The sequence below is a fragment of the Providencia sp. PROV267 genome, assembly GCF_028477825.1.
In the GTDB taxonomy this organism is placed as follows: Bacteria; Pseudomonadota; Gammaproteobacteria; order Enterobacterales; family Enterobacteriaceae; genus Providencia; species Providencia stuartii.
Genome location: NZ_JAMPLX010000007.1, coordinates 230,686 through 288,356 on the forward strand (window position 1 = coordinate 230,686; position 57,671 = coordinate 288,356).

Below are 57,671 nucleotides of genomic sequence, written 5' to 3' on the forward strand. Positions count from 1 at the left end.
TTCGTTTGAAAAAAACTGTGCGGCCGTATAAACAGTGGCACTTGATTTAGCTGTTCCCGTAAAACCTGCTGCTCAGTGAGATAAATTTCTTGTTCGCCTTCTAATATCGCCATATGGACAGGCTGCAAATTAACCGTGATCACCGCCAATTGGGGTAATTGCTGCTGCAACCACGGTAACGCATTTTTTAGCTGCTCAACTTTTTTTTCTGAACGCAAGACAAATCGCAACAGAAACTCACCCGTATGCTGGCTTTGCGTTAATAATAAGTATTTTAATTCGCCACGTTTACGTTCAATGTTATAAGGCGTTAAACCTGCTCGCGCAATAAAAGGTTTAATGACATCAAAAACGGCTGAAAATGGCTCAGGATAAAGCGGACAATCCGTTAAACTAATTGCCTGCCCTTGTGAATTCACAATGCCCAATATTGGTTTTTCGACACTTCCACTCACCACCATTTTGGCTTTATTACGAAACCCTGATAAAGGGCTGGCAACTGGCGATTGAAATACGTCGGCAGCCACCATTGGTAATAAAGAAACTAGGTTTTCCTGTTTTAGTTTGAGTTGTTGATCAGCTGGTAGTTCAAGCCATTGACAGGAACGACATTCGCCTGCCTCATATTTCTCACAATGCATAATATAAAAATTTAATGGAGCGTTACGGAAGGGTTATCATCAATATCAAGGTCAACAGTTTCTTCATCAAACTCATCTTGGTTCGAATACAACAAATTATTGCTATAAATTTCAAAAATGATCGATGATATTTGATCTTCTGCTTGCTGTAAGAAATGGCAAAATTGGCGATAAGTCATCCCAGCTTCAAGCGAGAAGGATTGGCTGACGATTAACTTAGGTAAGTTTTCATTATTAATTTCAAGAAAGACTTTGGCTGTCAGTGAGCTAGCGTTGATTTGGCTGATATTGGCCACTAAAGTCACGATCGCCGTTGGCTTAAGCTCCGCCAGAGCGGAAAGGACAAGAACATTATTAATAATGTCGAGTTTGGCATCAAAAATGCCCTCTATATTTTGCATATGCGGCAAATGTAGAGCAGCACAAGAATCACACTCGAAATAAGAGGTTTTGAGTTGATCAAGCCATTCACGAAGCTGTGATATGTCAGGGTAACAAATAGAATCCATGGGTAATAACCTTCTTCAACTCAAATAAAAACTAATAGAATAACACTTACCTAACCAAACCGAATTTTTTTGGCTAGAAAAGCGGATAATTTTCACACATTGGTGGTGAAAACACCAGTAAAACCATGCTCACTCCCCCTTTTTCTCCTCTTTATCATCATCGTCATCTTGCTTTTTCTTTCTTCCCGGCCTTGATGAGTTTTGATTATCAATACCAAGAAAGCTTAATCCATGTATCGCTCGCCAAACAATATTGATAGTGGCTGGTATCAAGCAACCAATCCCAACCATAACAATCGCGACTAAAACATTTTTCTGCATCAATGGCTCAGGTAAGGTCAGATAGCCATTCATCGCAAGTAAGACAACAATAAGCAGTAAAATCCCTACTGCTTCTAAGATGAGAATCGGCTTAGGAAGATCGGATAGCGAACGCATTTCTCGCTGTGGTTTCTTATTCATCAAGTCCCCTTCTAGAACAATAACTATATACCCCCTACCGAATAAACAGCACTACAACGGGGTATTGTTTAGCGATGCAGTATACCCCATATACTAGCGGATTCTGCATCAGAGCTATACTAGCAAAAGGTAAAATCACCATTTATTTCTAGCTTATTGTCTGGCAAATCATTCACCTTATTATTCCCCTCAATAAGTGCACGGTGACAAAGACAAATCAACAAAGCTGCATCTTGAAGTATGACGAGTATGGAGGCATAGTATTGGGCATTGTGGATAAAAAAACTGTGTTAGTCTTATAGGAGATACTATGTACACTGTGATTTTTGGTCGCCCTGGCTGCCCATACTGTGTTCGTGCTAAAGAGTTAGCTGAAAAACTGAAAAATGACCGCGATGACTTTGACTACCGCTACGTCGATATTCAAGCAGAAGGCCTCACCAAAGAAGATCTATCTAAAACAGTCGGTAAAGAAGTGCTGACTGTGCCACAAATTTTTATCGATGAGAAACACATCGGCGGCTGCACTGATTTCGAAGCTTACGCAAAAGAGCACCTCGATCTCTATAAATAAGCAACAATCTCCATGGGCGGCTCAGTCTCTAATCCGAGTCGCTTCCTTTCTCAATTTGTGCTATTTCCTTCCTATTGCTAAAAAATAAAGCAAATTTTTTTTCTCTATGCGAACTTTCTTATTTAGGGGGGGTCTTAATTTATGCCACTGCTTTTCTTTGATGTCCCCATATTGAGGAGCCCGATAGCCAACTTACGTTTTATCGCTATCGGGTTTTTTATTGCTTAACCGTTCTATTCCCCTTGCAATGTCAGAACTATTTTGCGTTCCCCACCATAATTTCGATGTTCACATAGGTAAATTCCTTGCCATGTCCCCATGTTCAGACGTCCTCGACTCACAGGAATAACCAAACTCGCGCCTAAAATACTCGCTTTAAGATGGGCAGGCATATCATCACTTCCTTCATAGTTATGCTGATAATAAGGCTCATCTTCAGGAACAGCATGGTTAAAGAAGCTTTCAAAATCCTGTCTTACCGTATAGTCTGCATTTTCATTGATTGTCAGTGAAGCCGATGTATGTTGAATAAAGATATTCAGCAGCCCAACTTGGATCTGTTTCAACTCAGGAAGCTGTTGTAACAACTCATCGGTCACTAGATGAAACCCTCTGCTTTTTGCTGTTAATCTTATCTCTTTTTGAAACCACATAAGCTATTCCTTTATCGCACCTTAAATTTGTCTTATCGCTATTGAGTAAATCATCAACAAAACGTCAACTTATCGCTCTATTTAAGTAATATTAAGATAAAGGCACTTTACCTGCCATGTAAGAGACTTTACTCTCTCGCTTTATCGTCTTATTTATCACCCATTTTCTGAGGTATACACCCGTGCTGGAACAACTTAATCAAGATCTCTTTAATCTCATTAATGCGGCCCCAGCGTCTGCAAGTGGTACTATCGCACTTGCAACCGTTATCGCTAAACGCTTAATTCTCCTTTTCCCTCTGTTTACTGCGGCATGCTGGTTATGGGGTGCCAAACAGGATATGACCCGCCAAAGAGCATTCGTCTGCAAAACAGCATACGCCTTAGTGATCGGTCTGTTTATTTCATGGTTGATTGGCTTAGTTGCACCTCATGAACGCCCTTTTGTTATGGGAATAGGCACCAATTTCCTTGAGCACGAGCCAACCGCTTCTTTCCCTAGCAATCACGGTACTATCGTCTTTACCTTTGTTTTCGCATTTTTGTTCTGGCTAAGAACATGGGTTGGTTTATTGATGCTCGTTCCCGCTATTGCAATTGCATGGTCACGTATCTATTTAGGCGTCCACTGGCCTTTAGATATGATAGGGGCATTTATCTTGGGTCTTATCGCGTGTGGTTTAGCCCAAATTCTTTGGGGACTTATCGGCCATAAAATCCAAGCCCCGCTCACACATCTTTACCAAATCATATTTTCAGTTCTTATTCGCAAAGGCTGGGTACAACCCTAATTTTTTCATTAATCAGTACTGGCGTTATTTACGCCAGTACTTAAACAATTTAAATTTTGCGTTGAATCAATATTTAGTTTTATTTTTCCATTCTAAAAATGAATAAAAAAGCCTTTTCACCATCAGAATAAACAACATTTAATTAACAAATATTTTGTTACGCTTTTTAATTATTTTTTCCTTCGAAAAATAAGTATTCAACTGCTCTTTAAACCATCTTATTATTCATTAATGTCTTTAGAATAAAAAAACTAAAAAAATAATAATTAATCACTAAGTAAACAACTATAACAAAACAAAATAAACACATTGAAAACAACAAGTTAAATAACTCAAAACCAGTGTATAATTGGTTTTGATTCAATATTAATTTCTGGATTTAATTCATTTTCCTACTACTTCAATAAATCCATTCTATTCATTAATATAATAATATTCCTCCACACAAATATAAATTGACACATAACTACTCCCCATTGGTTATTCTCCGATATTAAAAGCCTCCCTCCCCTTATTAATCTTAAGGTAAATTTCTTAACAATTTTATAAAAATCGAAAAATAATCACGTTAAAGACATTTTTCTCTTTTGAGAGTATGATCACGGTGATTTATACTAAAAATAGGTACATTTGCACCATCAAAAGTGGTTTATCAAATCTACCCACAAAACTAACAAAACTGATTGAAAATAAATTTACTATCAGTTTTATATTTATTTCCAATCAGATTGTTAGGTAGAAACAAAACTGCACATTATATTTGGCGATAATTTGTTCGTACCAAAAGATTAAAACATCAGTGATGGCTTATGCCTTCACCGAGATGCCTATTTTTTGACTTTTATTTCGGAGACTATTATGGATACAACTCGAGTTGGTTCCATCGATAAAACAGCCTCGCAAATTGGAAATGCCCTTGCTTGGCGTAAAACAGATACTGTATGGATGCTTGGTTTATATGGTACAGCTATCGGTGCTGGAGTCTTGTTCCTACCTATTAATGCAGGAATGAGCGGCCTACTTCCCGTCCTGTTGATGTTAGTACTCGCTTTTCCAATGACCTTCTTCGCTCACCGTGGTTTAACACGCTTTGTTCTTTCAGGTTCAAAGCCTGAAGGTGATATCACTGAAGTGGTTGAAGAACATTTTGGACGTACTGCGGGTAACTGGATCACCCTGCTCTATTTCTTTGCAATTTATCCAATCCTCTTGGTATATGGTGTTTCTATCACCAATAATGTGCACAAATTTCTGACAGAACTCATGGGCTTTACCGCACCACCACGTTGGTTGCTAGCGTTGGTTTTGGTGGGTGGCATCATGGCCATTGTAGCATTCGGTGAAAAATATATTGTTAAAGTGATGAGTATGCTGGTGTTCCCATTTATCGCCGTGCTACTCGCTTTCTCTTTATATATGATCCCCCATTGGAATGGTGCGGTACTTGATACCTTAACCATAGAGGGCATCACAGAAGCGGCAAAACACAGTGGTGGTCAGAGTATCTGGGTAACTATCTGGTTAACCATTCCTGTTATGGTGTTCGCATTCAACCATTCACCTATCATTTCAGCGTTCTCTGTAGCGAAGCGTGAAGAATATGGTGCACAGGCTGAACAAAAATGCTCACGTATCCTCGCATCTGCACACATCTTAATGGTATTCACTGTTATGTTCTTTGTGTTTAGCTGCGTGTTCACCCTGTCTTCGGCAGATTTGGCTCAAGCAAAAAAACTGAACATTAGTATCCTTGACTACTTATCTGGTTACTTTGATCAACCTTTCATCAAATTTGCTGCCGCAATTATCGCTTTCGTTGCTATAATTAAATCATTCCTCGGACACTATTTAGGTGCACGAGAAGGCTTTAATGGCCTCGTTGAGCGCGCTTATCGTGCGAAAGGCAAAACAATTGACGTTCGTAAATTGAATCGTGGTACAGCTATCTTCATGTTAGTCACCACTTGGTTAGTGGCAACATTAAACCCTGGCGTACTGGATATCATCGAAAGTCTAGGTGGCCCAATCATTGCTATCTTACTGTTCTTAATGCCTATGTATGCTATCAGTAAAGTTCCAGCAATGCGTAAGTACTCAGGTAAGTTAAGCAATGCATTTATCGTTATCATGGGTTTGATTGCTATCTCAGCCGCAACTTATAAGTTGTTCTTCTAAGTCAGCCTTTATCGGGAGGCGGGATCCACTCCGGCGGATATGCCTCCCCTTCTCAAATAAGATGCCGGAAGATACGGCATCACATGCCTAAGAAATTAAGACTTTATATAGGAAGCGCTGAATATGATTAGCGTATTTGATATCTTCAAGATTGGTATTGGTCCATCTAGCTCCCACACCGTCGGCCCGATGAAAGCGGGTAAACAATTTGTTGAGGATTTAATCCAACAAAACCTTCTGACAGCCACCTCACGAATTGCGGTTGATGTCTATGGTTCTTTATCATTGACAGGGAAAGGACACGCAACTGATATCGCGATTATTATGGGTCTCGCTGGTAACTTACCTGATACTGTTGATATTGATGCCATACCTAACTTTATCCGTCACGTTGAGCAAAGTGGTAAATTGCTGTTGGCTCAAGGGCAGCATGAGGTTGACTTCCCCATTGAAGGCGGGATGAATTTCCATTCAACCAATTTACCTTTACATGAAAATGGCATGACCATTAGTGCATTTAATGCCGATAATAACGTGATCTACAAAAAGACCTACTACTCTATCGGTGGGGGTTTTATTGTCGATGAGGAGCATTTTGGTCAATCGACTGAACAATCAGTACAAGTTCCCTATCCCTATAAATATGCAGCAGATTTACAAAAGCATTGTAAAGAGACAGGCCTATCCCTTTCTGCACTCGTGATGCAAAATGAGTTAGCCATACACAGTAAAGAAGAAATCCATCAATATTTAGCGGCTGTCTGGGATGTCATGAAGGCGGGTATTGAGCGTGGCGTCACCACCGAAGGGTTATTACCGGGGCCACTACGAGTACCTCGTCGTGCCGCAGCATTACGCCGTCAACTTGTGACTAGCGATAATACCAATATTGACCCAATGGCAGTAATTGACTGGATCAATATGTTCGCCTTAGCCGTCAACGAAGAGAATGCTGCGGGAGGCCGTGTTGTCACCGCGCCAACTAATGGCGCATGTGGCATTATCCCTGCCGTTTTAGCTTACTATGACAAATTTATTCGTCCTGTAAATGAGAACTCCTATACTCGCTATTTCTTAGTATCAGGTGTTATCGGCTCATTATACAAAATGAATGCCTCTATCTCTGGTGCAGAAGTTGGTTGCCAAGGTGAGGTCGGTGTCGCTTGTTCAATGGCAGCAGCAGGCCTTGCCGAGTTGATGGGAGGAAGTCCAGAACAAGTTTGTGTAGCAGCAGAAATCGCGATGGAGCATAACCTTGGCTTGACTTGTGACCCTGTTGGCGGGCAAGTTCAAGTGCCTTGTATCGAACGTAATGCAATAGCCGCAGTAAAAGCGGTCAACGCGGCGCGCATGGCATTACGCCGTGTGAGTGACCCGCGAGTTTGCTTAGATAAGGTTATCGAAACCATGTATGAAACGGGTAAAGATATTAATGCCAAATATCGTGAAACGTCACAAGGTGGTCTAGCAATTAAATTGGCGCATTGTGAATAATTACCCTGTTTTTAATCGACAGTAATGTCACTTTATATGCCTGCTTTTAATATGAGAAATCTTATCATAAAGCAGGCATAGTATGGATGAACAAAAACGTAACTATTTCCCCTTTAAATCCCCAATCGTTTTGACTGAACATACCCGTTCAACTTTGTCGTGTTGTGAGAGAAAAAAGTATAATTGTATCCTCATTACAATATTGAGGATATTCTTTAAAAAAAGAATAAAAATGCATAGTTCTAGGTATCATACATTATTTTCCCTTTTCACAAGAATTTCACCATATTCTTCCGCTTTTATCAAACAGCTAATACATATTTTCTCAGGAATAAAAGGAATATCAGGTAATGAACTTTGTGGGATTGAAGTCCCTAATATTTTCACAACATCAGGTAATTGTCCTTCCCCCCCACCACTTGAAGGTGCCCCAGTACCAAAATTAATCATTTTACTAGATGTAATTCCGCCAGCATCAATCTTAACAAAGTTCCCTGCTGCCTGTAAGGTTAATTCGCCCCCTGCATCAATAACCACTTTTACTCCCGCTTTTAGTTCCTTTCTTTTTTGTTTTTCTTATCCCGAGTTCAGGTTATTTACTTTTACATCCTGTTAGAACTTGACCGCTTCCGTCAGGAAGTCTGAATGAAAGTATCCCTAACCTTTTCATATAACCAATATGAACATCATCTTTATCATAGAACAGTTCATCGCCCTCTTTCCCTTTTTTCTCTTCAAGCCTTGGAGTTACATAATCTCCAAGATTCATTCCCTTTACTGTAACTACTCTATTGTCAATCACAATGACGGCTTCTGACAAATTACTAGGGAATTCATATTCATTACCCGTTAGATCCGCAGCACGGTTTATATCCTGATCTATAATACAGACGTATTCTCCATCATACGTTACATCTTTCTCTCCGCAACCAGCCAATGAGACAGCAAAAATTCCTAACACCAACCCCTTTTTCATACATCACCATATTTTAGTTAAGTATGTAAATACTAGGATAGATGCAGGTTTCAGGCAATCATAACCACCCGCATAGCGGGTGGTTTTATGTTTAAGATGCTAACGCGACTTAAACTGGCTAAAGTCATAAAAAAACAGGAGTCAGCTATATACTGACTCCTGTGTTTCGTTAATTTTATTATGATTACGCGATATCTGGGTTAACCAGCGTCAATACCGATTGTGCTCTTTGCTTCACCTCATTTACAATGCCGTTTGCAGCACCTTCGATTCTACTCCCCATTGAACTGATTGACTCTCTCAATGTACTTACAACCGTGTCCGCCTTACCATCTACATTGATATTTATCTCATTCTTCATCACCATAGATTGGCTATTGCTGTCGCCTGCTTTAATAGTACCTGAGTTTATACCTAGGTTTTCAGCATTACCGCCCGTCACAGCAGGAGCCATTTGCTCTTTGATATCCCCCAATGGATCGGCAGTATTTGAAATTGTCACTGTGGTAGTTTTGCTGCTCGTCGTCACTATAGAATCCGATAACTCTTCTTTACCTTCATTAGCCAGTGAAGCAATTTGCTCTAAAAGAACTTCCAGTTTTTTACCAAACTCCTGCTGTTTTTGGCTGTATTCTGTTTCCATTTTGGTGATTTTAATATTCAAACGAGAAATGGTTTCTTCTCTTTTTGAAATTAAGGATTGGTTATTTTCTAATTTGTCTTGTGTATCATTAAGTTCTTTTTTCAATGATGCAATCGCTTTATTGAGCTCTTCTTTATTAGCACAATCGTCATTTAATTGCTGCTCTAACTCAGCAATTTTAGATTCCTTATTATGGATATCCGACTGTAATGCTTCAATACGGTCATTTGCTTTAATTATTTTTTTATTGATATCAACAAGTCTCTCTTCAAGTTTATTTTTATCTTCGATAGCTTGTTTTATTTTTATTGCCATCGATTTTATCTCTTGATCTTTATCAGACAATTGAGATACCAAATTATCAATTTTCTCAAGGTCACTACTTATAACTTCATTTAATTTTTTAATTTCCTCATTTTTTTCTTTTAGTAATGTCTCATATCTATCTTTTTCCGATTGAGATAGCGCGCTACTATCAGCTTGCATATCACTGAAACTTTCTTTTATTTTGGCAAAATCGTCTTTCATCGCTTTAAGCTGCTTTTGATTTCCATCATAAGTTTCTACACAGCGCTGTAGTTCCCTGACGGCATCCCCCCCTTTTAAATAAGAGTATTTTGTATTAACCGAACCAAATTCGTTATTCGCTAAACCGCCTTTTAACGTATTTTTGTTTATACCATAATTACTGCTATGACCCCCACCGATATCACCATTGTTTTTACCATGATTAATGGCGGCTCCAGCTTCAATAATATCTTCATTATGGTTATTATTAATTGAGCTACCACCTTTAATTCTACCATTACCTAACCCACCATCGTGAGCTAAGCCACCTTCAATAATGCCTTTATTACGGCCATGATTAGTAGCATCTCCGCCTATTGTCGTGTTCTCACCCAATCCTTGTGTTGTTTGTTTTCTTTCTAGCTGTGCTTTTCTTTCTTCAATTGTCATAGCCATAAATATCATTCTCCGTATTAAATACACTAATTAAATCCATTTATAAATAAAATACTTCATATCGGTTTGGCAATTCCATTGAATAAATTACATTCATAAAAATAATTAAACACCAAACGATTAATATAATTATTGAATTAAAAATAAAATATTGCAATTGAAGTTTATCTGTAAAAAATAATTAGAAATTAAGACTAACTCTATTTAAATATTCAAAATTACGATAAGTTAATAATCTTTCATTTGTAAAATAGCGTTTTTCAATCCAAGATTATACCTAAGTGCCTTAAGGCCCTCACATCCTCGTATTATATCGTTCACCCGCCATGCAATTCAGAAGCGCAACCCCTTCCTGAACGATGATTCTGTACGTAGAATGATTTATTTAGTGATTGAGTCGGCCTCTAAAAAATGGAACATGCTGATCCAATACGGGAAACAAGCATTTAGTCATTTTATTATTGCGTTCGGTAACGGTCCAAACGGCCACATTTAATGAAAGGCGAATACATAGAATGAGTTACAGGGGAGTTGCTGGTGCTGTACTTACAACACCAGCACACCATTCAAAAATAATATGGTGACCGTTGCACACATCTAACAAAAAAGCCTCAGCAATCCAATCGTTAATTGTTCACCATCGGCTAATTGAGCTTTGCAACAGCGCTACCTCAAGCGTGCTTTTAATCAGAATTTAACCAAAAATAGCATTCCACCAGCCACTGACCGTTTTTACGATATAGTCCCAAATACGCCCAAAGAAGCCCGCTTCTTCAACTGATTCTTTGACCACGAGTGGACGCTGCTCAACAATTTGATCGTTTAAGATAAAATTGACTGTTCCAACCGCTTGATTTTTAGCCAGTGGTGCTTCAATTGATGGATTCGTCAGCGTATAACTCACTTTCAAATTCTGTAACTGGCCTTTTGGTATCGTGATAGCAGTGTCTTTTTCAACGCCAAGTGCTACCTCTGATTTATCACCAAACCAAACGCGCTGTGTTTGCAATGTTTGATCGGCTTTGATTGGAGTCACCGTTTCAAAGAAACGGAACCCCCATGTCAGTAATTTTTCACTTTCCGAAAAACGTACTCGGTCACTCGGAGCACCAAGCACCACAGAAATCAGACGCATTGGGCCATCCGTCGCGGAAGCAACTAAATTATGCCCTGCGCCACTGGTGTGACCCGTTTTCACACCATCAACATTGAGATTTTGGCTCCATAACAGACGGTTACGGTTAGGTTGACGGATTTTGTTAAAAGTAAACTCTTTTTCTTTATGTAAAGCGTACTCATCAGGCACATCACGGATCATCGCTTGGGCTAAAATTGCCATATCACGAGCAGTGCTGTATTGCCCTTCAGAATCTAGGCCATGCACTGTTTTAAAATGGGTATTTTTTAACCCTAACTGCTTCACATATTCATTCATCAAGCTGACGAACGAGTCTTGGCTACCAGCGACATAATCCGCGAGCGCGATACTGGCATCATTCCCTGACTGAATAACGACCCCTTTATTTAGATCCAATACCGAGACACGATCTTTAGGCTTTAAAAACATCAGTGATGAGCCTTTTAGGACGGGATTGCCCGTTGCCCACGCATCTACACCTACCGTGACCATATCCTGTGGCGTGATTTTACCCGCTTTAATTGCTTGACCGACCACATAGCTGGTCATCATTTTCGTCAAGCTAGCAGGATCTAAACGCTCATCTGGATTACCTGACGCCAAAATTTTACCGCTGTCGTAGTCCATCAATACAAAAGCTTTTGCATCAACCTGTGGAGCAACCGGTGTTCCTGCCGCGTAAGCAAAATGACTTACCGCAACTAAAAGGCCTAATCCAGTTCCTAGGTATCGCGCCTTTAAGGTGAAAAATTTTTTGTTCATCGGTTACTCCTTTACAAATACTAAAACGGTTAATTCATTATTAATGTAGGGCTTTTTACACAATTAAGCTACACACAACAAATAAAGATTGTTCCCATAATACGATTTCATCTATCTTAATTAGGGTAAACAACGAAACATCAAATCATGGGGAAAACTATGTTAACTGTATGGGGTCGTAAAAACTCATCAAACGTCAAAAAAGTACTTTGGTGCCTTGAAGAATTGAACGTTGCTTATCATCAAAAAGATGTTGGCGGCCCTTTTGGGGGGCTTGATACACCTGAATATAAAAAAATGAATCCAAACAGCACCATTCCAACTTTACAGGATGATGACTTTACCCTGTGGGAATCAAATACCATTTTACGATACCTTACGGAAAAGTTTGATCATTCTCACTTATTGGTCCCACAAAACCTTCAAGAAAAGGCTGCTGCCGACAAATGGTTAGATTGGGGATGTGGAAGTTTGTTCGATAATATCAAACAGATGATGAATAAAATTGTCCGCGTTTCCCCTGACGAACGAGATCCAGAAACAGTACGTACCATTTATCACAATATTGAAAAGTTGCTCAAAATTGCCGATGAAGCCCTAGCGACTCAGCCCTATTTTAGCGGTCAACAATTTGGGATCGCTGATATCGCTATTGCTCCACTGTTTTACCCATGGCACGAAATCGTCACAGAACGCCCTGAATTCCCTCACTTAGAACGTTGGTACTCTCAGTTAACAACCCGTCCTGCTTTCCAAAAAATTGTGATGATCCCGCTTAAATAGTCATCGGCATCTGCATTGGGTTTGGGTATTGATACTCAAACCCAAGTTCTTGACAGATACGCTCACCTTTAACGATTTTCCCTGCATTTACTGCCGGTTCAGTGCAAAATTCAGGAGCCTCCAAATTTAATGATTGAGACGCTTGGCGGTAGAAATCCGCGCGTTGAGGATGTTGAGGAGCGCATAAATTATAGATATGTCCTCCTTTGGGCTGCCTGAGTAATAATAGGATGGCAGCAATCACATCATCCTGATGAACAAGATTAACAGGCTGTGTTGCTCCTTTTAGGGATTTTTTGCCCGCAAGGAAACGCCCTGCGTGACGATTTTCTCCTACCAACCCCGCTAGCCGTAAAATATCCACTGAAATGTTCGGCAGTGCATGAAGCCAGTTTTCAACCTCAATCAAGGCTTGCCCTGACGCGGTTTCTGCATGTCGCTGGCTATTTTCATCAATTTCACCAATCGCATTACCGTAAACAGAAGTCGATGAGGTAAAAATCACACGAGGAATTTGAAAGGTTATTGCCGTATCAACAAGCTGTTCGATGGCGTTGACATAAGCTGGTACATTCACTTTTGAAGGCGGTAGTAAAATAATTAACGCCTGAGCCTCTTCCATTAATTGCTGTAAGTCATCACCATCACACACTAATTCGGGAGTGAGCTGCAAATGATAACAATCAATTCCTACAGCACGAGCGGCAGCGATACCATCCGTGGTCGTTTTTGTGCCAGAGACTTCAATCCCCTCAGCCAACAACGCTCTCGCAAGGGGTAACCCTAACCACCCTAATCCAACAATTGCGACCTTTTTCATCATTCCCCCCTACATACCGACAATAACTTAATTCTGCTTAGCTTATCGAAAAACCTTTTAACTTCCGAATATATTATTCAGGCGATTATTCACTATAAAACGGCACTATCCAATTATTATCGATTATTTTTAAAAAAAGAGTTGCATTCTAGTGATGAAATCGGATAGGTTGATGAGTAGTGAATGTTTAAGCAACTAACAATATTATTATCGGAAGCTATTATGACTCGTATTTCTCGCAACCATCATCATCACCATCATCCTGATTAGTCTTTCGGGCGATGTGTGCTGGAAGACGTTCAATAACTCTTCCGGTGGCTGAAATGCGAAATAGAGAAAACCCTCGGAAGAATATCTTCCGAGGGTTTTTTTATTATTAATCAAAAATATATTACAGAATAAGCAGGGTAAAATTATGTTGGATAAATCACGGTTAAGAATTGCTATTCAAAAATCAGGTCGTTTAAGTGAAGACTCACGAGAACTGCTTGCCCGCTGCGGAATTAAAATCAATTTACAACAACAGCGATTGATTGCTTATGCAGAAAATATGCCTATTGATTTACTTCGTGTACGCGATGACGATATCCCAGGGCTAGTTATGGATGGTGTCGTTGACCTTGGTATCATTGGTGAAAACGTCCTTGAAGAGGAGCTATTAAGCCGCCGTGCTCAAGGCGATAATCCCGCTTATAAGACACTGCGTCGCCTTGATTTTGGTGCTTGTCGCTTATCATTAGCCGCGCCTCTTGACTTTAACTACACAGGTGCAGAGTGCTTAAATGGCTCTCGTATTGCCACCTCTTACCCGAACTTATTAAAACGTTACTTCGATGAAAAAGGCATTCAATTTAAATCTTGTTTATTAAACGGCTCTGTCGAAGTCGCCCCTCGGGCAGGTCTTGCCGATGCTATCTGTGACCTTGTTTCAACAGGGGCAACATTAGAGGCCAACGGCCTAAAAGAAGTCGAAGTGATTTATCGTTCTAAAGCTTGTTTGATCCAACGAGACGGGGAAATTTCAGCAGACAAGCAACAACTGATTGATCGCATGATGACACGCATTCAAGGTGTTATCCAAGCCCGCGAATCCAAATACATTATGCTACACGCTCCAAGTGAGCGCTTAGAAGAGATTATCGCATTACTGCCGGGTGCAGAGCGCCCTACTTTGTTGCCTTTAGCTGGAGATAAAAACCGTGTTGCAATGCACATGGTCAGCAGTGAAACCCTGTTCTGGGAAACCATGGAAAAACTCAAGGCATTAGGCGCAAGCTCCATTTTGGTTCTACCTATTGAAAAAATGATGGAGTAATACCGATGGAAATGGGATTTAATCAACCGATTCGCTGGTCATCATGTCATGCTAATGAACAAAAAGCGCTACTGACACGCCCTGCCATCGCTGCGTCTACAAACATTAGCGCTGCTGTCACCCAGATCATTGAACAGGTCAAAGCCCGCGGTGATAGTGCATTAATCGAATTTAGCCAACGTTTTGATAAAACAGCTATTTCAACTATTCGTGTTTCACAAGATGCTGTTGAACAAGCCGCAACACGCCTTGATGACAACATCAAAATTGCGATGCAAACGGCCATCGGCAATATCCGTCGTTTTCATGAGGCTCAGAAACCGGCGGCTATTCAAGTTGAAACTCAACCTGGGGTTGTGTGCCAACAAATTACACGCCCGATCGATTCCGTGGGTCTCTATATTCCTGGAGGCTCGGCCCCTCTTCTTTCAACGGTAATGATGTTAGGCACACCCGCAAATATTGCAGGCTGCCGGCAAGTGATCCTTTGCTCACCGCCACCTATTGCAGATGAAATACTCTATGCCGCTAAATTGTGTGGTATTACCGATATCTTCCAAGTTGGGGGAGCGCAAGCAATTGCCGCTATGGCATTTGGAACCGAAAGTATTCCCGCCGTTGATAAAATTTTTGGCCCGGGCAATGCCTACGTGACAGAGGCCAAACGCCAAGTCAGCCAAGATCACGAAGGGGCCGCAATTGATATGCCAGCGGGGCCATCAGAAGTGTTAGTCATTGCTGACAGCCAAGCCAACCCTGCTTTTACAGCGGCGGATCTATTATCGCAAGCAGAGCATGGCCCTGATTCACAAGTCATATTGTTAACCGACAGCCAAACATTTGCTCAACGTGTTATTGATGAAACGGAAAAACAGCTTGCAGAGCTATCGCGTGCTGATATTGCAAGAGCAGCATTGAGTGCCAGTCGTGTCATTATTGCTGACTCCATTGCACAGTGCGTTGAAATAAGTAACCGCTACGGTCCAGAACATTTAATTCTACAAACACGCAATGCCGACGAATTAGTCGAAAACATCACCAGTGCGGGATCGATTTTTGTTGGTGACTGGTCACCTGAATCCGCGGGAGATTATGCATCTGGAACTAACCACGTGTTGCCGACTTACGGTTATACATCAACCTATTCAAGTCTTGGCCTTGCTGATTTTATGAAACGTATGACAGTGCAAAAACTCTCGCCTCAAGGGCTTCTAGGGTTAGCGACTACCATTGAAACGTTAGCGCAAGCAGAAAGCCTAACGGCTCACAAAAATGCCGTGACCTTACGTGTCACTGAACTGAACAAACAAAAATAGGAGTGAGTGATGAGCGAAACCTTTAAAGCCGCTAGCCTTGCACGTAACAATGTCAAAGAGATGACACCCTATATGTCTGCTCGCCGTTTAGGCGGTCGTGGTGATGTTTGGTTAAATGCGAATGAATACCCAATTGCGCCAGAGTTTCAGTTTAATGAACGTAATTTAAACCGCTATCCTGAATGCCAGCCTACCGATGTGATCCTCAATTACGCGGCGTATGCAGGGGTTTCTCCTGAGCAAGTGTTAGTTTGCCGCGGCGCTGACGAGTCAATCGAGCTGCTGATCCGGGCCTTCTGTGAACCCGGTAAAGATGCGGTGATGTTTTGTCCACCTACCTATGGCATGTACAGTGTCAGCGCTGAAACTTTTGGTATCGAACAGAAGAAGATCCCTGCTCTGCCAGACTGGTCACTCAATGTTGATGCTATTCGTGAAAACTTGAGCAACACTAAGCTGATCTATATTTGCAGCCCTAATAATCCAACCGGCAATATTATTGATAACAAGGCACTGGTTGAAGTCCTTGAAATGGCGGCAGGTCGAGCGTTAGTGGTTGTTGATGAAGCTTATATTGAATTTTGCCCTCAATATAGCGTAGCCAGTTGGCTCAACAACTACCCTAACCTAGTCGTATTGAGAACTTTATCAAAAGCATTTGCACTAGCAGGCCTGCGTTGTGGCTTCACATTAGCCGCCCCCGATGTTATTGAAGTTTTGCTAAAAGTGATCGCTCCTTATCCGCTTTCTACCCCTGTGGCGATGATAGCGGCTCAAGCGCTGAATATGGAGGGGATAGCGACCATGAAACACCGTGTTACGACAATCACCAATAACCGCATTGCGCTTTCAGAAGCTTTACAGGCATTGCCTATCGTAGAAAAGGTTTACCCAAGCGAAACTAACTATATTTTAGTGCGCTTTACTGACGGCAATAAGGTGTTTAAAGCCCTGTGGGATCAAGGCATTATTTTACGTGATCAAAGTAAACAGCCAGGACTTGCCAACTGTTTACGTATCACTATCGGCACAGAAACCGAAAATGTACGTGTTATTGACGCTATTGAAGCCCTTTGCAAAACCTGAAAATAGGAAACATTCATGAGCCAAAAAATACTTTTTATTGACCGTGACGGAACATTAATCACTGAGCCACCTACTGATTTTCAGGTCGATAGCCTAAGCAAATTAGCATTTGAAAAAGCGGTGATCCCGAGCTTACTCGCGCTCCAAAAAGCCAACTACCGTTTAGTCATGGTCACTAACCAAGATGGCTTGGGAACGGATAGCTTTCCAACGGCTGACTTTGAGCCACCTCATAATTTAATGATGCAGGTTTTTGAATCTCAGGGTATCCAATTTGATGAAGTGCTGATCTGCCCTCACAAACCTGCGGATAACTGCAACTGCCGCAAGCCAAAGTTAGGCTTAGTCGAAAATTATCTTGTTGAAGGTAAATTAGACAAAGCAAACAGCTATGTGATTGGCGACCGTGAAACCGACATCCAATTAGCTGAAAATATGGGTATTCAAGGCCTACGTTATAGCCCTGAATCACTCGATTGGGTCGCTATCACTGATAAGTTAACCAAACGCGATCGTCATGCCTTGGTCGAACGAGTCACAAAAGAGACCCATATTCGCGTCGAAGTCTGGCTTGATCGCGAAGGCGGTAGCCAAATCAACACCGGCGTTGGCTTCTTTGATCACATGCTTGACCAAATCGCGACTCACGGTGGTTTCCGTTTAAATATCGACGTTAAAGGTGACCTATTTATAGACGACCATCACACCGTTGAGGATACAGGTTTAGCCCTTGGTGAGGCACTGCGTGTTGCGCTAGGTGACAAACGTGGTATTGCGCGTTTTGGCTTTGTGCTACCGATGGATGAATGCCAAGCACGCTGTGCATTAGATATCTCAGGCCGCCCACACCTTGAATACAAAGCAGAATTTAAATACCAACGCGTTGGTGATTTGAGCACTGAAATGATCGAACACTTTTTCAGTTCACTCTCTTATGCGATGGGTTGTACGTTACACCTGAAAACTAAAGGGAAAAACGATCACCATAAAGCAGAGAGCCTATTTAAAGTGTTTGGTCGCACCTTACGCCAAGCAATCCGTGTTGAAGGGGATACTTTGCCTAGCTCGAAAGGGGTTCTCTAATGAATGTTGTGATCCTTGATACGGGGTGCGCTAATTTGTCATCGGTCGCTTACGCCGTTAAGCGTTTGGGTTACACCCCAAAAATTAGCCGTGATACTAAGACGATTTTACAGGCTGATAAAGTGTTTCTACCGGGGGTCGGCACAGCAAGTGCCGCCATGGAACAACTGAATGAGCGTGAACTCATTCCGTTAATTAAAACGCTGACTCAACCTGTTTTAGGCATCTGCTTAGGCATGCAATTAATGGGCAGTGTGAGTGAAGAAGGTAAAGAATTGATCCCATTACTGGGCCTCATTGATAGCCCGGTCCAAAAAATGGATGCTAACGGTTTGCCTGTTCCGCACAGTGGCTGGAACCAAGTTAAAGCATTAGCAGGCCACCCTTTATTCAAAGGGATCCGTGAGGATGCCTACTTCTATTTTGTGCATAGCTATTCGATGCCAATTTCAGGTAATACCCTAGCTCAAACCTTATATGGGAACCCATTTAGTAGTGCTGTCAATCAGGATAACTTTTACGGGGTTCAATTCCACCCTGAACGTTCGGGTGCCGCAGGCTCCCGTCTGATCCAAAACTTTTTGGAGATGTAATTGAGATGATCATTCCTGCTTTAGATTTAATTGATGGTAATGTTGTTCGCCTACACCAAGGAGACTATGCCAAGCAAACGGCATACGGTAATGATCCTCTCCCTCGCCTGCAACAATATGAGCAAGAAGGGGCGAAATTACTGCATTTAGTCGATTTAACGGGAGCCAAAGACCCACAAAAACGCCAAATTTCCCTACTCAAAAAATTATTAGCTGGCGTTTGTGTTCCTGTACAAGTTGGCGGTGGTATCCGCACTGAAGAAGACGTAAAAGCGCTGTTAGACGCGGGAGCGACGCGAGTGGTTATTGGCTCAACCGCGGTCAAGCAACCCGAATTAGTGAAAACTTGGTTTGAACGTTACGGCGGTGAAGCTATCGTGCTTGCTCTGGATGTTCGTATCAATCAACAAGGCGTTAAAGAAATTGCCATCAGTGGCTGGCAAGAGAATTCAAACCTTTCTCTAGAACAGGCCATTGAGATGTATCAGCCATACGGGCTAAAACACGTTTTATGTACCGATATTTCGAAAGATGGCACTTTGGCGGGTTCCAATGTCAACTTATATCGTGAAATCAGTCAAAAATACCCTGATATTGCTTTTCAAGCTTCAGGGGGTATTGGCTCTTTAGCTGATATCGCCGCTATTCCATCATCAGGAGCGGCAGGCGTGATTGTTGGTCGCGCCCTACTTGAAGGTAAATTCACTGTCGCGGAGGCAATCGCATGTTGGCAAAACGCATAATTCCTTGTCTGGATGTTCGTGATGGGCAAGTGGTTAAAGGTGTTCAATTCCGTAATCATGAAATTATTGGTGATATCGTGCCGCTCGCCCAGCGTTATGCCCAAGAAGGGGCAGATGAATTAGTTTTTTATGATATTACTGCATCATCTGACGGCCGTGTGGTCGATAAGAGTTGGGTTTCCAAAGTCGCCGAAGTCATTGATATCCCGTTTTGCGTGGCTGGTGGTATTAAAAGTGTCGAAGATGCAGCACAAATCCTGTCATTTGGCGCAGATAAAATTTCCATTAACTCACCTGCATTGTCTGATCCAACCTTAATTAGCCGTCTCGCTGAGCGCTTTGGTGTTCAATGTATTGTGGTTGGTATCGACACTTGGTTTGACCATGACAGCGGAGATTATCTGGTTTATCAATTTACTGGGGATGAAAAGCGCACCACACAAACCCGCTGGAAAACCTTAGATTGGGTTAAAGAGGTTCAACAACGCGGTGCTGGCGAAATCGTTCTAAACATGATGAACCAAGACGGTGTACGCCAAGGCTATGATCTGCTACAACTGAAAAAAGTCCGTGAAATCTGCCAAGTGCCTTTAATTGCCTCTGGTGGCGCGGGTGAAAAAGTACACTTCCTTGATGCTTTTTGCGATGCAAACGTTGATGGCGCACTTGCTGCTTCTGTGTTCCATAAGCAAATCATCAATATCGGTGAATTAAAGCAATACCTTGCAGAAAATGGAGTTCAAATTAGAGTATGTTAACCACAGAACAATGTCACCAACTTGCTTGGCAAAAAGTCGATGGGCTAATGCCTGTTGTTGTACAACACGCCACCTCTGGTGATGTACTAATGTTGGGTTATATGAACCCTGAAGCCTTACAAACCACCTTAGAGAGTGGCAAGGTCACTTTTTATTCAAGAACCAAACAGCGCCTATGGACCAAAGGGGAAACGTCTGGCCATTTTCTCAATTTGGTAGATATCTATCCAGACTGTGACAGCGATACCCTGCTCGCCTTAGTACAACCTATTGGACCAACTTGTCACAAGGGCACTGAAAGCTGTTTTGCTCCAGCCCAAAGTGATTGGGGCTTCTTATTTGAACTGGAAACCTTACTAAAATCACGTAAAACAGCAGATCCTGAAAGCTCTTACACCGCGCGTTTATATGCTAGTGGAACTAAACGTATCGCTCAAAAAGTAGGAGAAGAAGGGGTTGAGACCGCACTAGCTGCCACCGTGAATGATCGTGCTGAACTCACGAATGAAGCCGCAGATCTGATGTATCACTTGCTGGTACTCTTACAAGACCAAGATCTTGATTTAAGCACTATCATCAAACGACTGAAAGAGCGCCATCAATAATAATACGGTAGCCTGCTTAAGGTGGGCTACCCAATATAAAAAAGGTGAACTGATTATTGTTCGTCGACCTAAGCCCTCCTATTATCTTACCTATAAATGACTGTTTAGCTAATTGAGTCAATTAATTCAAGTGAAAGCCTATTTTAATAAAAATGCTATTTGGACAATGATTTCGCTATTAACTTAAAAACACGCTCATTGCTTCTTTCAATTTTCAGATAATATCCATGGTATTTAGCTTGTTATCTAATTTTGCTACTATCTCAACTGTTTATTTTTATAAAAAAGGAACCGTCGTGTCAGAAAGCCCTATTTTTATTCAATTAACCCAGTTACTTGATAAACATAATGCCAGATACCGTGTGATGGAACACCCAACCGCAGGTAAATCTGAGGAAGTCGCTAAAGTACGAGGAACCCAATTAGGTCAAGGTGCAAAAGGTCTGGTATGCCATGTCAAAGGAAATGGGATCCGCCAACATGTTTTAGCTATTCTTCCTGCGGATAAACAGGCTGATTTAAGCAAAATAGCCCATGCCATTGGCGGAACGCGAGCCTCATTAGCGAGTCCAAAAGAAGTGGATGATTTAACCCAATGTGTATTTGGCGCCATTCCTCCTTTTAGCTTCCACCCCTCGCTAAAATTAATTGCTGATCCTTATTTATTTGCCCGTTTTGAAGAATTAGCCTTTAATGCTGGCACACTTGAACGCTCAGTTATCCTCAATACCGAAGACTATCGGCGTATTGCTAATCCCACGCTAGTTAGTTTTATTCGTGATAGTGAAACAACGTAAAATAACTTGATTTTAAGTAAAATAGGTCTCGCGCTTTTATGCGGCTGCTACACTTAGTAATAACTGTTGTTCAGTATAAAGGAGAATATCATGAGTTTATTCGACAAAGCAGAAAACAGAGCAAGAGAAGCCGCTGGCACGGCGCAGCAAGCCTATGGTGAAGTCACCGACTCTACAGAACATCAAATTAAAGGTGCCGTTAAAAAATGTGCGGCTCAAGGCTGTGATACCTTAAATTCCGCTGTGGATAGCGTAAAAAGCCATCCACTTGCCGCAGCCACTATCGCTGCCGGAGTCGGCTTTATATTTGGTTACTTAGCCAGCAAGAAGTAAATTTATATATGCGATAAAGGGAATGACATATCATCATTCCCTATCGGTCATTGTTATGATTTGTTTTGATATTCCAACAATGCCGCTTTTAATGCGGCCAAATCAGAATGACATAAATGAGGTTTTAACGCATTGAATTGCTCTTCAGGCCAATCATAAATTCTCAATGCGAGCAGCTCACTAATAATTTCAGGCGAAAAACGGTATCCAATCTGTTTCGCTGGATTGCCCCCAACAATGCTATATGGCGCCACATTTTTTACCACAACACTATTGGCGGCAATAACAGCGCCTTCACCGATATGAACGCCTGGCATGATGAATGCTCGCATACCAATCCATGCGCCATCACCAATTATCGTATCTCCCTTCCCTACATAGGCTTCATTAATATGCTCAATAAAAGGATACAAGCAAAACCAGTCTATTCGATGAGTGTGATTTCCTCCCATCAAAATCACGGCTTCACTGCCGATACAGACATAATCGCCAATATAGAGTTGATCGACTTGCCAAGGAAGTTGCCAGTCACGACTCCCTTCATCTCCTTGTAGGTAACGAACAACAGAGGCTTCAAAGCCATTATCCCAACAGTCACTGTAATAACTGTGACGCCCTTTAATATGGATATTGGGGTTTTGGACAACTTCGTGTAATAGTTGATATTTTGACCAATGTTTCTGATTCATGGTAACAATCCTAATTATAAAATTATTATTACCATAGAACGCTGTCTATGGTGATGTATTCGCGCTCAAAAATACATCACCTTTAGCCACCCTAGGCTGTTTTAATAAGGGATTTATCATTTATGCTGCCTCATTCTGTGCGGCTAATTTTAAGCTGACATTCCTTGCCACCAGCGCAATGATACAGCCTAACAACATTAAAATAGCTAGCGCCCACTTTGCTGGTAAGAAGGCATTAATCGCCAATAAACTTAACCCCGCACCAACCGCCATTTGAATAAACCCGACCAGTGCAGAGGCTGTTCCAGCCTCTTTTTCAAAAGGTTCTAACGCGTAACTGGTTGCGGTTCCCATCATAAAAGCGAGTCCTGTACAGGCACAAGCAACAGGTAACATATAGACTAACCAATGGTTTTGTAACGCATTGGGCAGTAACATTAAGCCTAATACGAGGCCTAAACACCCGATCCCCATAAATAAGCTACCTGCTTTTAAGCAATTAGGGCGACCAATTTTCGGGATATAGTGGTTAGCAATATAGCTAGCAAACATGATCCAAAAACCATTTGCCCCAAACACAAGCGAAAATTCTAGCGGGGTTAGCTTTGAATCCCCCATTAACACGCTCGGTGCAAAGGAGACATAAGTCAGTACCATTCCCATACTACCCGCATTAACCAATGCAAAAATCATAAAATACTTATTACGCAAAATGTGCAGATAATGGTTAAGTTGTAGTTTTTTCACATGTTGCAAACTTGCAGGGCGAGTTTCAGGTAAAAAAGCTATCACCAATACTAAGAGCAGTAATGCATAGAGGGCAAGGAACCAAAAAGGTGCGCGCCATCCCCAATATTCTGCCAAAAAGCCACCTAATAGCGGAGCAAGCGCTGGCACAATGTTTAATGTGCCATTCAGGAAGCCAAAAGCACGCGCCGCTTCTGTACCATTTAAACGGTCTCGCACCCCACTAAAAGCAACTACACCTGTGCAGCAGACCGCGACACCTTGCAGCACTCGCGCAGCAATAAAGATCTCCACCGCAGTTGATAATGCTGCAACTGTCGACCCGATGATATAAATTAAGATCCCTATGATGGCGATAGGTTTACGTCCATATCGATCAATTAAAGGCCCTGAGACCAACTGCCCTATACCAAAAATTAAAATAAACAGCGCGATTGTTGATTGTATCAGTGACTCTGGGGAGCCAAGGGCAATCGCAATAGCAGGGATTGTCGGTAAATATAGGTCAATCGCCAGTGGGCTAAGTAGTACGAGTAACAGTAACAGGACAAGGAACTTTCGCATAAATAGAATTCTTAGTGAACAATCATCAAATGATCAATCTAGGCTTTGCAGTGAAGCTTTCTCAGCCTAATAATAAAAATGAACTGATAATTCTATCAGTAGAATCAATCAAAGCGATACCCGATTTTCTTGTCCGAATATCTTTCAGCATAAAAAACTCACCGTTAAGTAAATTTAACGCTTGAATGCAGAGTACAGATGCTCTGTTAGGCAACTTATGATCCTCTAACTATCACTAAGTAAACGAGTATTTTAGACTAAGCGAATGAACAGCGTCGTATCAGTCACTCCCCGCAACGTAATAGCCAATTGATGAATACCAGTTCATTTTTTATAGTGTTATTAGTTATGGTTTGTTATTCAAAATTCTTCTCTTGCGGATCCATCAGGTAAATAATCGCTATGTATTATTCCTAGTCGAAGCCTATTTTCTCACCCTATCGTAGGGTAAGCTCACTTCAATAAAAATAGTATTATCATCAATTCAATAAGGCGATATTCTCGAGTAATGGCAATCCATGAAGTCACACCATAATTTGCATAAGCCTTCTATTCCCCTTACGCTGTCTCTTGCGAGTTCTTGTCTAATTTGTTTTAGCTGACAACCCCAGTTGATTTACCTACATTTATGACATTATCAACTTTGAGTTCTGACGAGTATTAGCATAATAAGAGAGCGAACTGAGAAATAAATACTTAAAAAATGAATAATAATCTAATTACTCAATTACAAAATTGGTATAAATCTCAATGCGATGGAATTTGGGAGCATGAATATGGATTAGACATCAGTACGTTAGACAATCCAGGCTGGCGAGTTCATATTAATGGTGAGAGTGGAAAAAATAAATCAAACCTTATTGTTAATAATAGCAATGATGATTGGTTAAATATCATTACAACTGATAAAGAATTTAAAGGCTATGGAAGCCCACAAAATTTAAATATCATCTTAGATTACGCTATTAAATGGCTTAATGGGTCATAACAGTATATCTCCTTCAGCCTAGCATAATGTTTTTAATATTCATGACTTCCCCAGCCTAATAGGGGGAGTTGTATGCACAAAAAAAGGGGCTGGATCACCAGCCCCCTCACTTATGTAATTCATTGTTTTAATGAATTACTCCATCCATTCGGTATGAAATACGCCTTCTTTATCAGTACGTTTATAAGTATGAGCACCGAAATAATCGCGCTGCGCCTGAATTAAGTTAGCAGGCAATACCGCTGAACGATAGCTATCATAATAAGAAATTGCGGCTGAGAATGTGGGTGTTGGAATACCGTTTTGTACACCATAACAAACCACATCACGTAACGCTTGCTGATATTCATCTGCGATTTGCTTAAAGTATGGCGCTAATAACAAGTTCGCAATCTGTGCGTTTTCATTGTAGGCATCTGTAATCTTTTGCAAGAACTGAGCACGAATAATACAACCAGCACGGAAAATCTTCGCGATTTCACCGTAGTTAAGATCCCAGCTATATTCGTCAGAAGCCGCTTTTAATTGCTGGAAGCCTTGAGCATAAGAGACGATTTTACCTAGGTATAACGCACGGCGTACTTTTTCGATAAACTGTTTTTTATCACCTTCAACCGCTTTTAATGCCGGACCAGTTAACACTTTAGAAGCAGCAACACGTTGATCTTTTAGGAAAGAGATATAACGTGCGAATACCGATTCAGTGATAAGTGTTACTGGAATACCTAAATCTAAAGAGCTTTGGCTAGTCCACTTACCTGTGCCCTTGTTTGCCGCTTCATCCAAAATAACATCAACAAGATATTTGCCATCTTCATCTTTTTTCTTAAAGATATCAGCGGTGATTTCAATCAGATAGCTACTTAGTTCACCTTGGTTCCAATCTGCAAAAATCTCTGCAAGCGCTTCATTGCTTAGGTTTAAAGCACCTTTTAATAATGAATAGGCCTCAGCGATAAGCTGCATATCACCATATTCAATACCATTGTGAACCATTTTAACATAATGACCAGCACCATCTGGGCCAATATAAGTCACGCAAGGCTCACCTTCTGCTTTAGCGGCGATTTCTTTTAGAATTGGTGCAACCAGTTCATAAGCCTCTTTTTGTCCACCCGGCATGATCGATGGGCCTTTTAGTGCCCCCTCTTCACCACCAGAAACCCCTGTACCGATAAAGTTAAAGCCTTGCTCTGATAGCTCGCGATTACGACGGATTGTGTCTTTATATAGCGTATTGCCACCATCAATCAGGATATCGCCTTTGTCCAAATGCGGAGTCAATGCAGCAATCGTTTTATCTGTCGCTTCACCTGCTTTCACCATTAGCAGGATACGGCGTGGTTTTTCCAGAGAGTCGACAAACTCTTCAATAGTGTAGCTGGGAACTAATTTTTTCCCTGGATTTTCAGCAATAACTTCATCCGTTTTATCTTTAGAACGGTTGAAAATAGAGACGGAATAACCACGGCTTTCAATATTCAGCGCAAGGTTGCGCCCCATGACAGCCATACCGACAACGCCAATCTGTTGCTTTGACATGAAAAACTCCTGTCTGATTAGGACCTAAGCCAGCATTTTACTTGCTGGCAATTCTGTTAACAGGATCACATGTTAACTCAGGTTTGTTCTGGTGGGTAGTTATTGATGCAATCGATGACGCAAACGGAATATTATTTGTAGATTATCGTCTCATTAACGTGAATTTTTATTGAAATTTGAGTAAACAAACCGCATTATTCACCAGTCGGCATATGCCGTCATATCAGAAGGTAAAACAAACTGTATGGAATGGATCGCAGATCCTTCGATTTGGGCGGGGCTTGCCACCCTTATCGTTCTAGAAATCGTTCTTGGTATTGATAACCTCGTCTTTATTGCCATTTTGGCAGATAAGCTTCCGCAAAAATTGCGTGATAGGGCTCGTGTAACGGGTCTGATGCTAGCACTAGTGATGCGAGTCATTCTGCTATTTAGCTTGTCTTGGCTAATCACGCTCACCAAGCCTTTAATTACACTATTCGATCATCCATTTAGTGCCAGAGATCTGATCATGTTGGTCGGCGGTCTCTTTTTGCTATTTAAGGCAACAATGGAGCTTAATGAACGGCTAGAAGGTGGGGATGAACACGCGCATACCCAGCGGAAAACATCGAATTTCTGGGCTGTTGTGGCACAAATCATCGTCCTTGATGCAGTTTTCTCACTCGATTCGGTAATTACCGCCGTTGGGATGGTTGACCATATTGGTGTTATGGTTGCTGCTGTGACGATTGCCATGATGTTGATGATATGGGCAAGTAAGCCACTAACTGGTTTTGTTAACAACCACCCTACTATCGTTATCCTGTGTCTCAGTTTCTTGTTGATGATAGGCTTTAGCTTGGTTGCTGAAGGCTTCGGTTACTCGATACCGAAAGGCTATCTATATGCTGCGATTGGTTTCTCTATCATGATTGAAGTCTTAAATCAGTTCGCACAATTTAACCGTCGCAAATTCCTAAAAGGTAGTCGCCCATTACGTGAGCGCACAGCAGAAGCGGTGCTACGTATTCTAAGCGGTAACCATGAACGTGCGGAATTGGATGCTCATACATCGGACTTGATAGCGGATAACCAATCTGTTTTTGATCCACAAGAGCGTCAAATGATTGCCCGAGTTTTGGGAATGGCGGAACGTAATGTCGAAAGTATCATGACATCACGCCATGATGTGGAATATTTAGATATCAATAAATCAGCCAGTGAATTACTACAATTGCTGGAAAAAAATCCGCATTCACGCTTTGTGGTGATTGATGAGAATATCAGTGATGAGCCTGTTGGTGTTATCCATGTGCTTGATTTAGTTAAACAGCAGCTCAGTGGTCAACCTCTTGATTTACGTGCTCTTATTACTCAACCCCTGATCTTCCCTGAAGGCCTTTCGCTGCTAAAAGCGCTAGAGCAGTTCCGTAAAGCTCAAACACACTTTGCCTTTGTCGTCGATGAGTTTGGTACTGTTGAGGGTGTCGTCACCTTAACCGATGTAATGGAAACCATTGCTGGTAACTTACCAGATGGGGAAGAAGAAAATGATTCGCGTCATGACATCCAAAAGTTGGAGGATGGTCACTGGATTGCCAATGGTTTTATGCCATTAGAAGACCTAATCTTATTTGTTCCAATGGAATTGGATGAAAAACGTGAATACGAAACCATTGCAGGCCTATTGATGGAACATCTTCAACGTGTTCCTGAAGAAGGTGAACAAATTGAGGTGAACGGTTGTATTTTCCAACCGCTTGAGGTCAAGAACCACCGTATTAGCAAGGTGCTGATTATTCCACCTAAACAGCCTGAAGAAGATGAAGAAGAGTAATTAAGCTTCATTTAGAACCATACCGGCCAGTGAGCCGGTATTTTTTTACATAAATATTTAAAGTTGCTTTATCCGATGTCTTAAAACACAAAAATGGTAGCGTTTTTTAAAAGAATTAATTATTGAGTTGTTCAATAATTTAGGCAACTTAATAATGTTATTCGAGGTTAGAGATGAAAGTATCTAGTCAAAGCATCCATAATGTTCAATCGCAACAAAATATTCAATCGCCCCCAATTAAAGCGAATAATTCTTCTATTGCCAGCTCTGCATCAAATGTTAGTAATACATCAAACCAACAACCTAAAATTATCACAGCAGAGAAAACTGTACATGTAAAAGATGTTAAACAACTTAATACGAAAATTAAAAATAGTATTAAAAAAATTGTGAGCCAGCTAAAAACCGCTCAAAGCGGCGATGTTTTTAGTCGAAATGGTGTCAATATGAAAGATATTTCAACAACATTGTCTTCATTAAAAAATGAGATTAAATCTTACCAAACTAAATTAGATAGTTCTTCTTACAAACATCATACAAGTAAGAAAGAAACAATAACCAAGCTGAATAATTTAGTAAAAAGCACTGAAGGTAAAATTCATCTGGCGGAAAGTAAATTCCAATTTGAACGCCGACAAAACAATACTATTGGATTAGATAGCCAAGAAAAAATTAATGAAAGAATAACCCAAGAAGCTAGCAGATCAAAGTATGAATAATAATGTAACTTATTGATAGTCAATAATAGATAAAGAAGAGCTCCCGCTTATAGCCGGAGTTCTTCTGATTTATAAACTATAATGCGTTCAACAAATCACTTAGCCCTTTTTGTTCTTCCTTCTTCAAAAAGTTACCTAATGCCTCTTTTGCTTGTGTCTTTAATTCGTTACGTAGCAATTTTTCGACATTCAATTGATATTGCAGATTGCTCCATCCACCATAAATACGTAGTGGAATAGTCATCGCTTGTAACTGCTGAATAAAGCGAGAATCACCGCCCCAACCTTTAGTGATTTGTACGCCCAAGTTCACATCTAGGGTTTCGGCTGGTACATTTGCCCAACCTTGTCCGGTAATCGAGATGAGTGGAGACGTTGCATTCATTGAGGCAATATTGACGGTTCCTTTATTTAAACGACCATTAACGGTGAACAATTCAACTTCCGTATAATTTCCCGTATTGACCGGCGCATTAATTTTATTGGTCACCCGTGAAATAGATTGTTGGATCAATAACGGAATATTTAAGCCCGCTAAGCGTGCATTTTGTAAACTGAAACTCACAGGACCTTGCCATAAATGTTTCACGGCATAATCATCATAACCAGGCCCCGATAAATCCGCATTGATAGTCACAATACCGCTCAATTTTTCGGGCATATTAAATGCCTTTAATAACGGCGTTAAATTAATATTTTGGATATTAGGCTTCGCCATGACTTGCGCGGGGATCGCAGCATAATTAATGGTCACAGGCAGTGAGAATAGTCCCCCAAACGCCTTCCCTTCTAACTGAGAAATGACTAATTGAGGCGCTTGATTTTGTGCTGCAAGTTTTACTGCGCTTACCTCCATTCCACGATAAATCAAATTATCGATATTGAGATCAATATTGGCAGTAAAGGATTTTAAATTCGATAAATCATATTTTTGGGTTTCTTTCCCAGAAATAACAGGTTTAACCCCCACTCGAGCAGGATTATCGGATTCATTCGCATTATGGGAGCCTGCATTTGTATGCGGTGTACCCAGTAATTTATCTAAATTTAAGCGATGAGAAGATAACTGAACACGAACATCAGGGATATTGCCTAATTGTGCTGCGATTTTACCGGTTAATTCACTTTCATTCGCCTTAATGACAATGTTATTTAAACTGGCTGTCGCAACATTCTCTTTAATGTAGGCAAAATCACTGGTGAATTGACCCGTTATGCCACCTTCAGGCAAATCAACACCTGTAAAGGTGTAATCAAATTGAGTTAATTGCCCACTAATTTGATGTGAAAGCTGGGAGAGATCAAGCTCTGCTCGCGCATCAAAGCGCAGCTCCTGCTGGTTTTTATTTAAATTACCGCTGAATTTAGCCGTAATTTTTCGCTCATCATTTTTCTTTAAGGAAAGGTTGATATTGCGTAAGTTGTACTCATCATTCTGAGTTTTCCAGATCACTAAACTATTTGATACTTCAACTTTTTCAATATCCAATAGCCATTGGCTCTTCTCCGTAGAGCTTGGTGTTTGCTTGTTACCTGCTGGCGCAATCGGTGAGTTAGCATCAGTTTGAGCTTCGCTTTCTGGTGTATGACGAATGACTGCACCGTCTAAAACAATTTGTTCAACAGATAAACGATGAGAAAGCAAAGGCCACAATTCTACGTCAAGGCGCATATTTTCAGCGCTCAAGACAGGTTGGCTTGCATTAGGTGCGGTGACCGAAACAGGTCCTGTAATAATGCTAAGGGTCGGCCAAACATGCCAACGCATATCGCCTTTAAAATCGAGCTGATAGCCGCTCTTTTTCTCGACTTGCTCCACAAGATACTGTCTAAAGTCGTTTGGATTCACTAACATGACCAACGCTGTTAGCCCAACTACAATCACGACTAGCAAGATGACCAGTGTCGTCAGAAATCGTTTCATTCTTCCCTCACTCAAGTTATGTCTGCTACGCCACACAAAAGGCTCACACTACACCTATCCCTGCACAATATGCGGAATTACCTCAAATTAAACATAAAGATAATTCCGCAATACTTCTCGTTATCAATCTTCACTGATACGACTACCGACCGCCCCTTGCTGATTTTTATATTTTGCATCTTGTCGGCTATTATAAGGACGATCTGCGCTGCCAGATAATGGCTCAAAACTTAAAGCGCCAATCACCATTCCAGGGCGCAGGGCCAATGGGAGTTTACCTGAATTATAAAACTCTAACACAATTTGCCCACACCAACCGGGGTCGATTCGATGAGCAGTAACATGCACCATTAACCCCAATCGTGCTAACGATGAACGCCCATCTAACCACCCCACTAGGTTATCAGGCAGGGTAACAGACTCGAGAGTGACTGCAAGTGCTAATTCCCCTGGATGGAGGAAAAAAGGCTCATTGTCTTTGAGAATTATTTCATCACTCATGACACGGTCAAGCGCCGCATTAACTTCATCTTTCGGGCCACTTAGGTCAATAAAGGCTGCGGTATGCCCACGGAAAACGCGGAATTGGTTTCCTAGGCGCACATCCGCCGTTGCTCCATTGATCCGTTCAATAGGTGGACGTGGGCTAATGATTAATTTTCCCTCATCCATCCATTGAATAATATCGCGGTCACAAAGACGCATGATGGTATCCCCCTTTCATTATTTTCCATCGCCAGACTGTCTAATGCTGTTTAGTCTTGGCAAAATTCGCCGATTTTCGCTTTTAAAATATCAATGGCAACGCGGTTTTTACCGCCACGAGGCACAATAATATCGGCATACTGTTTTGACGGTTCAATAAACTGTAAAAACATCGGACGAACGGTTCTATTATATTGTTCAATCACAGAATCCAGCGTTCTGCCTCTCTCATTTACATCACGTTTTATCCGTCGCATCAAGCAAATATCAAGCGGAGTATCGACAAAGATCGAAAAATCCATCTCTTCACGTAAACGTTTATCTGTTAGTAGCAAGATCCCTTCGATAATAATAACTTTTTTAGGTTTGAAGTGAATGCTGGTTTCTTTGCGTGTGTGAGCGACATAGTCGTATTGAGGAATTTCTACTGATTTACCGCTTTTGAGCGCTTTGAGGTGTTGATACAGCAAGCTGTGATCCATGGAATTTGGGTGGTCATAATTGACTTTTAACCGCTCTTCCATTGGTATATCTCTTTGATCTTTATAGTAGCAGTCTTCTGGTATAACACCGATATTATGATCACCAACCTTTTCCCGTAACTCTCGATATAACGTACTCGCGATAAGGCTTTTTCCGGATGCAGAAGCTCCTGATATACCAACAATGGTACAGTGATGCGCTATGTCAGTCATAAAATGATAACCTGGTTAAATAAATCTGAAATGAAATGCATAACTTCATATTGATGAAGTTATGGTTGCCGGAATTATAGGAGTTAATGGCGTGAGGTTCCAGCTTCACAAAGCAAACTCGCTAAAAAAACACTAAATAATAAGAAGAAATATCCATAAAAGGGGAATTCAATTGCGGTTAGATCCCTGTTATCGGCATGCCGTTATTTATCAACCTACAGCAGGCACAATTAAAACGTTTTACGCCCTTCTCCCTCTAAGATAGTTATTATCCGTTATTTTTCGCTCATCGTTTTTAAGGGAAGGTTGATGTTACGTAATATTATACTCATCATTCTGAGTTTTCCTGAGCGCTAAACTATTTGATACTTCAACTTTTTCAATACCATTGACTCTTCTCTATAGAGTTTGGTGTTTGTTACCCATTGGCGCAATCAGTGGGTTAACATCCATTTGAGTTTCACTTTCTGGCGTATGATGAACGACGGCATCGTTTAAAAACAATTTGTTCAATGGATAAACGATAGAAATAAACGATAAGAAAGCAAAGGCCATAATTCTACGTCAAGACGCATATTTCAGCGTTCAAGACAGGTTGGCTTGCATTAAGAGCGGTGTTCGAAGCAAGTCCTGTCATCATACTAGGGGTCGACCAGACATGCCAACGCTGTTGGCCTAACTATAATCACGACTAGCAAGATGACCAGTGCCGTCAGAAATCATTTCATTTTTTATCTGCTACGCACCACAAAAACTCACACAATACTAATTTCTGCACAATAGGCGGAATTACCTCAAATTAACATAAAGATAATTCCGCAATACTTTTCTTATCAATCTTCACTGCTACGACGACCTACCACTCCTTGATGATTTTAATATTACGCATCTTGTCGGCTATTATAAGGGCGGTCTGCGCAACCAGATAATGGCTCAAAACTTAAAGTGCCAAACATCTTATTAGAGCCTAGGATCAATGGAAGCCTACCTGCATTATAAAACTCTAGCTCAACGGGCCCACTCCAACCAGGGTCAAGTCGTTGAGGATTAATATGCACCATTAACCCCAATCGTGATAATGATGAACGCGCTTCTATCCACCCCACCAGATTATTAGGCATGGTAATAATCTCATTAAGGAGTACCTGTGCTAATTGCCCTGGATAAAGGTAAAAAAGCTCATAGGCTTTGAGATGTATTATATCACTCATGACTCCGCTAATTTCGCTATTAATTGCATCATCCGACTCGCTCAGGTTAATAGCAGTTAAAGTATATCCATGGAAAATGCGATATATACTTGATAGGTGCACATCCACAGTTGCTCCATTGATCTGTTCAATAGATGGACGTGGGTTAATCACTAATTTTCCTTCATCCATCAATTGAATAATATCGCGGTCACAAAGACGCATAATTGTATCCCCCTTTCATTATTTTCCATGCCAAAACAGTCTAACGCTGTTTATTCTTGCAAAATTTACCGATTTTCGCTTTTAACGCGGTTTTTACCATCACGAAGCACGGTAATATCGGCATACTGTTTTGGCGGTTCAATAAACTGCAAAAACATCAGGTGAAACGGCTCTATTGCATCATTCAATCGCACAACAAAAATACATTCCTTTTTATTATAGTACGTTTATCCGTTTTATCCCTTTTATCAAACAAGTACCGACAAGATCGAAAAATCTCTCTCTTCATATAAACGTTTATCTGTCAGTAGCAAGACCCCTTCGATACCAACTTTGTTAGGTTTGAAGTAAATGCTGGTTTCTTTGTATGTATAAGCGACATAGTCGTATTGAAGAATTTCTACTGATTTACCGCTTTTGGGTGCTTTGAGGTATTGATGCCGCAAGCTGTGATCCATGAAATTTGCGTGGTTATAATTGACTTTTAACCGCTCTTCCAATTGGTCTATCTCGTTAATCTTTATGTTCGAAGGCTAATAGCTCAATTGGGTCTCATCGTTACTCAACGTATCGTTTATAAAATGGCTACCAAACGCAAACACAGTGATGCCGTGGCGGGTAATTTGCCTTAAGGAAAGGCACTTGGTGCTGCCACAAAAAAACGCCCCAGAGAAAGAGGCGCATCAGATTATGGGGATGTAATCAATCACTGTGAAGATTATGCTTTTATAAATGATTGCACGGTGGTCACTGTCAGTCGGGTCAGTGCGGAGTAAAACGGGCTGTTTCCGTGCGTGTCCAGACGCTGCGAATAACGCGGCAACCAACTCATCAGGTGCTGACTGAGCAGTGTATTAACCGCCACTTCTCGCATTTCAGATGCCAGTACCGCCGCCTGAAACAAAATCAGCCCGATGTGATCAGCGGGTTCCGGATACGGGGTATTTAGTTTTAGCCGTTCCTGTTTTAGAAAAGCGCTCAGCGCAAGAGTCGAATCCCCCTGCAACAATCCTTCCGCATCGAGATACACCGAGCCCCAAGGTGGCGCCGGTAACGACCCTGGCCCGACGAACAGAGATTGCCATGCCGATTTCAGTACCTCCGCCCCCTCAGCGGCCGTGCGGCTCAGTTGCATGCAGAGTGTACTATCCACCTCACACGGCCACTGCTGGGCAAATCCCGGCAGGGTAAACAGACGCATCGCCATCCGGTTGCTGTCATCATCCGGCGGGAACAGATAGCAGATCCCCAGTACATTAAACGCGGCCGCATAGTGAGCTGTCTTATTCATTACATCTCCCTTCAGATATGAATATAATAGAACACATAACGCAACATAAATTCTGCCGCAATAGTCAGTAAACCGCCGGTGATAAACCCACCGCAGACCGGTACGCCGTTATGTGCTTTTTTCTGCGCTCGAACAAGAGATATACAGCAGAGTGCCACACCAATTGCGGCTGCCGCTAGGACACCAATCCGCAGCTCGGCGATACTGTCATACGCATCAATCGGTGACAGCGGAAATGTAATGGATTTATGAGTCAACTGTGTGAGGGTCAGGTAATGCTCATAAAATGGCTGATACAGCAGACGACCAGCTAGGCTTACCGCCATCATCCCCCACAACAGCCACAGCTGTGATAATGACAATGTATCAGCGGGCAGCGCAATCCCAACTCTGTGTCCGGTTTTCTCAACTATCACCACCAGCAGAATAAACAGCACTGCACCAAGTGTCAGCGTCGTACCGTAAAACATCAGATAGGTATTGATATCATTCCAAGTCAGAATCGAGGTATAACGGTAAATCGATGCCATACAGAAGATATCGAACAGCCCGATCGCCATCGCTCCACCATATAACAGAAAAGAAAATTTGCCCGTCTTCCACAACCAGAGAAAACTGATACCCAATACGCCAACAAATGATGCGGTAACCACTACTTCACGGCTAAGCCAAGCACTGAATACGTTATTAATGGCATTCGGCGCATTGAGTGGCACGCCGAGGTGAGTAATTGATGCAACAGATCCCACACCCGCAATACCGCAGATAATAAAAATCGTCAGCATCATAAAACGCTTAAAGCTGTCTGTCGGGAGGCGATGGCTGAAATGCATGGCAAATACCCCACTCACAACACACAGCCCCACCGCCGCATTCATCATGTAAGTGAAAATTAAAAGTGACCACTCATTCATTTTTCTTTTCTCTCACTGTTCATATCATCAAAGTTCGCGCCCCAGTGCGGGTTAATCACCAGATTCGGATGAGTTATTGACGGATCTGGTAGCCCAGTCACGTAATCAAGGTCGCCGTATTTCGCCCTCAGTTCGTCTATTGGGCCGAACTGAATCGCCCCGAGTGGACAGGTGCTAACGCATACCGGCTGTTCACCTTTTTGTTGAAGATCGATACAAAAATCGCATTTCGACATCTGCTTTGTTTCCGGATTCATCTGCGGCGCGCCGTACGGACACGACCACGCACAGGCACCACAGCCAACACATTTATCAGTATTGACCATCACAATGCCATCCCCTTCGCGTTTATGCATTGCAGTTGTCGGACAGTTGCGCACACAGATCGGGTCTTTACAGTGATTACAGGAAATAGAAAGCGTATAGGCGAACACGTTATTAATCAGTGCGCCGTTTTGATTGCGGCTATACCCGCCGCCGGTCATTTCATACACCCGACGGAAGCGGCGGCCGACATCAAGATTATTTTTGTCCTTGCACGCTACCTGACACGCTTTACAACCGGAGCAGCGGGCGGAGTCAATATAAAAACCTAACTGTTTGCTGCTGACTGCCGGATAAACGATGAATTTGCTCATGCTTTTTCCACCTCAACCAATAATGTTTGGTGCGCATTGCCGTGGGCGAGCGCGGTACGGCGTGACGAGGTGAGCACGTTGGCACATCCGCCCTGATCAATGCCATTGTTGTCCGGCAGCCACCAAGCTCCGGCTTGTAATGCAACCACACCGGGCATAATGCGCTGTGTGATTTTTACAGGGATCATGGTGATACCGCGATCGTTATGTACTTTCACTTTTTCACCGTCACTGATACCGCGATCCGCCGCATCGAATGGATTGATCCACAGCTCCTGCCGCTGCACTTCTTGCAACCACGGGTTAGCGAACTGCGTGGAGTTCGCGCGGTTGCGGCCTTTCCAAGTGATCAGCTGTAACGGGTATTTCGCGGTAAGGCTATCTTCCGGTCCTTCGATGGCTGGAACATAATGAGATAGTGCGGGAATGTCCGGATTGTGCATGTCATACAGGCGTTTGGAGAAAATCTCGATTTTGCCGGACGGAGTCGGGAACGGGTTGTTCTCAAAATCCTGAATATTTTTTTCAAAAGCCACATTTTGGGTATGCGGACGATGAGTTAATAAATGACGGCGTTTTATCAGCAGCTCATCAAACGTCGGAATATTATCTTCTGGGCGCTTTTGTGCTGCATCATTGACGAGGAATTCTATCCAGTCACGATCTGTCTCATGCCCTTCGGTGAATGCATCACGAACCCCCAGTTTTTCCGCCACGTCGCACAGCCAGTCGTAATCGGTACGGCGTTCAAATTCCGGTTCAATTGCTTTTTCAGATAGGATCAGGTAATCGCCGTAACTCCAAGTGCCGCCGATATTCCAGCGTTCCAAAAAACTGGTTTCCGGCAGTAGCAAATCCGCATATTTCGCACTCGGGGTAAGATAGAGATCGCTACAGACAATAAATTCGACTTTCGATTCATCCTCCAGCACTTTTGCGGCATGGAGAATATCGGTATTTTGGTTGGTCAAATAGTTACCCGCCATTGAGAAAATCATTTTGATTTCGGTGTCGAGTTTGTCTGCATTTTTCAGTCCGTTATCCGGCGTGACCAGATTTTTGTCCTCACACGCCTGCACCCAGTTGGTGATGTTGATTTTGGCTTTTACTGGGTTATCAAACAGCTTTGGTCCGGCGATGGTTTTGCGCAGTTCCGGATTCAGTGCCATGCCGTAACCTGCCGCCCAGCCGCCGCGCACGCCGACATTACCAGTGATGGTTGCCAGCAGCGTTGCACCGCGCGCACTGCGTTCACCGCAGATATGACGCTGTGGTCCCCAGCCCTGCATCAGCACCGCCGGTTTGGTTGTGGCATATTCACGCGCCAGCTGACGGATAGTTTCCGCTGGAACTTTAGTGATTCTCTCTGCCCATTCTGGGGTTTTGGCTATGCCGTCTTTTTTACCCGTTAGATAGGCCACCAGTGATTCATTATCCGCTACACCTTCCGGCATCTGCTCTTCGCTAAAACCCAGCGTGTATTTATCAATAAACGCCTGATCATGTAGATTTTCTGTGACGATGACATACATCATCGCATCCATCATGGCGTTATCTGTCGTCGGTAGGATCGGGATCCACTGATCGGCTAATGAGGAGGCGGTATCGGAATAGCGCGGATCGACCACAATAAACCGAGTGCCGTTCTTTTTCATCTTCTGGAAATAGTGGTTACTGTGCCCGAAAATAGTTTCGTTCGGGTTATGCCCCCACAGGATCACCAGCGGGGTATTTTCTAGGGTATCGAGTGTGCTGCCGCTGGCGGCGGTGCCGTAGGTATACGGCGTGGCTGCCATGGTGTTACCGTTACTGACGGAATGGTAGTTTTCCAGAAACCCGCCCGTCAGATTAAACAGACGGCGCAGCATATTCGCACCGGAAAAAATCCCGCCGGTCACGCCTGTACTCAGGCTGACAAACCGTGACGCTGGGCCGTATTTGTCACTGATACGTTGCCACTCTGCGGCGATCAGGCTGGTTGCTTCTTGCCAGCTGATGCGCTCAAAACGCCCTTCACCGCGCTTACCGACCCGCTTCATCGGGTATTTCAGGCGGTCTGGGTGATAAATAAATTTCCGGTAACCACGTCCGCGCACACAAGCCCGCATGATCGGCATATCTTCATTCAGTTCCGCATCCGGTCGGGTACTGATGCGGATGGCTTTTCCGTCTTTGATATGTGCCCGGATATCACATTTCCCACCGCAGTCAAAACTGCTGCATGTCGGTACAATGCGAACCCCGTCATCCGTTTGATGAACAGGAATCTGTGTAGGATCGGACGGAACGGATGCAATACTTTCGGATGCCAGAAACGGCACCGCAGATAATACAGAACTGGCCTGTATGAAACGGCGTCGGCTTATTTCGCCGAGAGTGCCGGATTTTTCATTATCGTGACCGGATTGATGACTCATAATGGATTTACCCTGAGTGAGAAATACAGTGCGGCATTTAAAAATCAGGAAATAATAAATATTATTTAATTTCAAATGACCGGAAATAACATTACGCCACCGGCAATCGCTTAATAGCCGGTAATAATTAAAGTCTGTATAAACAGAATGGCGGCAGCAAAATAGTAATGGATTAATATATTGCCGCCATGCGAAAATCAGACAACGGCATTTGAATTCCGGCCTGATCCCTGCTCCTGTTAACTGAACGTTTTATATTTGTTGCCGTAAAAATACAGATATGGCACTCAGTTATGTTATTGCCATAAAAGACCTGTTTTACGGTAACAGGATCTGATATAACACCCTCTAATTTTTCTTTCCGTTAGATAGGGAGCGCGGCCTTCATGAGAAATATTCCGTTAAAAAGCGTGGATAATATCGCGCGGGATGTCATTGCTCTCGGTACAGATTATTTGCCCGATACCCTACTGGAATACCACGCGCACCGTCGGGCACAATTTTTATATCCGGCCACCGGACTGATTGAAATCAGCACCGCAGACGGTGAATGGGTGATCCCACCTTCCTGCGGAGTGTGGATCCCAGAACAGGTCGCCCATGAAACTCGGATGCTGAATGTCAGCACACGCAGTTTGTATATCGAACCAGCAGCAAAGCCGCGCCACGCCGTCAGTTGTGAGGTGGTGAGTGTCTCTCCGCTGCTGCGTCAGTTACTGCTGGAAGCAGTGGACATCCCTGCGGAATATGATATTCAGGGGCGTGACGGGGTGCTGATGCAGCTGATTCTTTGCGAACTGGCACGTATGCCCCCACTGCCGTTTTTCGCCCCGATCCCGCGAGATGAAAAGCTCGGCCGCCTATGCCGTGAGTTTATGCGCAAACCGGTTATTACTTCGCAACCGGGGGAGTGGGCAGAACAGCTGCACAAAAGCGAGCGCTCCTTCAGCCGTTTCTTTCGTACCCAGACTGGCATGTCGTTTTCAGAATGGCGTCAGCAGGCATGCCTACTGAACTCGCTTTCCCATATTTTGTCCGGGAAATCGATTACCGAAGTGGCTTATGAGTTGGGTTACAACAGTGCAGGGGCATTCTCAATTATGTTTAAAAAACAGATGGGGCAATCCCCTTCTCATTTTAAAAATGACGATTCGGATATCCACCATTTTTAACTTGTTTTTTGACAAATACAAATTCAACCTTTGCCGATATTTTCCCCACGATTTTTTACAACTAAATAATAATGAGGATGCGCTCAATTTTAGCCTCAGATGGTTATTTAAGGTTTGTGCCATTGGGCGCGGTGGATGTTAGCGATATGTCCGTGTTATCAGGGAAACTTGTGCAGAACACTCTGCTGGTATAACCCCGATAACTAAAAAAACACTAAATATTAAGAAGAAATAGCCTGAAAGGGGAATTCGATTGCGGTTAGATCCCTGCTGTAGGCATGCCGTTATTTATCAACCTACAGCAGGCACAATTAAAACGTTTTACGCCCCTCTAAGGCAGCAATACGATTTTCAATTGAAGGATGGGTCGAAAACACGGAATCCCCCTTATTAAAAATATAGGCCGCACTACGATAAGCATCTCCAATACTCGAATGATCATAGTCTGTTTTCTCATGCTGACCGGAAATTTTTCGTAAGGCGCTGATCATTGCTTGGTTATCGGTTGTTAAATCAACGGCTGCCGCATCTGCCATATATTCGCGCGTTCGTGAAAGATAAAAATAGAGAATTTGCGTTATCCACGGCAGAATAAAATTAAGCGCTAATAAAACCACCTGTGCTTTATTGGATGCACTATTTCGGCTACGTCCTGCCGTACGAATAAAAATTTGGCTAACTATGTTTGTGATGGTCAAAATCACATTCGCCAAGATACCAACATACAGTGTCAATTTAGAATCGCCGTGAATAATATGGCCAACTTCATGTGCCATCACCGCCTGAATTTCATGGCGATTGAGCGTTTGTAATAAACCACGCGTAACACCTACTAACGCATTTTTAGCACTCCAACCCGCAGCAAAAGCATTTGGCTCGTCACTATCTAAAATATACAAACGCGGCACATAACGTAAAGTCGCACTTAAACTTAGCTCTTCTAATATATTATAAAGCTGCTTTTCTTCCGCGGTACTGGCATTTTCCGCAGTAATCTCTTTAGCATTCATACCCGCTAACATCATTTTGTGTCCGCGAAAATGAATATAAATTAATCCTAAAAAAGTAAGTCCTAAAATAATTAATGTAGCAACGGGAAAGCGTTTAAAGGTCGCAAATGCCAGCATATTTTCAAAAAAACCACCCCACTCGTCAGGATGTGTCGCTGTATCCACTAATAATCCAACAATCAGCATAATGAAGATATAACTCACCACGACTAATCGTGTACGGATATTGTTTTTGCGTATGACGTTTCTAAAATCCATAACATTATACCCTGCCTAACTTTTCAGGGAGCATAAGGCTCCCTGATAAATACAATGGATTTGTTATCGTTAATCAAAGTTAATACGGCGGGACTCTTCACTTTTTATGGCTTCTTCATCAAGACGCCAATAATCTTTATCAATTTTTAAACTCGGAATGAGGTTAACGATAAAAACGGCTGGCATTGAGGCAATATAGGCTTTATACGCTTCCAATGCTCGGTTATAACCGCGTTTGGCAAATGACAGTTTATTTTCAGAGGAGACGATCTCCTCTTGCAAATTAGCCATGATGGCATCAGATTTCAGCTCAGGATACGCTTCTACTGCAACATTAATCGCACCACTAGAGACCATTTTAGACAAGGCATCTTCCGCTTCTTTCGCCTGAGCCCCTGTTGCTGTTTTCGCCTGAGTTCTTAATTCAGTAATTTTACTGAAAACTTCTGACTCATGGCTTAAATATTTTTTGACCGTTGCTAGTAAACTATCAAATACTTTTCCACGGCGGTCTAATTGTACCGAAATCTCAGTTTCACTCGATATAACAGCCTCACGCATTGCCACAATTCGGTTATAAAAGTAGATAACAATCAATACTAATACGACAATCAAAATTAAAAATTTCATAATCACCTTTTAGGCATCCGCCATAGGAAAAAAATGCAATATCAAAGCCCTAACGAGTAAGCATTAATAAAAAACAGATAGTAAACATTCTACGCTATCATAATGAAATAGAGAAATACGCAAATAACAAATAAGAAAAGTTGGAAAGGGATTGGTCGATAAGGCGTATGGTTAGTAGATTGAAATATAAGGGGCTATCCCAGAAAACTGAAATAACCCCTTCAAATAGAGACCGATATTAAACTGCTCGGAATGAGATCTCGGTCGGGATTTTTTCCCCTTCCCAATACATCAATGAAGAGATATTTGAGGCAATTTCACGGTAGATATCCGCAAATTCCCCTTCAGGATCACGCATCACAGTAGGTTGACCACGATCCAAATCTTCACGTAGAGAAATATGTAAAGGAATTTGCCCTAACAATTGCGTGTTATATTTCTCAGCGAGTCTCTCTGCGCCGCCTGTGCCAAAAATAGGTTCCACATGACCACAATTGCTACAGATATGTGCACTCATATTTTCGACGATACCAAGAACGGGTACATTGACTTTTTTGAACATCACAATCCCTTTCATTGCGTCCACCAGCGCAATATCTTGCGGCGTAGTGACAACAACAGCACCTGTAACAGGAATGTTTTGTGACAGTGTCAATTGGATATCCCCCGTTCCCGGTGGCATATCGATAACCAAATAATCTAAATCAGGCCATAAGGTATCTTGTAGCATCTGCATTAGCGCCTTACTTGCCATTGGCCCGCGCCACACCATTGCATTATCATCGGTGACTAAGTATCCAATAGAGTTTGTCGCAAGACCGTAGGCCATAATCGGAGCCATGTGCTGACCATCTGGTGAAGTTGGTCGCTCCATGGTGGTTCCCAACATATTTGGGATCGATGGGCCATAGATATCCGCATCAAGAATACCGACTTTCGCCCCTTCTTGGGCAAGTGCCAACGCTAAGTTGACAGAGGTACTGGATTTACCGACCCCACCTTTACCGGAACTGACGGCCAAAATGTTACGAACACCGTTAATACCCGGCAAATCATTTGCCCGTTTTAACGTGGTAATATCGTGACGCAATTTCCACTCAACCGCATGAGCGCCAGTCGCTTGTTTCAGTTCCGCCGTTTTTTCGCTGATCAGAGTCTGAAAAGGCCCCTTCCATACGAATGGCATAACTAGTTCAACATGCAACACATTATCCAACATTGCACAGTGATGTAATGCTTTGATAGAAATCAGATTACGCTTCAGTGTTGGGTGTGTAAATGAAGCCAAAACGGTGGAGACTTTTTCAGTCAGCAGTTCTGGATTGTTCTGCTCGGGGGATTTATCGTTCATCCCGGCTCCTTTATTTTATATTTTTAACACTATCGTTCTTTCACTGCTATTTATCATAACAGAGAACCATCAAAATAGTGACCGCCTTACTAACGAAAAGCCACTAAGAGTAAAAAATTCCTTTTTCACATAAATTACGGATTAATATTTTATTACCCTAGCCGCGAAACAATTGATCGGTTAACATCAAAGTCCCTTTTCAATAATGGAAGTAAGAAAGTTACTATGTCTCAAGTCGCGAATAAACTACTGGTAACCTGTGCGTTACCCTATGCTAACGGTTCAATCCATCTCGGTCATATTCTGGAACATATTCAGGCTGATATTTGGGTCCGTTATCAGCGAATGCGCGGCAAAGAAGTTCACTTTATCTGTGCGGACGATGCGCACGGCACACCAATCATGCTGAAGGCTCAGCAATTAGGTGTTTCTCCTGAAGATATGATTGCAGCAGTGAACAAAGAGCATCAGGACGATTTTGCTGGTTTTGCGATTAGCTACGATAACTATCACTCAACACACAGTGAAGAAAACAAACAGTTATCCGAGCTCATTTATAACAAGCTTAAAAACAACGGTTTTATCAAAAATCGCACTATTTCACAGCTTTACGATCCTGAAAAAGGCATGTTCTTACCCGATCGCTTTGTAAAAGGTACTTGCCCAACCTGTAAAGCAGAAGATCAATATGGCGATAACTGTGAGGTTTGTGGTGCGACCTATAGCCCAACAGAGCTGATTAACCCACGTTCCGTAGTTTCTGGTGCGACACCAGAGATGCGTGATACTGAGCACTTCTTCTTCGACCTGCCTGCATTTAGTGACATGCTACAAGCGTGGACTCGTTCAGGTGCCCTGCAAGAGCAAGTCGCCAACAAAATGCAAGAGTGGTTCGAATCAGGCTTACAGCAGTGGGATATTACCCGTGATGCGCCTTATTTTGGTTTTGAAATTCCAGATGCACCGGGTAAATACTTCTATGTGTGGCTAGACGCGCCAATTGGTTATATGGGGTCATTTAAAAACCTGTGTGACAAACGTGGCAATATCAATTTTGACGAATTTTGGAATAAAGATTCAAAGACCGACCTCTACCATTTTATCGGTAAAGATATTGTGTATTTCCACAGCTTATTCTGGCCTGCAATGCTTGAAGGCAGTGGTTATCGTAAGCCAACTAACCTATTTGTTCATGGCTATGTGACCGTTAACGGCGCCAAAATGTCTAAGTCTCGTGGTACCTTTATCACAGCGCGTTCTTATCTGGATCACCTAGATGCCGACTGCCTACGCTACTACTATGCCGCGAAACTTTCATCGCGTATTGATGATATCGACTTGAACTTAGAAGACTTTGTTCAACGCGTTAACAGCGATATCGTCAATAAAGTGGTTAACCTAGCATCACGTAATGCGGGCTTTATTGCAAAACGCTTTGGCGGGAAATTGTCCGATAACATCGCAGACCCAGCGCTCTATCAACAATTTATTGACGCGGCACAAATTATTGGTGACGCCTATACAAGTCGTGAATATGGTAAAGCGGTGCGCGAAATAATGGCTCTCGCCGATCTAGCTAACCGTTATGTCGACGAAAAAGCCCCTTGGGTTGTCGCTAAACAAGAAGGTAAAGATCAAGAGCTTCAAGATATCTGTTCAATGGGCATCAATTTATTCCGTGTCTTGATGACTTACTTGAAACCTATTTTACCAGGGCTGGCAAAACGTGCAGAGGCTTTCCTCAATATCGAGCTTACATGGGATTCTATCACCACGCCGTTAACTCACCACGATGTTGCGCCATTTAAGGCACTATTTACGCGTATTGAAATGGCGAAAGTCGAAGCTATGGTGGAAGCCTCTAAAGAGAGCATTAAGCCAGCTAAGGTGTTAACAGGTCCACTGGCCGATGATCCAATCCAAGAGACGATTACCTTTGATGACTTTGCCAAGATCGATCTACGCATCGCGCTTATCAAACAAGCCGACTTTGTTGAAGGCTCTGACAAGCTATTAAAACTGCAATTGGATATTGGCGGTGAAACTCGCCAAGTGTTCTCTGGTATTCGCAGTGCGTACCCTGATCCAAAAGTATTAGAAGGTCGACTGACCGTGATGGTGGCAAACTTGGCACCACGTAAAATGCGTTTTGGTCTGTCTGAAGGTATGGTGATGGCCGCAGGCCCTGGTGGTAAAGATATTTACCTGCTAAGCCCAGACAGCGGTGCTCAACCGGGTATGCAAGTAAAATAAAATAACGGTTCCCAAACAGGAAAGAGTTAATTATTAAGCGAAAAGCGGGGAATGATGAATTCTCCGCTTTTTTTATGCAGTTTTAACTGTGATCTATAGCACAATTATAAAGTTAATTGTATGATGAATACACTTAGCATAATAGGACGAGTCTCATGTCATTAAAATATGTGCTGATAACCGGATGGCAGTATTTGCGCGCTTTTGCGCTGCTTTATCTCTGTCTGATCGTTGGGAACCTGTTATCAACACTGCTTCCATTTACTGTTCCCGGTAGCATCATCGGTATGCTAATACTGTTTATGTTGCTAGCTCTGCAAATTATCCCTGCCCACTGGGCGCAACCTGGTTGTTCCATTCTTCTCAAAAATATGACCTTGCTGTTTGTACCAATAGGTATCGGCATCATGAATTATTATGGTCAATTAAGTCAGCAACTGGTTCCTATTCTCGTTTCTTGTTTTATTAGCACGCTAATCGTCATGGTCGTGGTGGCTTTTAGCTCCCACTATATCCATAAAGAGCGCCAAATTGTTGGGGTTAAACCTGATGAAGTTCCCCTCCCGCCTGAAGACACTATCAGCGTGACTAGCGATACTGAACAAAATAAGGGGAATGGCAAATGCTAGAACATATCTGGTGGTCGTTACCACTAACAATTATTGTGTTTTATATTGCGAGAAAATTGTCAGTAAAATTAAAACTGCCTTTATTGAATCCACTGTTAGTCGCAATCGCCATCATTGTTCCATTACTGATTTTTACCAATACGCCTTATGAGCACTATTTTGCGGGAAGTAAGATCTTAAATGACTTATTGCAACCTGCTGTTGTTGCATTAGCTTTCCCTCTATACGAGCAGATGCACCAAATTCGAGCGCAATGGAAGTCATTATTGAGTATCTGTTTAGCAGGTAGCCTAGTTGCTATGTTTACAGGTACTGCAATTGCTTTATGGCTCGGCGCAACACCGGATATCGCCGCCTCTGTCTTACCGAAATCCGTCACAACGCCGATTGCTATGGCGGTTGCTGACTCCATTGGTGGGATCCCTGCTATTAGCGCTGCCTGTGTCATTTTTGTCGGGATACTAGGAGCCATGTTTGGTCACGCCTTATTTGATGCATTACGCATTCGCACTCACGCCTCACGAGGGCTAGCAATGGGAACCGCTTCTCATGCGCTCGGTACAGCTCGATGTGCTGAAATCAACTATATTGAAGGCGCATATAGCTCTTTAGCCTTAATGACCTGTGGGGTGATTACCTCACTGCTCGCTCCCTTTGTCTTCCCTGTTATTCTTCATCTTTTCGGCTAGACTCAAAACCAATAGAGGCTTATTTGCCTCTTTTGGTTTTTACCGCGTCAAAAATTTGAGATACATCTCTCAATTATAAGATGAGTTTCATTTATTTCATTTGAAAAGTGATATTGATCACATATGGTTTAATGATTTATTACATAGAATGTAAATAAGTGATTAGGGAGGTATCTCATGCATTCAAGATTTAAGTCCGCTTGGTCTCAACTTCCAGAAAAGTTGCAAACCGCACTCAAACCCATTATTGATACGCCAGACTTTCAAGGGATGCTGAGTGCTGAACAAGTTAATCAGCTTAAAGCTGATTGTGGTTATAGTGATAGTGAATTGGCATTTTTATTATTGCCCTTCGCAGCCGCTTACGCCGTCACACCAATTTCCCACTTTAATGTCGGTGCGATTGCTCAAGGCATCAGTGGCAACCTCTATTTCGGTGCTAACATGGAATTTAGCCATGTCGCTATCGCACAAACCATCCATGCGGAACAGTGTGCCGTCACCCATGCATGGATGAAAGGTGAAAAACAGCTCACTTCCATCACCGTAAACCACACACCTTGTGGCCATTGCCGCCAGTTTATGAATGAATTACGCGGTGGCGGTAAAATCGCAATCCGTTTACCTGAGCGCCAGCCTGCAACATTACATGACTATTTACCCGATTCGTTTGGACCGGCTGATTTAGCAATCACAACGCTGTTAATGGATAGTGTTGATCACGGCTATAGCACACCAAGCCGTAATCGCTTGTTATGTGCTGCTATCGAAGCGGCAAACCAGTCTCATGCCCCTTATAGCCAATCTCACTCAGGCATTGCGCTACAGCTAAAAGATGGCTCATTATTCACGGGTCGCTATGCTGAAAACGCAGCATTTAACCCAAGCTTACCTCCTCTACAAGCCGCGTTGATTATGGTAAACATGGCAGGTAAAGACCTACACGCTATTGAGCAAGCGGTACTTGTTGAAAAACAAGATGCTATCGTTAAACAGTGGTGTATCACTGAAAATACATTGCAGGCACTAGGCTGCCAACAAAAAGAGTTAATTTATCTTAATTAATCCTTTTATCGCTGATTGCCGCCAGAGAGTATGGCGGCAATTTGTTATATAGCCCTTCTCTACTTTTTAGTGTACTGCCCAATTCGACTTAAAGATTATCAATTGATTTATACGATCTTTTAATATTTCTATAAAACCATTCTTATCAAAAATATTAATACTCACAAAGCTCGCTGCGATTAAAATAAAAAATTCGTAAGATAAAGAATAATATTTATCGCTTAGAAAAGGTTAACTCTATAATTTTTCTTATGTATATTTAACACATTGCTCTAATTGAAAACATCTTACTTAACCTACACTTTGCTTCCCTACAATTGAGCTAGATAGGCCATCCCTTCCATTTGACAAAAAGTAAGGGCTAAAAAGACCATTCCAGTGCAATTTCTTTCCATGGTGAAAAAATCGATTATATTATTTATCATATAGATAATGCTATTTAACAAATATTTTAACTCTTTGTATCAATAATCACTGTACATATTTTCTGTTTACCTTAGGATCTACATCGACTGTTGTTTTTTAATCGTCCAAAGAGTGATTTTTCATGGAACATGAATACGAAACAAAACGCCCTCTGTACATTCCCTATGCAGGCCCTATCCTGCTTGAATTTCCTTTGCTAAATAAAGGTAGTGCTTTTAGCGAAGAAGAACGTGCTAGCTTTAACCTATATGGTCTCCTACCTGAACAGGTAGAAACTATTGAAGAACAAGTTGAGCGTGCTTATCGCCAGTTAATCGATTTCAAAACCGATATCGACAAACATATCTACCTAAGAAATATCCAAGATACCAACGAAACCCTGTTTTACCGCCTGATTGATGCTCATTTGACTGAAGTGATGCCCATCATTTATACGCCAACAGTCGGTGAAGCATGTGAGCATTTCTCTGATATTTACCGCCGTGCTCGTGGCTTATTCATCTCTTATCCAAACCGTGAATATATTGATGATATGCTACAAAATGCGACCAAACAAAATGTTAAAGTGATCGTTGTCACTGATGGCGAACGTATTTTAGGTTTGGGTGACCAAGGTATCGGCGGTATGGGGATCCCAATCGGTAAGCTTTCACTGTACACCGCTTGTGGTGGTATAAGCCCAGCCTATACCCTGCCGATTGTTATTGATGTCGGCACTAATAACCCACAACGTTTAAATGACCCATTGTATATGGGATGGCGTCATCCACGTATTACAGGCGAAGAATATGACCAATTTATCGATGAGTTTATTCAAGCGGTAAAACGTCGTTGGCCTAATGTACTGCTGCAATTTGAAGATTTTGCGCAAAAAAATGCGATGCCATTACTCAACCGTTACCGTGATGAGTTGTGCTGCTTTAACGATGATATTCAAGGCACTGCTGCTGTCACTTTAGGTAGTTTGATTGCCGCTAGCCATGCTGCGGGGAGTAAACTCAGTGATCAACGTGTCGCCTTCTTAGGCGCTGGCTCTGCTGGTTGCGGAATTGCAGAGCAAATCATCGCACAAATGAAATCAGAAGGGTTAAGCGATGAACAAGCGCGTTCACGCATTTACATGGTCGACCGTTTTGGTTTATTAACCGATAAACTGCCTAACCTCCTCGATTTCCAAAGTAAGCTAACGCAAAGCAGCAACAACCTAAGTGATTGGGATGTAAACAGTGATTCAATCTCTTTACTGGATGTTGTACGTAATGCAAAACCTACTATTCTAATTGGGGTTTCAGGTCAAGCAGGCCTATTCACAGAAGAGATCATCAAAGAGATGCATAAACACTGTGAACGCCCAATTGTCATGCCATTATCTAACCCAACATCACGGGTTGAGGCTCGCCCAGAAGATATTATTAACTGGACCGATGGTAAAGCACTAGTGGCAACTGGTAGCCCGTTCTCACCTGTAAATTACAAGGATAAAGTCTATCCTATCGCTCAATGCAATAACTCCTATATCTTCCCTGGTATTGGTTTAGGTGTAATTGCTTCAGGTGCAAAACGTGTCACTGAAACAATGTTAATGGCAGCAAGTCGTGCATTAGCCGAATGTTCACCACTTGCTAAAGAAGGGGAAGGCCCACTATTACCACTTCTATCTGATATCCAACAAGTTTCACGTATTATTGCAAAACAAGTCGCCAAAGAGGCACAGGTGCAAGGTGTTGCAACCGTAACGTCTGATAATGCATTGGATGAAGCCATTGAACGTAACTTCTGGAAACCAGAGTATCGTACTTATAAACGTACTTCTTTTTAGTTGTAATTAAGGACGTTACCCTTATATTACAGGCAAAGCCCTAACCTTTTGGTTAGGGCTTTAATCAATTAGAGTCTAAAAAACTTTTTTCATCTATATCAATTGAAAACCAGCCTCTCAATGAATCCTCTTATCAAGGCCATTTCATACCGAAAATGAAGACTGCTATCGATTTTGAACTTACTCAACTGCCACTGCATATCTTTTATGCCAATAGCTAATGAAAACTGCCTAATTGTGGTCACTTAAACTGATTTATTCAAAAACAAAACCCCATGAGGATAATAACATGGGGTTTTAATCTGATAGCACCTTAACGGCCTTTTTCAGCTTTCTCTTTTTCAATCATGATTAAACTGAAAATAAGCGAACATATTATATAATCTTGATGTATTATCAGCGTTTGCTGACATATTCGCTATTAATAGTGCCCTTGCATTGATGCTGCTCCAAATATTGCGATTATTGAAGACAAGAAGAAGAACATAATAAATGTGACAACAATGCTTATAATGAAACAAAATAACCCAGCTCTGTTCCATGTCTCTTGTACCTTCATAAAGGTTTCAACAGAGTCATAATCGCCATTTTTCCAAGCCCATTCATTGCCTTTAATACCACAAACAAATATCCAGACTATATTCAATAAAGGAATTAATGTGAGTAATGGCAAATAAGATTTATTACCAATACCCCAATAGATATTAAAAATAAATGCCCCCCAATTCCAGCGTTTGATTTCATTTGGAACACTTTTGTTTTCGTAAGACATCGATATCTCCCTATCTTAAAAAGATAATTATTTATTTTTTGATAAACATTAAAAAGCAACCACGCATGGTAATAAAAAATTTGGATTAAGTGAAATACTATTATGTTGAAATTGCCGAAATGATCACTTTTATTTCAACATTAGGAATATACTTAAAAGGTAATACTCTTAATATGGAATAATTTTATTTCCTAACACTGGTCATAACTAAAAGCACTGAGAACAGCACATTATGCTTTGGATAACGTCAATCCTCATTCAATTATATTAAAATTAACGAAAATATATTACTATATTATAATATTTCAACTATAGTGGTCGTCTTGTAGAGTAATAATATGGCAGAGCAGCAAAATCCTTTCTCAATAAAATCAAAAGCTCGCTTCTCTTTGGGCGCGATAGCGCTGACTCTGACTTTAGTCTTACTGAATATTGCTGTCTATTTCTATCAAATCGTCTTTGCATCCCCCCTTGATTCTCGTGAAAGTAATCTTATTTTGTTTGGAGCGAATATTTATCAGCTTTCATTAACGGGTGATTGGTGGCGCTATCCAATCAGTATGATGCTACATTCTAATGGCACGCACCTTGCCTTCAATTGCTTAGCATTGTTTGTGATAGGTATCGGCTGTGAACGTGCCTACGGCAAATTCAAATTATTAGCTATTTATATTATCTCAGGCATCGGCGCGGCCTTATTTAGTGCATATTGGCAATACTACGAAATATCAAATAGCGACCTTTGGACTGATAGTACTGTATACATTACTATCGGTGTTGGGGCTTCTGGCGCGATTATGGGAATTGCAGCAGCCTCAGTGATATATTTAATCAAAGTGGTTATCAATAAACCCAATCCTCATCCCGTAATACAGCGTAGACAAAAATACCAACTCTATAATCTGATTGCCATGATTGCATTAACGTTAATTAATGGATTGCAGTCCGGCGTTGATAATGCAGCACATATTGGTGGTGCTATCATCGGCGCCTTAATCAGCATCGCTTATATACTTGTTCCCCATAAGTTACGTGTTGCTAATCTCTGTATTACGGTCATTGCAGCAAGTTTGCTTACGATGATGATCTACCTCTATTCATTTTCTACAAATAAGCACTTACTAGAGGAGCGTGAGTTTATTTATCAGGAAGTCTATACAGAGCTTGCTGATGCCAACCAATAATTTTGAGAAGGGTCAGTTTATCACCACCTTAAGTGTCATCATAATGGCACTACATAAGATCAGCAGCAATGTCAGATATTGAAAGGTACGCTCTGATAGTTTGAGCAGCAAATATTTTGCGAGTGGCATAATCAGTAATGCACCAACACATAAGGTTAACGCCAATGTTAAATCGGTGTGTCCATCTTGCGCATAAGCGCATGCAGAAGAGCCGGATAAGACAGTAGTCACCACAATAGAAGTTCCAATCGCTTGCTTAATGTTTAATTGCATATAACGTAATAGCATGGGTAAAACCACCACCCCACCTCCAACCCCCGTCGCACCAAGCACGACCCCAGCTATCACAGCAGGAAAAAACATTCCCCCAATTTGATGTTGTTTCAGGGTCGTTTTTTGTATCGGTGTGGCAAAAAACATACGGTGAATAAATAAGTACAGCGAAAAAATAATAGCGGCAGCAACAAGTAGATTGATCCCCCGCTCAACTTGTTGGGTATATTCAGGCAGACTCCCCAACCAAGTAACAAGGAGGCTTGATAGAAATGTGCTAGGTAGCATGATAGCAAGCACAATTAATGCCCCTTTAAGGGGAATATTCCCTAAACGAAAATGCATATATGACGATGACACTTTCATCAACATCGAAAGAAAATTAGCCGTCGCCACAGCAGCCAGCGCATTAAGACCAAAAAAATAGGTCAATATTGGCAAAACAATAACTCCGCCCCCGACCCCCGTTGTACTAATAACCAAACCAATCAATGCACCGATAACTAACTCAGTAAAAATCATTCTGCCTCATCCTAATTGTATTATGGCTTCTCGTTCCTTCTGTAATGCAAGCACGACATCTTCATTGGTGAGTGTTAAATATTTAAAAAACAGCGTATCAAAAACGACCATTTGCAAAACTTGTGGTGTGATCACGCCAGTCTGAAAGAGCTGTTCATCATAGAAATAGGGAAGGACTAAATCCGCCAAACGCACGGCTTCATCTTGCCCAAAGCGGGTTAATACGATGGTGCTACACCCTTTTTTATTTGCTAACTTTAACATATGGTTAATGTCTGGCGTATTCCCTTTTGCCGTGATCGCGATAACCAGATCATCGGCATCTACATTAGACGAATAACTTAGCTGTACATGTAAGTCAGGGCTAAATAGTGCATACTTGTTTACACGGATTAATTTATAGAAGATGTCATAAGCCACAATCGCAGAAGTACCAACCCCAAATAAAACAATACGTTTCGCTTCAACTATTTTTTGCGCAATCTCATCCATGGTGTTGGGATCAAGTAATTCCAGCGATTTTTCAATGGCTGTAATAAACATTTGCCCCGATTTAGCGATAATTTGCTCTGTATCATCATAAGGGTTCAAGCTACCGCTGAGGCTTTCAGCTTTATATTGTTTTTCATCCGATAAGTAGTCCACTTTAAAATCAGAATATCCGCGATACCCCATTTGGCGAGTAAAACGAATGACAGATGCGCTGCTCACTCCCGCAGCTTGAGCCAACTCCGCCACATTCATTGCAACAAAATTATCACGACTATCTAGCAAAAAACGGGCAAGACGCTGTTCAGTTCCTTTACCTCTATTCAATAAGCTTTCCAATTTTGATGTCAATGTTGACATACCCATTCCTTCTTATTCTTTGTAGGGTAGTTGGGAGCTATTATCATACTGACAATAAAATCGACAATCATGTACCTACTGCCGCAAGTGATAGATAGAAAATTGATCTACATCAACTAGGTTAGATTTTTCTTATTAGCCGCCAATTCGCATTTTTGCACTATCGACAGAACCCTCCCTTAAATCGATTGACAGGACTTTACGTTGCCCGACTTGCTTCCCCTATTTAACTCAAGTAGCCTTATCACCATGACTATTAATATTAAAGGCAAGGACAATGAGGAAACGTCTGCTTTATGGTCTGATAGCGATTTTAGGGATAGCGTTAGTCACTATTATTTTACTTGACCGTTGGATAGCGTGGGATACGGCTCCTGATATTTATGAAGATGTCGCTGATCTGCCAATACGTGATGTTGGTATGGTATTGGGTACATCTAAATATTATTCAAGTGGCGTCCAAAATTTATACTATAGCTACCGAATTCAGGGGGCAGCAGATGCTTATCACAGTGGAAAGGTGAAGTATCTACTGCTTAGCGGTGATAATGGTGCACACAGTTATAATGAACCCATCGCCATGCGTAAGGATTTAATCAAAGCAGGCGTGCCCGCTTCAAAAATTGTTCTCGACTTCGCAGGGTTTAGAACATTGGATTCTGTCGTGCGCACACGGAAAGTATTTGATACCGACAATTTTACGATTATTACCCAGCGCTTCCATTGCGAACGCGCGTTGTTTATCGCTAAGCACAAAGGGATAGATGCGCAATGTTTAGCGGTGCCAACACCAAAAGCGATGTTTAAAGTAAGAATACGTGAAGTGTTTGCTCGGTTGGGGGCTTTAGCGGATCTCTATGTTTTAAACCGCGAACCTAAGTTTTTAGGGGAGCAAGAGTCTATCCCTGCGCCCATTAAAATGCCAGAAGGGATCAAGGGCTATCCGGCTGTTTCTCCCGATGAAATCAACAAAATTTAAAAATTTCTAGCAATCAGGCAGGGTAACTGCCTGAATTGTTTTATCTCGCCTTTTCTATATTCTATCTAACTTTTCGGTTAACCTTCGCCACCCCCACTCCATCGGGCCTTGATGAAAAAAGGAGAGCCAGAAATAAGAAAATAATAGGTTTACCGCCCAAATTGGCACAATAAAGAGCAACAACTCAGACCGTGAAAAATGGTTGAAATAGCCTAAATAATAAAAAATCGTCACACAAATTAAGGTTTGCAATAAGTAATTACTTAATGCCATTCGCCCCGTGCACTGTAGCATTTTGGCCAACACACTATGCTGTAGCGTTCCCCAAAAACCGTAAATAAGGGCGATATAACCAAAAGATTGTAATGGGGACATCAATTCGTTGATAACATAGCCCACAATGGCTGTCGCAAAATAACTCCATCCTGATAGGCTTTGCATATAAAGAGATACGGCTTGAACAAGCAAAGCGGGAATAATTAATAGCATTGCCATACGTCGATAATGCTGGGAACTGAATTGCCCGCTTAACCATCCACTGCGCATCGCGACATACCCCGCGATCATTAGCCCCAGCAGCTGCCACCCATACTGAATAAACAGCATTTCCACCATGGTTAACATCGATTGAGTGCGATAGATTAAGCTAACACTTCCCCCCGTAGTGTTTCCCAGTGATTCGTACAACGCTTGCTCTTCAGAAACGACCCAAAAATCACTCGACCCCACCGTGCTACCTAACAACAATAAACTCACTAATCCAATAACATAGACAAAGCCTGCTATTTTTAATAGATTGCCAGAGTCATATTGTTTAAATATCAGTAACGCAATACATCCCGTTACTGCGTAAGCAAATAAAATATCTCCTGACCAAAAACCGATACCATGAATCAGCCCTAGTACCGCCAAAATGACTAAACGACTCATATTCCATCGGTCGCCTTTGCGACGTAATAACGCTAACGTCGCACCAAATAAAATCGAAAAAATCGTTAAAAACTTACCCTGAATAAATAGGTTAAAAACCACCCAAATAGCCATATCAGTTTGGCTAATAGATTGAGAATAAACAGGATTAATATAAGCCATTTGCGGCAAAGCAAACCCAAAAATATTCATTAATAGAATACCTAAGATTGCGATGCCACGTGTTGCATCAAGCCTATCAATTCGCCCTTCTTGGGAGCGATGCGATAATATGGCAGTCATAATAGATTACAGGTGACGCACTGCGCGCAAAAACTCTTGACGTGTGTTTTGACTAGATTTAAACAGTCCTCCCAACGAGGTGGTGGTGGTGGCACTGGTCGCATCACGGATACCTCGAGCTTTAACACAGTAATGCACAGCATCAATTGATACCGCAACATTATTAGTATCTAGCAATGTCTGCAAGGCCACCAAAATCTGCTGAGTTAAGCGTTCTTGTACTTGAGGACGTTGTGAGAAAAATTGAACAATACGATTGATTTTTGACAGGCCAATCACTTTATCTTTCGGAATATAAGCAACTGTAGCCTTACCATCAATAGTGACAAAATGGTGTTCACATGTACTTGTTAAGGTAATATCACGCACAGTGACCATCTCATCAACTTTCATTTTATTTTCAATGACGGTGATTTTTGGGAAGTTCGCGTAATCTAGACCTGAAAAAATTTCATCGACATACATTTTAGCGATGCGCTTTGGTGTATCCGCCAAGCTATCGTCAGTTAAGTCCAAATTCAGTAACTTCATGATCTCTGTCATATGCCCTTCAATCAGTTGCTTACGCTCTTCGCCTGATTTTGGTTGGATACGCAACGGGGTTTCAAGCCCTCTTGCTTCCAAAGCAGCATGCACCAATTCGGCTTCTTTACTCAGAGATGACATTAGATTCTCCACAAACGATATAACGATTTTTTATGAAAATGCAGGTGTGCGCTGTACTCTAAAACAGCAAGTTTAGATAATCCAGCATTACATCCATAGATCAGATGAAATATTTGCATCAACAAATATTCATTTTATCAGGATAGCCTTTGATGCTCCCCTCGGATATATCATCATTTAACTATAATTAATAACATATTTTCAGAGCTATTCTTTATCGAGAACGCCGATAAACTAACCCACCCGCGACACACAATGCGATAAACGCACTGTATAAGGCAGGCTCTAGTTTTCCGGTGAATGTCGTGGAAATAAAAGACAACATAGGGCCAATAAGCTGCCCGATTGCATAACATGTCGTGAGTAAACCCGCCATAAAACGGTTATGTTCCGGGGCCAATTCACGTCCTAGTTGCATTGACAACTGTACCGCACACATAAGCCCCCCACCAATTAGGATTGCGGCAATCACCAACCCTGAAATACCCGAAATAACTTCTGAGATTAATATTCCGATCCCTTGTAACCATAAAGTGATCGCTAATCGGTTTTGGGTTGTCGAGAAATTACGTAGTAGCATGGCGATTAGAATGCCCACCACCGCGGATATACCAAAGACCGGCCAAACAAATTGGGCAAATAAACTATCAGGGAAACGCTGCGCGGCCATTTGTGATAAAAATGTCGCTGGCAAAATATAACCAAAGCCAGCCAATCCATAGCTCCATACCAGTCGCTTGATTTCTGGCGTAAGCTGAAGTTTTTTTATTTCCCCGACAGGCCGATGCCACTGCCCCGTACGTGGAATATGGCAGCTAATGTATAGACTAAA

At 41.9% G+C, this 57,671-nt stretch carries 58 protein-coding genes and 1 other annotated feature (2 of these 59 only partly in view); of the genes, 26 read left to right on the plus strand and 32 right to left on the minus strand.

Annotated features, from left to right (window positions below; all coding sequences use genetic code 11):
* The 3 genes from rlmC to PR709_RS05725 all read right to left on the minus strand — a co-directional run.
* On the minus strand, window positions 1-641 hold the 5' portion of the coding sequence (rlmC, locus tag PR709_RS05715; protein WP_036943589.1) for a 23S rRNA (uracil(747)-C(5))-methyltransferase RlmC. It extends 487 nt beyond the left edge of the window; only the first 641 of its 1,128 coding nucleotides appear in the window; the start codon lies at window positions 639-641; its stop codon lies beyond the left edge, outside the window.
* Window positions 642-652: 11 nt separating this feature from the next.
* On the minus strand, window positions 653-1,150 hold the full coding sequence (locus PR709_RS05720; RefSeq protein ID WP_004918042.1) for a YbjN domain-containing protein: 498 nt from the start codon (window positions 1,148-1,150) through the stop codon (window positions 653-655).
* A 129-nt stretch (window positions 1,151-1,279) separates the two neighbouring features.
* Complete coding sequence (locus tag PR709_RS05725) at window positions 1,280-1,612, minus strand: DUF1418 family protein (RefSeq protein WP_004918040.1); 333 nt, start codon at window positions 1,610-1,612, stop codon at window positions 1,280-1,282.
* A gap of 310 nt (window positions 1,613-1,922) precedes the next feature.
* Between PR709_RS05725 and PR709_RS05730 the strand changes: the two genes are divergently transcribed.
* Window positions 1,923-2,186: a GrxA family glutaredoxin gene (locus tag PR709_RS05730; protein WP_004918038.1), complete on the plus strand. Its 264-nt coding sequence runs from the start codon at window positions 1,923-1,925 to the stop codon at window positions 2,184-2,186.
* A 233-nt stretch (window positions 2,187-2,419) separates the two neighbouring features.
* Here PR709_RS05730 and PR709_RS05735 read toward each other — a convergent pair whose 3' ends face one another.
* Window positions 2,420-2,839: a secondary thiamine-phosphate synthase enzyme YjbQ gene (locus PR709_RS05735; protein WP_004918036.1), complete on the minus strand. Its 420-nt coding sequence runs from the start codon at window positions 2,837-2,839 to the stop codon at window positions 2,420-2,422.
* Between the two features lie 182 nt (window positions 2,840-3,021).
* On the opposite strand from PR709_RS05735, the gene ybjG reads away from it, so the two are divergent.
* From ybjG to PR709_RS05750, 3 genes are all read left to right on the plus strand, one after another.
* Window positions 3,022-3,630, plus strand: coding sequence for an undecaprenyl-diphosphate phosphatase (ybjG, locus tag PR709_RS05740; RefSeq protein WP_004918034.1), 609 nt, complete (start codon window positions 3,022-3,024; stop codon window positions 3,628-3,630).
* A gap of 858 nt (window positions 3,631-4,488) precedes the next feature.
* Entirely contained in the window at window positions 4,489-5,805 is a 1,317-nt protein-coding gene (locus PR709_RS05745) for a serine/threonine transporter (protein ID WP_014657823.1), read from the plus strand.
* A gap of 123 nt (window positions 5,806-5,928) precedes the next feature.
* On the plus strand, window positions 5,929-7,299 hold the full coding sequence (locus PR709_RS05750) for an L-serine ammonia-lyase (protein WP_036943586.1): 1,371 nt from the start codon (window positions 5,929-5,931) through the stop codon (window positions 7,297-7,299).
* 249 nt (window positions 7,300-7,548) lie between these two features.
* On the opposite strand, the gene PR709_RS05755 is transcribed toward PR709_RS05750, so the two are convergent.
* The 4 genes from PR709_RS05755 to PR709_RS05770 form a co-directional block, all read right to left on the minus strand.
* Window positions 7,549-7,836 (minus strand): hypothetical protein, encoded by a 288-nt coding sequence (locus PR709_RS05755; protein ID WP_004918029.1) that lies wholly within the window; start codon window positions 7,834-7,836, stop codon window positions 7,549-7,551.
* A 55-nt stretch (window positions 7,837-7,891) separates the two neighbouring features.
* Window positions 7,892-8,275, minus strand: coding sequence for a hypothetical protein (locus tag PR709_RS05760; protein WP_076914367.1), 384 nt, complete (start codon window positions 8,273-8,275; stop codon window positions 7,892-7,894).
* A 184-nt stretch (window positions 8,276-8,459) separates the two neighbouring features.
* Window positions 8,460-9,881, minus strand: coding sequence for a hypothetical protein (locus PR709_RS05765; protein WP_272570815.1), 1,422 nt, complete (start codon window positions 9,879-9,881; stop codon window positions 8,460-8,462).
* A gap of 694 nt (window positions 9,882-10,575) precedes the next feature.
* On the minus strand, window positions 10,576-11,781 hold the full coding sequence (locus tag PR709_RS05770; protein ID WP_004918021.1) for a serine hydrolase: 1,206 nt from the start codon (window positions 11,779-11,781) through the stop codon (window positions 10,576-10,578).
* A gap of 159 nt (window positions 11,782-11,940) precedes the next feature.
* Here PR709_RS05770 and PR709_RS05775 point away from each other — a divergent pair, with 159 nt between their 5' ends.
* On the plus strand, window positions 11,941-12,564 hold the full coding sequence (locus PR709_RS05775) for a glutathione S-transferase family protein (protein ID WP_014657819.1): 624 nt from the start codon (window positions 11,941-11,943) through the stop codon (window positions 12,562-12,564).
* On the opposite strand, the gene PR709_RS05780 is transcribed toward PR709_RS05775, so the two are convergent.
* Window positions 12,557-13,384 carry an SDR family oxidoreductase gene (locus PR709_RS05780; RefSeq protein WP_053110308.1) on the minus strand — a complete coding sequence of 276 codons (828 nt, stop codon included), beginning with the start codon at window positions 13,382-13,384 and terminating at the stop codon, window positions 12,557-12,559. The genes PR709_RS05775 and PR709_RS05780 overlap by 8 nt on opposite strands.
* 245 nt (window positions 13,385-13,629) lie before the next feature.
* Window positions 13,630-13,758: a sequence feature (His leader region), on the plus strand.
* A 41-nt stretch (window positions 13,759-13,799) separates the two neighbouring features.
* Here PR709_RS05780 and hisG point away from each other — a divergent pair.
* The 10 genes from hisG (at window position 13,800) to PR709_RS05830 (ending at window position 22,013) form a co-directional block, all read left to right on the plus strand.
* A complete protein-coding gene (gene hisG, locus PR709_RS05785; RefSeq protein ID WP_004918014.1) occupies window positions 13,800-14,699 on the plus strand; it encodes an ATP phosphoribosyltransferase in 900 nt (299 codons plus the stop codon).
* Window positions 14,700-14,704: 5 nt separating this feature from the next.
* A complete protein-coding gene (hisD, locus tag PR709_RS05790; protein ID WP_076914365.1) occupies window positions 14,705-16,015 on the plus strand; it encodes a histidinol dehydrogenase in 1,311 nt (436 codons plus the stop codon).
* Window positions 16,016-16,024: 9 nt separating this feature from the next.
* Window positions 16,025-17,101, plus strand: a complete 1,077-nt coding sequence (gene hisC, locus PR709_RS05795) for a histidinol-phosphate transaminase (protein ID WP_272570817.1) — start codon at window positions 16,025-16,027, stop codon at window positions 17,099-17,101.
* A 15-nt stretch (window positions 17,102-17,116) separates the two neighbouring features.
* Complete coding sequence (gene hisB / locus PR709_RS05800) at window positions 17,117-18,184, plus strand: bifunctional histidinol-phosphatase/imidazoleglycerol-phosphate dehydratase HisB (RefSeq protein WP_004918009.1); 1,068 nt, start codon at window positions 17,117-17,119, stop codon at window positions 18,182-18,184.
* Window positions 18,184-18,777, plus strand: a complete 594-nt coding sequence (hisH, locus tag PR709_RS05805; protein ID WP_004918008.1) for an imidazole glycerol phosphate synthase subunit HisH — start codon at window positions 18,184-18,186, stop codon at window positions 18,775-18,777. The genes hisB and hisH overlap by 1 nt, the downstream gene beginning before the upstream one ends.
* 5 nt (window positions 18,778-18,782) lie before the next feature.
* On the plus strand, window positions 18,783-19,520 hold the full coding sequence (gene hisA, locus PR709_RS05810) for a 1-(5-phosphoribosyl)-5-[(5-phosphoribosylamino)methylideneamino]imidazole-4-carboxamide isomerase (RefSeq protein WP_004918006.1): 738 nt from the start codon (window positions 18,783-18,785) through the stop codon (window positions 19,518-19,520).
* On the plus strand, window positions 19,502-20,278 hold the full coding sequence (hisF, locus tag PR709_RS05815) for an imidazole glycerol phosphate synthase subunit HisF (RefSeq protein WP_004918004.1): 777 nt from the start codon (window positions 19,502-19,504) through the stop codon (window positions 20,276-20,278). The genes hisA and hisF overlap by 19 nt, the downstream gene beginning before the upstream one ends.
* On the plus strand, window positions 20,272-20,883 hold the full coding sequence (gene hisIE, locus PR709_RS05820; RefSeq protein ID WP_004918003.1) for a bifunctional phosphoribosyl-AMP cyclohydrolase/phosphoribosyl-ATP diphosphatase HisIE: 612 nt from the start codon (window positions 20,272-20,274) through the stop codon (window positions 20,881-20,883). The genes hisF and hisIE overlap by 7 nt, the downstream gene beginning before the upstream one ends.
* Window positions 20,884-21,248: 365 nt before the next feature.
* Window positions 21,249-21,680 carry a YbaK/EbsC family protein gene (locus PR709_RS05825; protein ID WP_223854886.1) on the plus strand — a complete coding sequence of 144 codons (432 nt, stop codon included), beginning with the start codon at window positions 21,249-21,251 and terminating at the stop codon, window positions 21,678-21,680.
* A gap of 90 nt (window positions 21,681-21,770) precedes the next feature.
* Window positions 21,771-22,013 carry a glycine zipper domain-containing protein gene (locus tag PR709_RS05830; protein WP_014657814.1) on the plus strand — a complete coding sequence of 81 codons (243 nt, stop codon included), beginning with the start codon at window positions 21,771-21,773 and terminating at the stop codon, window positions 22,011-22,013.
* 53 nt (window positions 22,014-22,066) lie between these two features.
* Here the strand turns inward: PR709_RS05830 and PR709_RS05835 are convergent, their stop codons facing one another.
* Both PR709_RS05835 and PR709_RS05840 read right to left on the minus strand, forming a co-directional pair.
* Complete coding sequence (locus PR709_RS05835) at window positions 22,067-22,702, minus strand: CatB-related O-acetyltransferase (RefSeq protein ID WP_004917999.1); 636 nt, start codon at window positions 22,700-22,702, stop codon at window positions 22,067-22,069.
* A gap of 120 nt (window positions 22,703-22,822) precedes the next feature.
* Window positions 22,823-24,013 (minus strand): multidrug effflux MFS transporter, encoded by a 1,191-nt coding sequence (locus tag PR709_RS05840; protein ID WP_102780689.1) that lies wholly within the window; start codon window positions 24,011-24,013, stop codon window positions 22,823-22,825.
* 703 nt (window positions 24,014-24,716) lie between these two features.
* Here PR709_RS05840 and PR709_RS05845 point away from each other — a divergent pair.
* Complete coding sequence (locus tag PR709_RS05845) at window positions 24,717-25,001, plus strand: Imm53 family immunity protein (RefSeq protein ID WP_004917993.1); 285 nt, start codon at window positions 24,717-24,719, stop codon at window positions 24,999-25,001.
* A gap of 135 nt (window positions 25,002-25,136) precedes the next feature.
* On the opposite strand, the gene gndA is transcribed toward PR709_RS05845, so the two are convergent.
* Window positions 25,137-26,543, minus strand: coding sequence for an NADP-dependent phosphogluconate dehydrogenase (gene gndA, locus PR709_RS05850; protein ID WP_272570819.1), 1,407 nt, complete (start codon window positions 26,541-26,543; stop codon window positions 25,137-25,139).
* 244 nt (window positions 26,544-26,787) lie between these two features.
* Between gndA and PR709_RS05855 the strand changes: the two genes are divergently transcribed.
* Entirely contained in the window at window positions 26,788-28,362 is a 1,575-nt protein-coding gene (locus PR709_RS05855) for a TerC family protein (RefSeq protein ID WP_004917989.1), read from the plus strand.
* 173 nt (window positions 28,363-28,535) lie between these two features.
* Window positions 28,536-29,081 (plus strand): hypothetical protein, encoded by a 546-nt coding sequence (locus PR709_RS05860; protein WP_004917987.1) that lies wholly within the window; start codon window positions 28,536-28,538, stop codon window positions 29,079-29,081.
* 76 nt (window positions 29,082-29,157) lie between these two features.
* On the opposite strand, the gene asmA is transcribed toward PR709_RS05860, so the two are convergent.
* The 11 genes from asmA to PR709_RS05915 form a co-directional block, all read right to left on the minus strand.
* Window positions 29,158-31,005 carry an outer membrane assembly protein AsmA gene (asmA, locus tag PR709_RS05865; protein ID WP_004917985.1) on the minus strand — a complete coding sequence of 616 codons (1,848 nt, stop codon included), beginning with the start codon at window positions 31,003-31,005 and terminating at the stop codon, window positions 29,158-29,160.
* 123 nt (window positions 31,006-31,128) lie between these two features.
* The gene (gene dcd, locus PR709_RS05870; protein WP_004917983.1) at window positions 31,129-31,710 is read right to left on the minus strand and encodes a dCTP deaminase; all 582 of its coding nucleotides are present in this window, start codon (window positions 31,708-31,710) and stop codon (window positions 31,129-31,131) included.
* Window positions 31,711-31,760: 50 nt separating this feature from the next.
* Window positions 31,761-32,405 carry a uridine kinase gene (gene udk / locus PR709_RS05875; RefSeq protein WP_004917981.1) on the minus strand — a complete coding sequence of 215 codons (645 nt, stop codon included), beginning with the start codon at window positions 32,403-32,405 and terminating at the stop codon, window positions 31,761-31,763.
* 399 nt (window positions 32,406-32,804) lie between these two features.
* Complete coding sequence (locus PR709_RS05880; RefSeq protein WP_004917979.1) at window positions 32,805-32,960, minus strand: hypothetical protein; 156 nt, start codon at window positions 32,958-32,960, stop codon at window positions 32,805-32,807.
* Window positions 32,961-33,286: 326 nt separating this feature from the next.
* Window positions 33,287-33,820 (minus strand): dCTP deaminase, encoded by a 534-nt coding sequence (gene dcd / locus PR709_RS05885; RefSeq protein WP_004917977.1) that lies wholly within the window; start codon window positions 33,818-33,820, stop codon window positions 33,287-33,289.
* Window positions 33,821-33,885: 65 nt separating this feature from the next.
* Entirely contained in the window at window positions 33,886-34,014 is a 129-nt protein-coding gene (locus PR709_RS05890; protein WP_004917975.1) for a hypothetical protein, read from the minus strand.
* A gap of 54 nt (window positions 34,015-34,068) precedes the next feature.
* Window positions 34,069-34,266: a uridine kinase gene (locus PR709_RS05895; RefSeq protein ID WP_230084775.1), complete on the minus strand. Its 198-nt coding sequence runs from the start codon at window positions 34,264-34,266 to the stop codon at window positions 34,069-34,071.
* Window positions 34,267-34,538: 272 nt separating this feature from the next.
* Entirely contained in the window at window positions 34,539-35,111 is a 573-nt protein-coding gene (gene dmsD, locus PR709_RS05900; protein ID WP_004917969.1) for a Tat proofreading chaperone DmsD, read from the minus strand.
* Window positions 35,112-35,122: 11 nt separating this feature from the next.
* Window positions 35,123-36,025: a dimethyl sulfoxide reductase anchor subunit family protein gene (locus PR709_RS05905; protein WP_004917966.1), complete on the minus strand. Its 903-nt coding sequence runs from the start codon at window positions 36,023-36,025 to the stop codon at window positions 35,123-35,125.
* The gene (locus PR709_RS05910) at window positions 36,022-36,663 is read right to left on the minus strand and encodes a DMSO/selenate family reductase complex B subunit (RefSeq protein WP_014657804.1); all 642 of its coding nucleotides are present in this window, start codon (window positions 36,661-36,663) and stop codon (window positions 36,022-36,024) included. The genes PR709_RS05905 and PR709_RS05910 overlap by 4 nt, the downstream gene beginning before the upstream one ends.
* Window positions 36,660-39,080, minus strand: coding sequence for a DMSO/selenate family reductase complex A subunit (locus PR709_RS05915; RefSeq protein WP_004917956.1), 2,421 nt, complete (start codon window positions 39,078-39,080; stop codon window positions 36,660-36,662). Before PR709_RS05915 ends, PR709_RS05910 begins: the two co-directional genes overlap by 4 nt.
* 386 nt (window positions 39,081-39,466) lie before the next feature.
* On the opposite strand from PR709_RS05915, the gene PR709_RS05920 reads away from it, so the two are divergent.
* On the plus strand, window positions 39,467-40,252 hold the full coding sequence (locus PR709_RS05920) for an AraC family transcriptional regulator (RefSeq protein ID WP_004917951.1): 786 nt from the start codon (window positions 39,467-39,469) through the stop codon (window positions 40,250-40,252).
* Between the two features lie 311 nt (window positions 40,253-40,563).
* Here PR709_RS05920 and htpX read toward each other — a convergent pair whose 3' ends face one another.
* The 3 genes from htpX to apbC form a co-directional block, all read right to left on the minus strand.
* Entirely contained in the window at window positions 40,564-41,520 is a 957-nt protein-coding gene (htpX, locus tag PR709_RS05925) for a zinc metalloprotease HtpX (protein WP_014657802.1), read from the minus strand.
* Window positions 41,521-41,589: 69 nt separating this feature from the next.
* Entirely contained in the window at window positions 41,590-42,150 is a 561-nt protein-coding gene (locus PR709_RS05930) for a LemA family protein (protein ID WP_004917948.1), read from the minus strand.
* Between the two features lie 238 nt (window positions 42,151-42,388).
* Window positions 42,389-43,501 carry an iron-sulfur cluster carrier protein ApbC gene (gene apbC, locus PR709_RS05935; protein ID WP_004917946.1) on the minus strand — a complete coding sequence of 371 codons (1,113 nt, stop codon included), beginning with the start codon at window positions 43,499-43,501 and terminating at the stop codon, window positions 42,389-42,391.
* A gap of 225 nt (window positions 43,502-43,726) precedes the next feature.
* Here apbC and metG point away from each other — a divergent pair, with 225 nt between their 5' ends.
* The 5 genes from metG to PR709_RS05960 all read left to right on the plus strand — a co-directional run bounded on the left by metG (window position 43,727) and on the right by PR709_RS05960 (window position 50,382).
* Complete coding sequence (gene metG, locus PR709_RS05940) at window positions 43,727-45,754, plus strand: methionine--tRNA ligase (protein WP_004917944.1); 2,028 nt, start codon at window positions 43,727-43,729, stop codon at window positions 45,752-45,754.
* Window positions 45,755-45,909: 155 nt separating this feature from the next.
* Window positions 45,910-46,383, plus strand: coding sequence for a CidA/LrgA family protein (locus PR709_RS05945; RefSeq protein WP_004917942.1), 474 nt, complete (start codon window positions 45,910-45,912; stop codon window positions 46,381-46,383).
* Window positions 46,377-47,072, plus strand: coding sequence for a CidB/LrgB family autolysis modulator (locus PR709_RS05950; RefSeq protein WP_004917940.1), 696 nt, complete (start codon window positions 46,377-46,379; stop codon window positions 47,070-47,072). The genes PR709_RS05945 and PR709_RS05950 overlap by 7 nt, the downstream gene beginning before the upstream one ends.
* Window positions 47,073-47,249: 177 nt before the next feature.
* Window positions 47,250-48,137: a cytidine deaminase gene (gene cdd, locus PR709_RS05955; protein ID WP_004917936.1), complete on the plus strand. Its 888-nt coding sequence runs from the start codon at window positions 47,250-47,252 to the stop codon at window positions 48,135-48,137.
* A gap of 547 nt (window positions 48,138-48,684) precedes the next feature.
* The gene (locus PR709_RS05960; RefSeq protein ID WP_004917935.1) at window positions 48,685-50,382 is read left to right on the plus strand and encodes an NAD-dependent malic enzyme; all 1,698 of its coding nucleotides are present in this window, start codon (window positions 48,685-48,687) and stop codon (window positions 50,380-50,382) included.
* Window positions 50,383-50,803: 421 nt separating this feature from the next.
* Here the strand turns inward: PR709_RS05960 and PR709_RS05965 are convergent, their stop codons facing one another.
* Window positions 50,804-51,154, minus strand: a complete 351-nt coding sequence (locus PR709_RS05965) for a hypothetical protein (RefSeq protein ID WP_004917933.1) — start codon at window positions 51,152-51,154, stop codon at window positions 50,804-50,806.
* 338 nt (window positions 51,155-51,492) lie between these two features.
* On the opposite strand from PR709_RS05965, the gene PR709_RS05970 reads away from it, so the two are divergent.
* Window positions 51,493-52,338 (plus strand): rhomboid family intramembrane serine protease, encoded by an 846-nt coding sequence (locus PR709_RS05970; RefSeq protein ID WP_004917931.1) that lies wholly within the window; start codon window positions 51,493-51,495, stop codon window positions 52,336-52,338.
* Window positions 52,339-52,350: 12 nt separating this feature from the next.
* Here PR709_RS05970 and PR709_RS05975 read toward each other — a convergent pair whose 3' ends face one another.
* Together PR709_RS05975 and PR709_RS05980 are read right to left on the minus strand one after the other, a co-directional pair.
* Window positions 52,351-53,133, minus strand: a complete 783-nt coding sequence (locus tag PR709_RS05975; protein ID WP_014657799.1) for a sulfite exporter TauE/SafE family protein — start codon at window positions 53,131-53,133, stop codon at window positions 52,351-52,353.
* A gap of 6 nt (window positions 53,134-53,139) precedes the next feature.
* Window positions 53,140-53,982, minus strand: coding sequence for a MurR/RpiR family transcriptional regulator (locus PR709_RS05980; RefSeq protein ID WP_014657798.1), 843 nt, complete (start codon window positions 53,980-53,982; stop codon window positions 53,140-53,142).
* Between the two features lie 277 nt (window positions 53,983-54,259).
* Here PR709_RS05980 and sanA point away from each other — a divergent pair, with 277 nt between their 5' ends.
* Window positions 54,260-54,961, plus strand: a complete 702-nt coding sequence (gene sanA / locus PR709_RS05985; protein WP_004917922.1) for an outer membrane permeability protein SanA — start codon at window positions 54,260-54,262, stop codon at window positions 54,959-54,961.
* Between the two features lie 54 nt (window positions 54,962-55,015).
* On the opposite strand, the gene yeiB is transcribed toward sanA, so the two are convergent.
* The 3 genes from yeiB to PR709_RS06000 all read right to left on the minus strand — a co-directional run.
* Complete coding sequence (gene yeiB, locus PR709_RS05990; RefSeq protein WP_272570822.1) at window positions 55,016-56,173, minus strand: DUF418 domain-containing protein YeiB; 1,158 nt, start codon at window positions 56,171-56,173, stop codon at window positions 55,016-55,018.
* 6 nt (window positions 56,174-56,179) lie between these two features.
* Window positions 56,180-56,839 carry a GTP cyclohydrolase I FolE gene (gene folE, locus PR709_RS05995; protein ID WP_004917919.1) on the minus strand — a complete coding sequence of 220 codons (660 nt, stop codon included), beginning with the start codon at window positions 56,837-56,839 and terminating at the stop codon, window positions 56,180-56,182.
* A 214-nt stretch (window positions 56,840-57,053) separates the two neighbouring features.
* A protein-coding gene (locus tag PR709_RS06000; protein ID WP_121874778.1) for a YbfB/YjiJ family MFS transporter crosses the window boundary here: on the minus strand, window positions 57,054-57,671 show its 3' portion. It continues 552 nt past the right edge of the window; only the last 618 of its 1,170 coding nucleotides appear in the window; its start codon lies beyond the right edge, outside the window; its stop codon occupies window positions 57,054-57,056.

What these genes read in the sequence shown, in the direction of transcription:
- PR709_RS05720 (WP_004918042.1), bottom strand. Translation starts at nt 1,150, where the DNA reads ATGGATTCTATTTGTTACCCTGACATATCACAGCTTCGTGAATGGCTT.
- PR709_RS05725 (WP_004918040.1), bottom strand. Translation starts at nt 1,612, where the DNA reads ATGAATAAGAAACCACAGCGAGAAATGCGTTCGCTATCCGATCTTCCT.
- PR709_RS05730 (WP_004918038.1), top strand. Translation starts at nt 1,923, where the DNA reads ATGTACACTGTGATTTTTGGTCGCCCTGGCTGCCCATACTGTGTTCGT.
- PR709_RS05735 (WP_004918036.1), bottom strand. Translation starts at nt 2,839, where the DNA reads ATGTGGTTTCAAAAAGAGATAAGATTAACAGCAAAAAGCAGAGGGTTT.
- PR709_RS05745 (WP_014657823.1), top strand. Translation starts at nt 4,489, where the DNA reads ATGGATACAACTCGAGTTGGTTCCATCGATAAAACAGCCTCGCAAATT.
- PR709_RS05750 (WP_036943586.1), top strand. Translation starts at nt 5,929, where the DNA reads ATGATTAGCGTATTTGATATCTTCAAGATTGGTATTGGTCCATCTAGC.
- PR709_RS05760 (WP_076914367.1), bottom strand. Translation starts at nt 8,275, where the DNA reads ATGAAAAAGGGGTTGGTGTTAGGAATTTTTGCTGTCTCATTGGCTGGT.
- PR709_RS05765 (WP_272570815.1), bottom strand. Translation starts at nt 9,881, where the DNA reads ATGGCTATGACAATTGAAGAAAGAAAAGCACAGCTAGAAAGAAAACAA.
- PR709_RS05770 (WP_004918021.1), bottom strand. Translation starts at nt 11,781, where the DNA reads ATGAACAAAAAATTTTTCACCTTAAAGGCGCGATACCTAGGAACTGGA.
- PR709_RS05775 (WP_014657819.1), top strand. Translation starts at nt 11,941, where the DNA reads ATGTTAACTGTATGGGGTCGTAAAAACTCATCAAACGTCAAAAAAGTA.
- PR709_RS05780 (WP_053110308.1), bottom strand. Translation starts at nt 13,384, where the DNA reads ATGAAAAAGGTCGCAATTGTTGGATTAGGGTGGTTAGGGTTACCCCTT.
- hisG (WP_004918014.1), top strand. Translation starts at nt 13,800, where the DNA reads ATGTTGGATAAATCACGGTTAAGAATTGCTATTCAAAAATCAGGTCGT.
- hisD (WP_076914365.1), top strand. Translation starts at nt 14,705, where the DNA reads ATGGAAATGGGATTTAATCAACCGATTCGCTGGTCATCATGTCATGCT.
- hisC (WP_272570817.1), top strand. Translation starts at nt 16,025, where the DNA reads ATGAGCGAAACCTTTAAAGCCGCTAGCCTTGCACGTAACAATGTCAAA.
- hisB (WP_004918009.1), top strand. Translation starts at nt 17,117, where the DNA reads ATGAGCCAAAAAATACTTTTTATTGACCGTGACGGAACATTAATCACT.
- hisH (WP_004918008.1), top strand. Translation starts at nt 18,184, where the DNA reads ATGAATGTTGTGATCCTTGATACGGGGTGCGCTAATTTGTCATCGGTC.
- hisA (WP_004918006.1), top strand. Translation starts at nt 18,783, where the DNA reads ATGATCATTCCTGCTTTAGATTTAATTGATGGTAATGTTGTTCGCCTA.
- hisF (WP_004918004.1), top strand. Translation starts at nt 19,502, where the DNA reads ATGTTGGCAAAACGCATAATTCCTTGTCTGGATGTTCGTGATGGGCAA.
- hisIE (WP_004918003.1), top strand. Translation starts at nt 20,272, where the DNA reads ATGTTAACCACAGAACAATGTCACCAACTTGCTTGGCAAAAAGTCGAT.
- PR709_RS05825 (WP_223854886.1), top strand. Translation starts at nt 21,249, where the DNA reads ATGGAACACCCAACCGCAGGTAAATCTGAGGAAGTCGCTAAAGTACGA.
- PR709_RS05830 (WP_014657814.1), top strand. Translation starts at nt 21,771, where the DNA reads ATGAGTTTATTCGACAAAGCAGAAAACAGAGCAAGAGAAGCCGCTGGC.
- PR709_RS05835 (WP_004917999.1), bottom strand. Translation starts at nt 22,702, where the DNA reads ATGAATCAGAAACATTGGTCAAAATATCAACTATTACACGAAGTTGTC.
- PR709_RS05840 (WP_102780689.1), bottom strand. Translation starts at nt 24,013, where the DNA reads ATGCGAAAGTTCCTTGTCCTGTTACTGTTACTCGTACTACTTAGCCCA.
- PR709_RS05845 (WP_004917993.1), top strand. Translation starts at nt 24,717, where the DNA reads ATGAATAATAATCTAATTACTCAATTACAAAATTGGTATAAATCTCAA.
- gndA (WP_272570819.1), bottom strand. Translation starts at nt 26,543, where the DNA reads ATGTCAAAGCAACAGATTGGCGTTGTCGGTATGGCTGTCATGGGGCGC.
- PR709_RS05855 (WP_004917989.1), top strand. Translation starts at nt 26,788, where the DNA reads ATGGAATGGATCGCAGATCCTTCGATTTGGGCGGGGCTTGCCACCCTT.
- PR709_RS05860 (WP_004917987.1), top strand. Translation starts at nt 28,536, where the DNA reads ATGAAAGTATCTAGTCAAAGCATCCATAATGTTCAATCGCAACAAAAT.
- asmA (WP_004917985.1), bottom strand. Translation starts at nt 31,005, where the DNA reads ATGAAACGATTTCTGACGACACTGGTCATCTTGCTAGTCGTGATTGTA.
- dcd (WP_004917983.1), bottom strand. Translation starts at nt 31,710, where the DNA reads ATGCGTCTTTGTGACCGCGATATTATTCAATGGATGGATGAGGGAAAA.
- udk (WP_004917981.1), bottom strand. Translation starts at nt 32,405, where the DNA reads ATGACTGACATAGCGCATCACTGTACCATTGTTGGTATATCAGGAGCT.
- PR709_RS05880 (WP_004917979.1), bottom strand. Translation starts at nt 32,960, where the DNA reads ATGGCCTTTGCTTTCTTATCGTTTATTTCTATCGTTTATCCATTGAAC.
- dcd (WP_004917977.1), bottom strand. Translation starts at nt 33,820, where the DNA reads ATGCGTCTTTGTGACCGCGATATTATTCAATTGATGGATGAAGGAAAA.
- dmsD (WP_004917969.1), bottom strand. Translation starts at nt 35,111, where the DNA reads ATGAATAAGACAGCTCACTATGCGGCCGCGTTTAATGTACTGGGGATC.
- PR709_RS05905 (WP_004917966.1), bottom strand. Translation starts at nt 36,025, where the DNA reads ATGAATGAGTGGTCACTTTTAATTTTCACTTACATGATGAATGCGGCG.
- PR709_RS05910 (WP_014657804.1), bottom strand. Translation starts at nt 36,663, where the DNA reads ATGAGCAAATTCATCGTTTATCCGGCAGTCAGCAGCAAACAGTTAGGT.
- PR709_RS05915 (WP_004917956.1), bottom strand. Translation starts at nt 39,080, where the DNA reads ATGAGTCATCAATCCGGTCACGATAATGAAAAATCCGGCACTCTCGGC.
- PR709_RS05920 (WP_004917951.1), top strand. Translation starts at nt 39,467, where the DNA reads ATGAGAAATATTCCGTTAAAAAGCGTGGATAATATCGCGCGGGATGTC.
- htpX (WP_014657802.1), bottom strand. Translation starts at nt 41,520, where the DNA reads ATGGATTTTAGAAACGTCATACGCAAAAACAATATCCGTACACGATTA.
- PR709_RS05930 (WP_004917948.1), bottom strand. Translation starts at nt 42,150, where the DNA reads ATGAAATTTTTAATTTTGATTGTCGTATTAGTATTGATTGTTATCTAC.
- apbC (WP_004917946.1), bottom strand. Translation starts at nt 43,501, where the DNA reads ATGAACGATAAATCCCCCGAGCAGAACAATCCAGAACTGCTGACTGAA.
- metG (WP_004917944.1), top strand. Translation starts at nt 43,727, where the DNA reads ATGTCTCAAGTCGCGAATAAACTACTGGTAACCTGTGCGTTACCCTAT.
- PR709_RS05945 (WP_004917942.1), top strand. Translation starts at nt 45,910, where the DNA reads ATGTCATTAAAATATGTGCTGATAACCGGATGGCAGTATTTGCGCGCT.
- PR709_RS05950 (WP_004917940.1), top strand. Translation starts at nt 46,377, where the DNA reads ATGCTAGAACATATCTGGTGGTCGTTACCACTAACAATTATTGTGTTT.
- cdd (WP_004917936.1), top strand. Translation starts at nt 47,250, where the DNA reads ATGCATTCAAGATTTAAGTCCGCTTGGTCTCAACTTCCAGAAAAGTTG.
- PR709_RS05960 (WP_004917935.1), top strand. Translation starts at nt 48,685, where the DNA reads ATGGAACATGAATACGAAACAAAACGCCCTCTGTACATTCCCTATGCA.
- PR709_RS05965 (WP_004917933.1), bottom strand. Translation starts at nt 51,154, where the DNA reads ATGTCTTACGAAAACAAAAGTGTTCCAAATGAAATCAAACGCTGGAAT.
- PR709_RS05970 (WP_004917931.1), top strand. Translation starts at nt 51,493, where the DNA reads ATGGCAGAGCAGCAAAATCCTTTCTCAATAAAATCAAAAGCTCGCTTC.
- PR709_RS05975 (WP_014657799.1), bottom strand. Translation starts at nt 53,133, where the DNA reads ATGATTTTTACTGAGTTAGTTATCGGTGCATTGATTGGTTTGGTTATT.
- PR709_RS05980 (WP_014657798.1), bottom strand. Translation starts at nt 53,982, where the DNA reads ATGTCAACATTGACATCAAAATTGGAAAGCTTATTGAATAGAGGTAAA.
- sanA (WP_004917922.1), top strand. Translation starts at nt 54,260, where the DNA reads ATGAGGAAACGTCTGCTTTATGGTCTGATAGCGATTTTAGGGATAGCG.
- yeiB (WP_272570822.1), bottom strand. Translation starts at nt 56,173, where the DNA reads ATGACTGCCATATTATCGCATCGCTCCCAAGAAGGGCGAATTGATAGG.
- folE (WP_004917919.1), bottom strand. Translation starts at nt 56,839, where the DNA reads ATGTCATCTCTGAGTAAAGAAGCCGAATTGGTGCATGCTGCTTTGGAA.